We start from the raw sequence: 56933 nt of genomic DNA on the forward strand, positions 1-56933 counted from the left end.
CCCGACCCCGGGCCTCGAGCGGACGACCTCGCTCGCCGCGCTCAAGGCCTTCCCCGCCGCCATCCTCGGCGGCCTCGACTCCACCACGGGCGCCCTCGTCGGCGGCCTCCTCGTCGGCGTCACCGAGTCCCTCGCCACCGGCTACCAGGGCGACCTGGCGTTCCTCGGCCGGGGGATCGGCGACCTGGCCCCGTATCTCGTCATGGTCGCGGTGCTCCTGATCCGCCCGGCCGGACTCTTCGGCACGAAGGAGCCGGCCCGTGTCTGAGATCCTCACCCGGAGCGGCCTGCGGGTCGGCAGTCCTGCGGTGTACGGAGGGGCGGCCGCCTGCCTCGTCCTCCTCGTCCTGCCGTTCTACCTGGACCGGTTCTGGCTCCAGGCCGGCCTGTTCGCGATGGCCGCCGCCCTCGGGGCGATCGGCATCAACCTGCTGACCGGCGCCACCGGACAGCTCTCCATGGGACACGCCTTCTTCCTCGCCGTCGGCGCCTACGGCTACTGCGCCTTCGCCGGGGACGGCGCCGACGGGCTCGCCGGCCTCGGCCTGCCCGGCTGGCTCGCCGCCGTCCTCGCCGTCGCCCTCTCGGGTCTGGCCGGCGGGGTGTTCAGCCCCATCGCGGGACGGCTGAGGGGCGCGTACCTCGGTATCGCCACCCTCGCGCTGATCTTCATCGGCCAGCACGTCCTCTTCAACGCCCATGACCTCACGGGCGGCTTCAACGGCCGTGCGGTCCCGCCGCTCTCCCTCTTCGGGCTCACCTTCGACGACACCGAACTCCTCGTCGCCCAAGTGCCGTTCGGGGCGGTGGAGAAGCTCTGGTACCTCGGTCTGGCCCTGCTCCTCGGCGGGGTGCTCTTCGCCCGCGGCGTCCTCAGGGGCCGCCCCGGACGGGCGATGAACGCCATCCGCGACCACCGGATCGCCGCCGGCGTCATGGGCATCCCGGTCGCCCGCTACCGCGCCGCCGTCTTCGTCCTGTCCTCCATGTACGCGGGCCTCGCCGGTGTCCTGCTCGCCCTGGTGTTCCAGCGCACCGTGCCGGAGTACTTCGGCATGGCGCTCTCCCTCGAATACCTCGCCATGATCGTCATCGGCGGTCTCGGCTCGGTCGCCGGAGCGGTCGCCGGAGGCGTCTTCGTCTCCCTCCTGCCGCAGCTCCTCAACCGCTACAGCGACGCGCTCCCGCTGGTCTCCGCCCCGGGAACGGGCGGCATCGCACCGGGGGAGGCCGCGCGCTATCTGTACGGCGCCGCCGTCGTCGCGGTGGTCCTGTTCCTGCCCGGCGGCCTGGCCCGGCTGGCCGCCCGGAGGCCCGGAAAACCCGGAAGCGGCAAGAGCCCCAAGACCCCCATGCACACCCCGAACACCCCGACCACCACCGAACCCTCAGGGGAGGCACGATGAACCACCGACGACAGGCCGTGCGGGGCCTGGCCGCCGCGCTCGCCGCACTGGTCGCCCTCACCGCCGCCGGATGCAGCTCGAAGGCGAAGACCGGCGACGGCAAGCAGACCGGCGCGGGCGGGGTGAAGACCGGCGAGGGCGTCACCGACAAGACGATCTCGCTCGGCGCGCTCACCGACATGACCGGCGTGTACGCCACCCTCGGCAAGAGCGTCACCCAGGCCCAGCAGCTGTACGTGAAGCAGGTCAACGCCGGCGGGGGGATCTGCGGCCGGCAGCTGGAGCTGACGGTCCGCGACCACGGCTACGACCCGCAGAAGGCGCTGGCCGCCTACACCGAACTGGAGCCGAAGGTCGTCGGCTTCGCCCAGTTCATCGGCTCCCCGTTCGTCGCCGCCGTCAAGCCCCGGGTGGATGTCAAGGACAAGGGCCTCGTCCTCCCGCAGGCCTGGTCGGCCTCGCTGCTCGGCTCCCCGTACATCCGCGTCCTGGGCGCCACGTACGACGTCGAGACCATCAACGCCGTCGACTTCCTGCTCAAGGAGAAGGGCCTGAAGTCGGGCGACAAGCTCGGCCACGTCTACTTCGAGGGCGACTACGGCGAGAACGCCCTCAAGGGCTCGAAGTACGCGGCGGAGAAGGCGGGCCTGACCGTCGTCGAGCAGAAGATCAAGCCCACCGACAACGACATGTCGGCGCAGGTCGCGGCGCTCAAGCAGGCCGGGGTCAAGGCCATCGTCATCAGCGCGGGCCCCCGCCAGGCCGCCTCCCTCGTCGGAGTCGCCGCCGCCACCGGGCTGAAGGTCCCCGTCGTCGGCAACAACTCGGCCTTCGCGCCGCAGCTGCTCGGCACCCAGGCCGGCCCCGCCCTGGAGAAGATGTACTGGTTCGCCTCCCCGAGCCTCCCCATCGGCGCGGACACCCCGACCGCGAAGAAGCTCGTCGCGGACTACAAGGCCGCCTACCCGAGCGACTCCCTCGACAACGGCATCGTCGCCGGCTGGACCGCGGCGAGCGTCTTCGGCGAGGCCCTGAAGAAGGCCTGCGAGAGCAAGGACCTCACGCGCGACGGTGTCGACAAGGCGCTCCTGACGCTGACCTCCTACGACGCCGGCTTCGGGATGAGCCACAACCTCGGCGACCCCAAGGCTCCGTCGTCCCGGGAGTCCGTCATCATCCAGCCGGACAAGAAGGTCCCCGGAGGCATGCGCACCGTCCGGCAGCCCTTCGTCGCGGACGCCGCGAAGTCCTACACCCCGTAACGCGTCAGCCCGGGTCCCGGTCCGCGAAGCCCGTCCGCCAGGACGGGTGGGCCGGGGCCCAGCCCTGGGCACGGGCCCGGTCGTTCACCGCACCCCGGGCCCAGGGCGCCCCGCCCTCGCTCCGCGCCGGGGCAGGGACCCCCAGGGCCTCCGCGAGGACCGGCAGCCAGGTGTGGCCGGGCGCGGGCTCGTCGTCCACCACGTTGTACGCGCCCGGGGGCCACGCGAGAGCACGTACGGCCGCGTCGGCCGCGTCGGCCACGTGCACGAAGGAGCTCACCGCCTCGTCGGCCGCCGTGCTCCCGAGGAAGCGGGCCGCCGGGTCTCCGGCGAGCGCGGCGGCCACGGCGCCGCCCGGGGCGTACCAGGTGCCGGGTCCGTACAGGATCCCGTACCGCAGCACGACCGCCTCGGGGAGCTCGGCCACCGTCTCCTCCAGGGCCCGCACCCCGGCGACGATCCGTGACCGGGGCGCCTCGTCCGTCGGGTCGAGCGGTACGGACTCGTCGGCGGGTCCGTCGCCGGGGGCGTACGCCCAGCTGATCGACTGCGCGACGATCCGGCCGACGCCCGCCCGTCGTGCCGCGTCCACCAGGTTCCGGGTGCCCTCGATCCGTACGCGGTTGTTCGCGGCCCCGTCCGCCCCGCCCAGGTCCGTGAGCTGATGGACCACGGCGTCCGGCGCCGCCTCGGCCACCGCACGGCGCACCGCCCCGGCGTCCAGGACGTCCACGGGGTTCGGCCCGCGCCGGGACAGACCCACGACCTCGTGGCCGGCCGCCTCCAGGCGCGGCACGAGCTGACGGCCGACGGCGCCCGTGGCGCCCGCTACCAGTACACGCATGGGCCCAGCGTAGGAGATCTTCACGTGCCCGAAACATCGCGGTGTGAAGCTCGGGCCCATGACTGCACGCATCGAGGAGAACCGCTCCCACCCCCGCCTCGCTGACCTGCTGGCCGCCTACCACCTGGTCAACCAGGCCGAGAAAGGCACGGCGGTGGAGGCGGTCTCCCAGCTTCCCGCCGTATACCGGGCCGAGGTCGAGGATCCGGCCGCCGTCTTCACCGCCGACACGGTCCTCCTCGCCACGCCGCCCGGCGAGGACCTCCCGGCCGGCTGCGTCGTCCTCAAGGCCCCTTACGGGGGCCGGGCGCCCGAGATCAAGCGGCTCTGGGTAGCGCCGGAAGCACGGCGGAAGGGCCTCGCGCAGGCCCTCATGTCGGAGGCCCTGCGCCGCGCCGCGGCCTCGGGAGCACCCGCCGTACGCCTCACGGTGTGGTCCTGGCGGCAGGAGCCGCTCGCCCTCTACCGGAGCCTCGGCTTCGAGACCGTCGCGTCGTGGGACGAGCGGCCCGACCTCCTGTGCCTGGAGAAGCGGTTCGACGTCATCGAGCGGCTCACCCCCGACCAGGTCCGCGCCCACGCCCCCGCCGGCCTCGCCGCGCTCCTCCTCGACGCCGTGGACTCCGGTGCCTCCGTCGGCTTCCTGGCGCCCCTGGAGGCCCCCGAGGCGGCCGCCTGGTGGGCGCGCGTCGCCGGGGAGGCGGCCGAGGGGGCCCGGGACGTCTGGGCGGCCCACGGCCCCGACGGAAGTCTCACCGGCGTCGTCACCCTCGTCCGCGGGGGCACGGCCAACGGCAGGCACCGGGGCGAGATCGCCCGCCTCCTGGTGCACCGCTCGGCCCGGGGCAGGGGCCTGGGGTACCGGCTGCTGGCAACGGCCGAGGCGCACGCCGCCGCCACCGGCCTCACCCTGCTCGTCCTGGACACCCAGACCGACAGCCCGGCCGAGCGCCTCTACCGCGGCGCGGGCTGGACGGCCGCCGGCACGATCCCGGACTTCGCCGCCGACCCGGCGGGCGTCCTGCGCGCGACCACGCTCTACTACAAGCGCCTCGGCTAGCCCGGGGGAACGGAAAGGGCCCCGGAGGCGAGATCGCCTCCGGGGCCCTTCTTGTCCGTGTGCCGCGTGCGCTACGGCAGCTGCGCCGCCCGCGCCTCCCGGCTCTCACGCCGGTTGCCGCGGAAGGTGTTCACTCGACGGGCCGTCGCGAAGAGGGGGATCACGGCGCCCATCACGACCTGCAGCGCGCACCCGGTCTGAAGCAGGAACTGTCCGCCCGGGGCGTCGAAGGCCCAGGCCGCCAGCATGCCCATCGCACCGACGATCCAGCTGAGCATCGCCACCGCGAGGATGCCCCGCGGCTTGGGGTACTCGACCCGGCTCACCATCAGCCAGGCGACACCGATGATCGCGAGCAGCGTCGGGATGAACGGCAGCTCCAGGAGCACGATCGAGACCACCGTCAGCGCGCCGAAGGGGCTCGGCATGCCCTGGAACATGCCGTCCTTCATGGTCACGCAGGAGAATCTCGCAAGTCGCAGCACCACCGCGAGCAGCACCACGATCGCGGCCACCGCCGAGACCTTCTGCTGCGCGCCCGGCGTGACCATGCCGTACACGAGTACGAAGTAGGCCGGTGCCAGACCGAAGCTGATCAGGTCCGAGAGGTTGTCGAGCTCGGCGCCCATCGGGGAGGAGCGCAGCTTGCGCGCCACGATGCCGTCGAACAGGTCGAAGATCGCCGCGGCCAGCATCAGGATCACGGCGGTGGCGGCGCTGTTGCGCGCCATGCCGGTCTCCGTGCTGCCCGTGAGGTGCGGGATGAGGATGCCCGTGGTGGTGAAGTACACCGCCATGAACCCACACGTGGCGTTACCGAGCGTGAGGGCGTCCGCTATGGACAGCCTCAACGACAGCGGCATCTCCTCGGCCTCTTCGGCCCCTTCCGCATCGGTGCCGGCGACCCAGTCGGCGGCCCGTGTGTCGGGATCAATCACGGTCAATGCGAGTCACCCCCGCTGTGGTGGCCTGGCCGACCTCGACGGCGACCTCGACACCCTCGGGGAGGTAGATGTCGACGCGCGAACCGAAGCGGATCAGACCGATGCGGTCACCCTGCTCGACCTTGGTCCCCTGCGGGATGTACGGCACGATGCGCCGGGCGACGGCGCCCGCGATCTGCACCATCTCGATGTCGCCGAGCTCGGTGTCGAAGTGCCAGACAACGCGCTCGTTGTTCTCGCTCTCCTTGTTGAACGCCGGGACGAACCCGCCGGGAACGTGCTCCACGGACGTCACGGTGCCGGCCAGCGGCGCGCGGTTGACGTGGACGTTCAGCGGGCTCATGAAGATGGCGACCCGGGTGCGTCCGTCCTTCCACGGCATGATGCTCTGCACCACACCGTCGGCGGGGGAGATGACCCGGCCCTGAGCGATCTCGCGCTCGGGGTCGCGGAAGAACCACAGCATGCCGGCCGCGAGCGCGGTGGTCGGCACGGCGATGGCCGCGGCCCGCCTCGACTTGCGCGCGCGCACGAGGCTGAGCGCCGCGGTGGCGACGGTCGGCAGAAGCCACGGCGATGCTCCGCGCGCGAGGCGTACGCCCGTGAGGCTGTCGCGGTGTGCAGAGGTTTGGCTGTGGGGCATGGATGACCTTCGTAGCGGATGATGCCGCACTGGCAACGGGGGACGGCGGCTTTCCCTCGATGCTATCGGTTGCGGGACGCAACTGGGTAAGCCAGGAACCGAGTCGACGGCCGGAAGACGAACACAGGGTGTGATCTTCTTCGCGGCCGAAACGACTCAAAACCGACAATCAACCCTGGAATCGGTACTCCTCGAGCAGCCGACGACCAATGATCATTTTCTGGATCTCGGCGGTACCTTCACCGATGAGCAGCATCGGCGCCTCACGGTAGAGACGCTCGATCTCGTACTCCTTGGAGAACCCGTAGCCGCCGTGAATGCGGAAGGCATCCTCGACGACCTCCTTGCAGTATTCGGAGGCGAGGTACTTCGCCATCCCTGCTTCGAGGTCGTTTCGTTCCCCGGAGTCCTTTTTGCGTGCTGCATTCACCATCATCGCATGAGCGGCCTCGACCTTGGTAGCCATCTCGGCCAGCTTGAACTGAATCGCCTGGTGCTGGGCGATCGCCTTGCCGAAAGTGTGACGCTGCTGGGCATACGAGACACCGAGCTCGAAGGCACGCTGAGCGACACCGCAGCCACGGGCCGCCACGTTCACGCGGCCGACCTCGACGCCGTCCATCATTTGGTAAAACCCTCGGCCGGTGACCCCGCCGAGGACCCGATTGGCCGGAATGCGCAGTCCGTCCATGATGAGTTCGGTGGTGTCGACGCCCTTGTAACCCATCTTGTCGATCTTCCCGGGGATGGTGAGGCCGGGGCGGACCTCTCCGAAGCCGGGCTCCTTCTCGACGAGGAAGGTCGTCATCGACTTGTGGGGGGCGGTGCCCTCCGGGTGTCCTTCGTCACTTCGGACGAGAACGGCGACCAGCGTTGACGTTCCGCCATTGGTCAGCCACATCTTCTGGCCGTTCAGGACGTACTCGTCGCCGTCCTTGACCGCCTTCGACGTGATCGCCGACACGTCCGAGCCGAGGCCCGGCTCCGACATCGAGAACGCGCCACGCGTCTCGCCGGCCGCCATCCGCGGAAGGAAGTAGTCCTTCTGCTCCTGGGTGCCGTGCTGCTTCAGCATGTACGCCACGATGAAGTGCGTGTTGATGATGCCGGAGACCGACATCCAGCCACGCGCGATCTCCTCCACGCACAGCGCGTAGGTGAGGAGCGACTCACCCAGACCCCCGTACTCCTCGGGGATCATCAGACCGAAGAGGCCGAGCTCCTTGAGCCCGTCGACGATCTGCTGGGGGTACTCGTCGCGGTGCTCCAGCTCGGTGGCGACCGGGATGATCTCCTTGTCGACGAACTCCCGGACGGTCTTGAGGATCTCCTGCTGGACGTCCGTGAGCCCGGCGGTCTGGGCGAGTCGGGCCATGGCTACTTCTCCGTCTTCTTGGCGGGCTCGATCAGCTCGGGGCGGCCGGGCTGCTCGCCGCCGCGCTCCTTGATGTACGTCTCGGTGGGGACCATCACCTTGCGGCGGAAGACACACACGAGGGTGCCGTCCTGCTTGTAGCCCTTGGTCTCGACGTAGACGATGCCGCGGTCGTTCTTCGACTTCGACGGGGTCTTGTCCAGGACCGTGGTCTCGCCGTAGATCGTGTCGCCGTGGAAGGTCGGCGCCACGTGCCGCAGCGACTCGATCTCCAGGTTGGCGATGGCCTTGCCGGAGACGTCCGGCACGGACATGCCGAGCAGCAGCGAGTAGATGTAGTTGCCGACGACGACGTTCTTGCCGAAATCCGTCGTGTTCTCGGCGTAGTTCACATCCATGTGCAGCGGATGGTGGTTCATCGTCAGCAGACAGAAGAGGTGGTCGTCGTACTCGGTGACCGTCTTTCCGGGCCAGTGCTTGTAGACGGCGCCGACTTCGAACTCTTCGTAGGTGCGGCCGAACTGCATCGGGATCAGGCCTCCGGGATCTCGAACTTGCCGGTGCGCTGCATACCGGCGGCACGGCCCTTGCCGGAGATGACCAGGGCCATCTTGCGGGAGGCCTCGTCGATCATCTCGTCGCCGAGCATCGCGGAGCCCTTCTTCCCGCCGGCCTCGGACGTGTAGTAGTCGTACGCGTCGAGGATGAGCTCGGCGTGGTCGTAGTCCTCCTGCGAGGGCGAGAAGATCTCGTTGGCGGCGGCGACCTGGTCCGGGTGCAGCACCCACTTGCCGTCGAAACCGAGGGCGGCGGCGCGCTGCGCGACGGCCTTGTAGCCCTCCTGGTTGCGGATCTGGAGGTACGGGCCGTCGATCGCCTGCAGGTTGTTGGCGCGGGCCGCCATCAGGATGCTCATCAGGATGTGGTGGTACGCGTCCGCCGGGTAGCCGGGCGGCTGCTCGCCCACGACGAGGGACTTCATGTTGATGGAGGCCATGAAGTCGGCCGGGCCGAAGATGATCGTCTCGACGCGCTGGGAGGCCTGCGCGATCGCGTTGACGTTGTTCAGGCCCTGGGCGTTCTCGATCTGCGCCTCGATGCCGATCTTGCCGACCTCGAAGCCCATCGTCTTCTCGATCTGGGTCAGCAGGAGGTCGAGCGCCACGATCTGCTGGGCGTCCTGGACCTTCGGCAGCATGATGCAGTCGAGGTTCTGGCCGGCGCCCTCGACGACGGTGACGACGTCACGGTACGTCCAGTGGGTCGTCCAGTCGTTGACGCGGACGACACGGGTCTTGCCGGTCCAGTCGCCCTCGTTCAGGAACTTCACGATGGTGTGCCGGGCCTCGGGCTTGGCCAGCGGGGCGCACGCGTCCTCCAGGTCGAGGAAGACCTGGTCGGCGGCGAGGCCCTGGGCCTTCTCCAGGAAGCGCGGGTTGGAACCGGGGACCGCCAGGCAGGAGCGGCGCGGACGCAGGCGGTTCACGGGGCTGGTCATGCGGGGACCTCCGTACTTTCAAGGGGGTGGAGCTTGTTCGCTGTCCGGATCTCGTCGACGATACGTCCGATGATCTCCGTGATACCGAAGTCCTTCGGTGTGAAGACGGCGGCCACACCCGCACGCTTCAGTTCTGCGGCGTCGGCGTTCGGGATGATCCCGCCGACGATGACCGGCACGTCGGCCGCGCCCGCCTCGCGGAGGCGGTCGAGGACGTCCGGCACCAGCTCGGCGTGCGAGCCGGAGAGGATCGACAGACCCACGCAGTGCACGTCCTCCGCGAGGGCCGCGTTCACGATCTGCTCGGGCGTCAGCCGGATGCCCTGGTAGACCACCTCGAAACCGGCGTCCCGCGCGCGTACGGCGATCTGCTCGGCCCCGTTGGAGTGACCGTCCAGGCCCGGCTTGCCGACGAGCAGCCGCAGCCGCCCGACGCCCATCTCCTCGGCGGTCCGCGCCACCTTGTCCCGTACGAGGGCCAGCGGCGTGCCGGCCTCGGCCGTCACCGCGACCGGGGCCGAGGACACGCCCGTCGGGGCGCGGAACTCGCCGAAGACGTCCCGCAGCGCCCAGGACCACTCCCCGGTCGTGACGCCCGCACGCGCGCACTCCAGGGTGGCGGCGAAGAGGTTGCCGTCACCGGCAGCCGTCGCCTTCAGCGTCGCCAGGGATTCCTGGGCGCGGGTCTCGTCGCGGTTGTCGCGCCACTCGTGGAGGGCCGCGACCACCCGCGCCTCGTTCGCCGGGTCCACCGTCATGATCGCGGTGTCCAGGTCGGCGGTGAGGGGGTTCTCCTCGGTCGCCTGGAAGATGTTGACGCCGATGATCTTCTCGTCGCCGGCCTCGATCCGGGCGCGCCGCTCGGCGTGCGAGGAGACGAGCTGCGACTTGAGGTAGCCGGACTCGACGGCGGCCATCGCGCCGCCCATCTCCTGGATCCGCTCGATCTCGGCCAGGCACTCCTCGACGAGCGAGTCGACCTTGGCCTCGATGACGTGCGAGCCGGCGAAGATGTCCTCGTACTCCAGGAGGTCGGACTCGTGGGCGAGGACCTGCTGGATGCGGAGCGACCACTGCTGGTCCCACGGCCGGGGCAGGCCGAGCGCCTCGTTCCAGGCGGGCAGCTGCACGGCACGTGCGCGGGCGTCCTTGGAGAGGGTGACGGCCAGCATCTCCAGGACGATCCGCTGGACGTTGTTCTCGGGCTGGGCCTCGGTCAGACCGAGCGAGTTGACCTGCACGCCGTAGCGGAACCGGCGCTGCTTCTCGTTCTCGATGCCGTACCGCTCGCGGGTGACCTTGTCCCAGATGCGGCCGAAGGCGCGCATCTTGCACATCTCCTCGATGAAGCGGACGCCCGCGTTCACGAAGAAGGAGATACGGGCCACGACCTCGCCCTTGCGGTCCTCCGGGACCTGGCCCGAGGCGAACACCGCGTCGAGCACGGCGATCGCGGTGGACATCGCGTACGAGATCTCCTGGACCGGAGTGGCCCCGGCCTCCTGCAGGTGGTAGCTGCAGATGTTGATCGGGTTCCACTTCGGGATGTTGTTCACCGTGTAGGTGATCATGTCCGTCGTGAGGCGGAGGGAGGGGCCGGGCGGGAAGACGTGCGTCCCGCGCGACAGGTACTCCTTCACGATGTCGTTCTGGGTGGTGCCCTGGAGCCGGGTGATGTCCGCACCCTGCTCCTCCGCGACCACCTGGTAGAGCGCCAGGAGCCACATCGCCGTGGCGTTGATGGTCATCGAGGTGTTCATCTGGTCCAGGGGGATGTCCTGGAACAGCCGCCGCATGTCACCGAGGTGCGAGACGGGGACGCCGACCCGGCCGACCTCGCCGCGGGCGAGGATGTGGTCGGGGTCGTAGCCCGTCTGCGTCGGCAGGTCGAACGCGACCGAGAGGCCGGTCTGACCCTTGGCGAGGTTGCGCCGGTACAGCTCGTTGGACGCCTCGGCGGTCGAGTGACCGGCGTACGTCCGCATGAGCCACGGCCGGTCCTTCTGGCGCTCAGTCATCTATGGTCCCGGGCTCAGATGTTGCGGAAACGGTTGATGGCGTCGATGTGCTGGGCACGCATCTCCGGGTTGCGGACGCCGAGGCCCTCCCGGGGCGCGAGCGCGAGGACGCCGACCTTGCCCTGGTGCAGGTTGCGGTGGACGTCGTAGGCGGCCTGGCCGGTCTCCTCCAGGGAGTAGACCTTCGACAGGGTGGGGTGGATCTTGCCCTTGGCGATCAGACGGTTGGCCTCCCACGCCTCGCGGTAGTTGGCGAAGTGCGAGCCGATGATCCGCTTGAGCGACATCCACAGGTAGCGGTTGTCGTACTCGTGCATGTAGCCCGAGGTGGAGGCGCAGGTGGTGATGGTGCCGCCCTTGCGGGTGACGTAGACGCTGGCGCCGAAGGTCTCGCGGCCCGGGTGCTCGAAGACGATGTCGATGTCCTCGCCGCCGGTGAGCTCGCGGATGCGCTTGCCGAAGCGCTTCCACTCCTTCGGGTCCTGGGTGTGCTCGTCCTTCCAGAACTTGTAGCCCTCGGCGTTGCGGTCGATGACCGCCTCGGCGCCCATCGACCGGCAGATGTCGGCCTTCTCGGGGGAGGAGACGACACAGATCGGGTTGGCGCCGCCGGCCAGGGCGAACTGCGTGGCGTACGAGCCGAGGCCGCCGCTCGCGCCCCAGATGAGGACGTTGTCGCCCTGCTTCATGCCGGCGCCGTTGCGCGAGACCAGCTGGCGGTACGCGGTGGAGTTGACGAGGCCCGGGGACGCCGCCTCCTCCCAGCTCAGGTGGTCGGGCTTCGGCATCAGCTGGTTCGACTTGACCAGCGCGATCTCCGCCAGGCCGCCGAAGTTGGTCTCGAAGCCCCAGATGCGCTGTTCGGGGTCGAGCATCGTGTCGTTGTGGCCGTCCGAGGACTCCAGCTCGACCGAGAGGCAGTGGGCGACGACCTCGTCGCCGGGCTTCCACGAGTTCACGCCGGGGCCGGTGCGCAGCACGACGCCCGCGAGGTCGGAGCCGATGACGTGGTACGGCAGGTCGTGACGCTTGCTGAGCTCGCTGAGACGGCCGTAGCGCTCCAGGAAGCCGAAGGTCGAGACGGGCTCGAAGATCGAGGTCCAGACCGAGTTGTAGTTCACGGAGCTGGCCATGACGGCGACCAGGGCCTCGCCCGGGCCGAGCTCGGGGAGGGCCACGTCGTCGAGGTGCAGCGACTTGCGCGGGTCCTTGTCACGGCTGGCGAGCCCGGCGAACATCTCCGCCTCGTCCTTGTGGACGGTGATGGCGCGGTACGACTCGGGGAGCGGGATGTTCGCGAAGTCGGCGGACGTGGAGTCCGGGGACTGGATCGCGTCCAGGATGTCCTTCACGGGGTTGCCTCCGGCGGTGCGGCGTCCTGAGGGGAGGACGCGCTGAGGGTTACGTCTGGGGCTGCTGCTGTGGAGGTGTGCCGTCGGTTCGGCGGGGGTGCTGCGGGCTGCGCCTGGTGGGCGCGGTGGGTGCCTGTGACGCAGGCGTCCGGGCGCACAATCACGATCGCTTGTGGGGACAGCCGGCGCACGAGGAGACCTCTGCGCGCCGACCGCCCGGACACCATCAACGTATGGCACGCCGTGTCACGTGACAAGGCACTGCGTGCCAACAATTTCACTCATATGCAATCTGCCGGTCACATGTGAGCGATGATCGATCGAATCGCAGGTCAAAACGGACGAAGGCCGCCCCGGAGAGGGGCGGCCTTCGTCGTGAGCAGTGGAGTGAGGGGCGGGGGCTGATCCCGCAGGGGCGTCGTCAGCTCTTCGTCAGTGCCTGCTGGATCGTGCGCATGACCTCGTCGAGCGGAGCGTCCGTCCGGGCCACGGCGACCACCACGTCACCCGTGGTGGAGGCCCGGACGGCCGGGGCCGGCTCGGTGGTCCCCGGGGAGGACGAGGAGGGGGCCGGCCGGCCCGCGCCTATGCCCGAGCCGAAGGTCTCCCGGACGATCGCGAAGGCGTGGTCCAGCTGGCTCTCCACGTCGCCCTGCCCGCCCGCCCGCAGCCAGCGGCGCAGGACGTGGTTGTGGGCCGTGACGACCGCGGAGGCCGCCACCTCGGCGAGCAGCGGGTCGTCGTTCCCGTCGTGGTGGTCGCGCTCGTCGAAGTGCCCGAGCAGATAGCGGGTGAACAGCCGCTCGTAGCGGGCCACCGAGGCGATCTCCCGCTCCCGCAGGGTCGGCACCTCGCGCGTGAGCCGGTAACGCTCCACGGAGACCGCGGGGGAGCCCGCGTACATCTTCATGACTTCCTTGATGCCCCGGCACACCGTGTCGAGGGGGTGCTCGTGCGGCGGGGCCGCGTTCAGCACCGCCTCCGCCCGCACCAGGGTGTCGTCGTGATCCGGGAAGATCGCCTCTTCCTTGGAGCGGAAGTGCCGGAAGAACGTCCGTCGCGCGACCCCGGCCCGGGCGGCGATCTCGTCGACCGTCGTGGCCTCGTACCCCTTGCTCGCGAAGAGCTCCATCGCGGCCGTGGCGAGCTCCCGGCGCATCTTGAGCCGCTGCGCGGCGGCACGAGTGCCCGCCGCGCTCTCCGGAGCGTCGGACGGGGACGTGGCACGGGGTGTCTTCGCGGCCTTGGGCATGGTCCGAACGTACTGCATCGGAGGGGGAGTGTGCCCAGGTGGGGGCGGGGAGCCCCCCGGGGCACCGACGGTGCCCGGAGGGCTCAGCAGACCACCCCAGCCGGCCGCTCCCGGCTCAGCGTCGGGCATATTCGCGGAAGCCGCGCCCCGTCTTGCGACCCAGGCAGCCCGCCGCCACGAGGTGCTCCAGGAGCGGGGCCGGGGCCAGGCCCGGGTCCCGGAACTCACGGTGCAGCACCTGCTCGATCGCGAGCGACACATCCAGACCGACCACGTCGAGCAGCTCGAACGGGCCCATCGGGTAGCCGCCGCCCAGCTTCATCGCGGCGTCGATGTCGTCCAGGGTCGCGTAGTGCTCCTCGACCATCTTGATCGCGTTGTTCAGGTACGGGAAGAGCAGCGCGTTCACGATGAAGCCGGCCCGGTCGCCGCAGTCCACCGGGTGCTTGCGGATCTTCGTCGTGACCTCGCGGACGGTCGCGTGGACGTCGTCGCCGGTCAGCACCGTGCGGACGATCTCGACCAGCTTCATGGCCGGCGCCGGGTTGAAGAAGTGCATCCCGATGACGTCCTGCGGGCGCGAGGTGGCGCGGGCGCAGGCCACGACCGGCAGCGAGGAGGTCGTGGTGGCGAGCACCGCGCCCGGCTTGCAGATCTTGTCCAGCCGCGCGAACAGCTCCTGCTTGATCTCCAGGTCCTCGGCGACCGCCTCCAGGGCCAGGTCGACGTCGGCGAAGGCGTCCAGCGTGCCGGCCGGGGTGATCAGGGCCAGCGTCGCGTCGCGCGCCTCGCCCGTCATCCGGCCCTTGTCGACCGAGCGGGCCAGCGACTTGGCGATCCGGGCCTTCGCCGTGTCCGCCTTCTCCTGGGAGCGGGCGGCGAGGACGACCTGGTACCCGGCCTTCGCGAAGACCTCGGCGATGCCGGAGGCCATGGTGCCCGAGCCGGCGACGCCGACCGAGCGGACCTCACGGCCACCGGCCGCGTCCGCGGAGCCCAGCGGGGTCAGCGCGTCCCGCACGACCTCGCCGGAGCCCGGCGCCTCGTACGTGTAGAAGCCGCGGCCCGACTTGCGGCCGGTCAGTCCCGCCTCGCTCAGCTGCTTGAGGATCGGGGCGGGGGCGTGCAGCCGGTCGTGGGAGTCGGCGTACATGGCCTCGAGGACCGTACGGGCGGTGTCGACGCCGATCAGGTCGAGCAGCGCCAGCGGGCCCATCGGCAGACCACAGCCCAGCTTCATCGCCGCGTCGATGTCCTCGCGGGAGGCGTACTTGGCCTCGTACATGGCGGCGGCCTGGTTCAGGTAGCCGAAGAGCAGCCCGTCCGCGATGAAACCGGCCCGGTCGCCGACCGCCACCGGCTCCTTGCCCAGGTCGAGGGCGAGCTGCGTGACGGCATCGACGGCCCGCGGGTCGGTCAGCACGGAGGAGACCACCTCGACCAGCTTCATGGCCTGGACCGGGGTGAAGAAGTGCAGGCCGAGGACCCGCTCGGGGTGCGCCGAGTCGGCGGCGAGCCGGGTGACGGACAGCGCGTTCGTGCCGGTGGCGACGATCGTGCCGGGCCGGACGATGCCGTCGAGGGCGCGGAACACCTCCTGCTTCGCCTCGTACGACTCGGGCACGACCTCGATGACGAGGTCCGCCTCGGCGGCCGCCTGGAGGTCGGAGAAGGTACGGAAGCGGGCCAGGACGTCCTGCCGCTCCTCCTCGGTGATCCGCTCGCGGGCCACCGCACGGGCGGTGGAGGCCTCCAGGGCGGCGACGGCCTGGGCGGCGGCGGTGTCGCTGATGTCGATGCCGATGACCTCGCGGCCGGCGCGGACGAGGACATCGGCGATACCGGTGCCCATGGTGCCGAGACCGACGACGGCGATGGTGGAGAGAGGGGTGTCCATCAGGGGACTCCTGAGAGGAAGAGTGACGACTGAGGGCAGTGCGCGCACGAAAGGGCGCGGGAAAGAGCGAGGGCTCTGCCCGGAGAAAGGGCGATGCCCTGGAGGAATAGGGGCGACGGACTCTGTCCCGGAGTCACGTCGAAACTGCCGAACCGACGAACACCCACAACGGCTGCGTCACCAGGCCGTTGTGAGAAGCGCGGGGGGTGGCCCGCTCACCTGAGACTAACCGGCGGGTAACGAGCGCGCCAGTCCCGGGAAGTTGAGGAAAATGTGATCTGGATCGCGGATAGGCTCGGATTCATGGAATACGCCGAGGATCCGGAATTCTGCTCGATGATCGATCGATTGCGGGACGAGATCGAGAATGCCTCCGGAACCGTCCCGGACGCATTCGAACAGCTCGCGGAAACCACCGATCCCGAGGGACTGCACCACGTCCTCACCGCCCCGGGGCAGCCCCTGTGGGCGCGGGAGATCGCCGCCTACGCCCTCGGCGTCACGGGCGACCCACGCGCCTTCGAGGCCCTGGTGCTCCTCCTCAACCACCGCGACCCGGAGCGCTGCGTCACCGCCGCCCACGCCCTGACCCGGCTCGGCGACCCCCGTACCGCCCGCGCGGCCGCAGCCCTCGCCACCAACGAACTCCGCGTCGCCTACGCCCTGCTGCCGATCCGGCTGCTCGCCACCCTCCGCGCCCCCGAGTCCGTACCGGCCCTGATCACCGTCCTGGAACGGCGCCTGCCCGCCGACGACCCCCACTGGCGGGTCGGCCTCGCCTGTGTCGAGGGCCTGGGAGCCCTCGGCGACACCCGGGCCCGCCCCACTCTGGAGGCCGCGCTCCCGCACCCCCGGTTCGGCGCCGCGGCGGAAGCGTCACTGGGCCGGCTCGGCACCCTCCACTGACTCGGCGCCGCCCACCGAGCGGAGGAGCGGGCGGCCCGCGCCGGCCACCTCGGAGTCCGGCCTCCGCTCCGGCACCAGCGCGAACGCCTCGATCTCCACGAGCAGTTCCGGGCGGACGAGCGCCGACACCTGGACCGCCGAGCTCGCCGGCAGCGGCGCCCCCGCGAAATGGGCGTCCCTGGCCTCCCGAACAGCCGGGAGGTGGGCGACGTCCGTGACGAAGTACGTCAGCTTCACCACGTCCTGGAACCCGGCGCCCGCCGCCGCGAGGCAGCGGTCCAGGTTCGCGAAGACCTGACGGGCCTGCGCCACCGCGTCGCCCTCGCCCACCACCGCGCCCGAGGCGTCGAACGCGCACTGGCCGGATATCGCGACGAAGCGGCCCGTCCCCCAGACGACATGGCTGTACTGCGGGCTGGCGGCGATCCCGTCGGGAGCGGGTACGTGGGTCAGGTGGCTCGTCATGCCCCACATCCTCGCCCACGGCACTGACAATGCCCGCGCCCCACGGGGGGCGCGGGCATTGTCAGCGGGTCTTGCCCGTGGACGCGACCGGCGTCAGCGCACGTGGCCGAGGAACCCGTGCAGCGTGATGCCCGCGGATTCGGCCGGGGCCGGGACGGACCGGGTCGCCGGCTCGGGCTTCGGCTCCGGCAGCGCCGCGCAGGCCGCGTCCACCTCGGCCTCGCCCTCGGCGCGCGGGACCTTGCCCGTGGCGAGGTAGGTGGACAGGTGTCCGTCCATGCAGTCGTTCCCGCCGAGGGTCACGCCGTGGTTCCCGCCGCCCTCCTCCACGACCAGGCTGGAGCCGTGCATCAGCCGGTGCAGGGCGACCCCGCCCTCGTACGGTGTCGCGGCGTCGTCCGTGGCCTGGAGGATGAGGACCGGCGGCACCTGGTCGTTGCTGACGTCCGGCGGGGTCAGCGAGTCCACCGGCCAGAACGCGCACGGCGCGTTGTACCAGGCGTTGTTCCAGGTGGAGAAGGGCGCCTTGGCGTGCACGTCCCAGTTGTCCTTGCGCCAGACACTCCAGTCGCGGGGCCAGGCCGCGTCCCGGCACTGCACGCTCGTGTAGACCGAGTAGCCGTTGTCGGCGGCCGCGTCGGCCTCGCCGTACCGCTCGTACGCCTCCGTGAGCGGCACCGCGTTCGCGTCGTTGACGTATGCGGCGAACGCCTTCGCGAGACGGGGCCAGTAGCCGTTGTAGTAGCCGCCGGGCAGATAGGTGTCCTCCAGTTCGCCCGGTCCGACCTTCCCGCCTGCCGGCTTCGCGCGCAGCGCGTCGCGCATCCGGTACCAGGCCGCCTCGACCGCCGCCGGGTCCGTGCCCAGCTTGTACACGGAGTCCTGCTCGGCCACCCAGGCCATGAAGTCCTTGTGCCGGGTGTCGAAGGCGTAGTCCTGCGCGATGTTGTCCTCGTACCAGACGCCGTGCGGGTTCACGACGGAGTCCAGCGCCATCCGCCGCACCCGGTCCGGGTGGAGCCGCGCGTACACGGCCCCCAGATAGGTGCCGTACGAGTAGCCGAGGTAGTTGATCTTCTGGGCGCCGAGCGCGCGCCGGATGACGTCCATGTCCCGGGCGGTGCTCACGGTGTCGATGTACGGCAGCACGTCCGCGTACTTCTTGCCGCATGCCGCGGCGAAGGCCTGCGCCCGCTCGATCGCGAGCCGCTCGCCCGCGGCGTCGCCCGGCACCGAGTCCGGGCGGACCGGCGCGAAGTGGCCGGGCCTGCAGTCGAGCGCGGGCTCGCTCTTGCCGACCCCGCGCGGGTCGAAGCCGATCACGTCGTACTCGGCGGCCACCTTCGGGGGCAGCGAGGACGCCACGTACCCGGCCATGCCGCGGCCGCTGCCGCCGGGTCCGCCCGGGTTCACGAGCAGCGGCCCCTGGAAGGTCTTCGCGGTGTGCGGGATCCGGGTGAGGGCGAGCGTGACGGTCCGGCCGGCCGGGTCGTCGTGGTTGAGCGGCACCCTGAGGGTGGCGCACTGGAGCTTCGGGTACGCCTCGGTGGCACAGGCGGTCCAGGCGAGCGTGGGGAAGGGGCGGGGGGCCGGTTCACCGGCGCCCGCGGGGGCGGCGGGCAGGACGGTGACCGTCCCGGCGACCAGCGCTCCTGCGGCGATCAGCATTCCTGCGCGTGGGGTCATAGGGCGTCCGTGCCCCGAACGGGGCGTGACAGGACCTGTTCCGGCCAGAGTTGACCCGAACGGACGGGCATCCGACGGCGTGTCAGGTATTCCGGTCCGATGATCGGAGGAGCGAAGGCCGGGGGAGCGGTGATCGCTCAGAGGAGCGTCAGCTGTTCCGGCGCCGCCGCCGTCTCCGGGTCCTCCGGTAGGGGTGTCCGGCGCGTCGCGCCCCGGTGGGCGGGTCCGATGCCGAACTCTGCGGCCAGTTCGTGCACCTGACGGGTGATCCGGCGCTGGTACCACGTGGGCGCGTACGCCCCGTCCGCGTACATCCGCTCGTACCGCCGCACCAGTCCGGGGTGGTGGCGCCGCAGCCACTGCATGAACCACTCGCGGGCGCCCGGCCGCAGATGCAGCACGAGTGGGGTGACCGAACTCGCCCCGGCCTCGGCGATCGCGCGGACCGTGTCGCGGAGCTGCTCGGGCCGGTCGCCGAGGAAGGGCACCACGGGGGCCATCAGGACCCCGCAGTCGATGCCGTGCGCGCCGAGCGTCCGGACCACGTCGAGCCGGCGCTGCGGGGAGGGGGTGCCGGGCTCGATCGTGCGCCACAGCTCCTGGTCGGTGAAGCCGACGGAGACGGAGATGCCGACCTCGGTGACCCGGGCGGCCTGGGTGAGCAGCTCCAGGTCGCGCAGGATCAGCGTGCCCTTGGTGAGGATCGAGAAGGGGTTGGCGCGGTCGCGCAGGGCGGTGAGGATGCCCGGCATCAGGCCGTACCGGCCCTCGGCGCGCTGGTAGCAGTCGACGTTGGTGCCCATCGCGATGTGCGCGCCCTGCCAGCGGGGGGAGGAGAGCTGGCGGGCCAGGAGCTCCGGGGCGTTGATCTTGACGACGATCTGGGAGTCGAAGCCGAGCCCGGTGTCGAGGTCGAGATAGCTGTGGGTCTTGCGGGCGAAGCAGTACACACACGCGTGCGTGCACCCCCGGTACGGGTTGACCGTCCATTCGAACGGCATCCGGGAGGCGCCGGGCACCCGGTTGAGGATCGAGCGGGCCCGTACCTCGTGGAAGGTGATGCCCCGGAACTCGGGGGTGTCGAAGGTCCGGGTGGTCACCGCGTCCGTACCGAACAGGGCGATGTCGGCGGGAGCGGCGGGGGTGTCGCCCAGATTGTCCCAGCGCACGGGCGCCTCCTCGATGGCTCTGCGTCGACCGTTCGCTCAGAATAGAACACCTGTTCCCTTGATCGTTGCAACCCGGATTTCGCACCCCGGAGCCCACGTGGTTCTCTAGGCCCACACCCCTGAGGAACCACGAGCTGGAGGAAGTCAATGGCGCAGGTCGAGGCCACCACGGAACGGATCATCGCCGCCGACGCGGAGACGGTGTTCGACGCGCTGGCCGACTACAGCGGCACGCGCGCGAAGCTGCTCCCCGAGCACTTCAGCGAGTACGAGGTGCGCGAGGGCGGCGACGGCGAGGGCACCCTCGTCCACTGGAAGCTGCAGGCCACCAGCAAGCGCGTCCGCGACTGCCTCCTGGAGGTCACCGAGCCCACCGACGGACAGCTCGTCGAGAAGGACCGCAACTCCTCCATGGTCACCACCTGGATCGTGACCCCGGCCGGCGAGGGCAAGTCCAAGGCCGTCGTCACCACCGTCTGGGACGGCGCCGGCGGCGTCGGCGGCTTCTTCGAGCGGACCTTCGCGCCCAAGGGCCTCGGCCGGATCTACGACGCCGTTCTCGCCAAGCTGGCGGACGAGGTCGAGAAGTAACGCCCGGAGCGTTCACCGATTCGAGTGGATCGCCCGCACCCCCGTAACGGCGCCCCCTGCGCGCCGGGGGCGCGGGCCCCCTTGTAAACGCGCTGATGAGCGACCCAAGTGCGCCGTACCGCAGGGTCGTTCGGGCCTCCGGACGCCACTGACCTCCCATACCGCCCGACTTGCTCCCCCTTCGTGCCCAATGCGAAGAATGGCGCGGCGCAGACGCCGTGACGAGGGGAGCAGGTACGTGGGTGCGATCACGATCGTGAAATCCGCCGAGGACGGAGAGGTTCCGGCGGGCGCGGGACCGCTCCCCGCGGGCGGCCCGCCCACCGAGCCCACCTCACCGCCCCACCCCGCCCGGGCCGACCACCTCGACCCCCGCCGCGTCCGGCTCGTCTTCTGCGGCCTGATGCTCGCGCTGCTCCTCGCCGCGCTCGAGCAGATGATCGTCGCCACCGCCCTGCCGAAGATCGTCGGCGAACTCCAGGGCCTCGACCGGATGTCCTGGGCGATCACCGCCTATCTGCTGACCGCCACCATCGGCCTGCCGATCTACGGAAAGCTCGGCGACCTCCTCGGCCGCAAGGGCGTCTTCCTCTTCGCCATCGTCGTCTTCGTCATCGGCTCGGGACTCGCCGGCTGGTCCCGCAGCATGGACGAACTCATCGCCTTCCGCGCGATCCAGGGCATCGGTGCGGGCGGCCTGATGATCGGCGTCCAGGCGATCATCGCCGACATCGTCCCCGCCCGGGAACGCGGCCGGTACATGGGCCTGATCGGCGCCGCCTTCGGCCTCGCCTCCGTCGCGGGACCCCTGCTCGGCGGCTTCTTCACCGACCACGTCTCCTGGCGCTGGTGCTTCTACTTCAACGTGCCCTTCGGGCTCGTCACCCTCGCCGTCGTCGCCGTCGTCCTCAAACTCCCCAAGCCCGCGGCCCGTGCCCGCTTCGACGTCCTCGGCGCACTCCTCCTCGCCGCGGCCTCCACCTGCCTGGTCCTGCTCACCAGTTGGGGCGGCACCGAGTACGCCTGGGACTCCCGCGTCGTCATCGCCCTCGCCTGCGGCGCCGCCGGCAGCACCCTGCTCTTCCTGGTCGTCGAGCACTTCGCGCCCGAACCCCTCATCCCGCTGCGGCTGTTCAGCGACTCCGTCTTCACCGTGACCGCCCTCGTCGGCGCCGTCGTCGGCATCGCGCTCTTCGGAGCCGCCAGCTACCTCCCCAGCTTCCTGCAGATGGTCGAGGGCGCCACCGCCACCGAGTCCGGTCTCCTGATGCTGCCCCTCATGGGCGGCATCGTCATCGCCTCCGTCGTCTCCGGCCAGCTCATCAGCCGCACCGGCCACTACAAGATCTACCCGCTGCTCGGCGGCGCCCTCTCCGTCCTCGGCATGTGGCTGCTCTCCCGCATGGACGTCGACACCCCGCGCCTCCAGCACAGCCTCTGGCAGGCCGTCCTCGGCACCGGCATCGGCCTCGTCATGCCGGTGCTCGTCCTCGCCGTACAGAACTCCGTACGCCCGGGCGACCTCGGCACCGCCACCAGCGCCCACAACTACTTCCGCCAGATCGGCGGCAGCATCGGCGCCGCCGTCTTCGGCACCCTCTTCGCCTCCCGGCTCGACGAAGCCCTCGGCGACCGGCTCACCGGTGTCCTCGCCGGCGGCGCGACCTCCCTGCCGCCCGCCGAGTCCATCACCCCGCAGACGGTGCACGCCCTGCCGCCCGCCGTACGCGACGCCTACATCCAGGCGTACGCGGACGCGATGCCGCGCATCTTCCTCTACCTCGTGCCGGTCCTCGTGCTCGGCCTCGTCCTCGCCTTCTTCCTCAAGGAGAAACCGCTGGTGACCCATCACAGCCCCACCACCGAGGCCACCGGAGCCGACGAGTTCGGCAGCGTCCAGGCCGTCCCGCACGCCCGGCACGCCGCCCCCGCGCCCGCCTCCTTCGCCGCCCCGCACTCCGGGCTCCCCGTCTGCGGCACCGTCCAGCACCACGACGGCAGCCGCGTCCCCCGGGCCGCCCTCACCCTCATCGACGTCCAGGGCCGGCAGGTCGGCCGGGGTGCCAGTGGCGAGGACGGGCGGTACGCGCTGAGCGTCCCCGGCAACGGCGCGTACGTCCTCATCGCCGCGGCCGGCGGGCACCAGCCCCAGGCGGTCTCCGTCACGGTCGGCGACCGGCCCGTCGAGCTCGACGTCGTCCTCGGCGGCGCAGGCCGGCTCGCGGGCAGCGTCGTCACCGCCGACGGGACACCCGTACGGGACGCGGCCGTCACCCTCACCGACGTGCGCGGCGAGGTCGTCGCCTCGACCCGCAGCGGACGCGAGGGCGGGTACGTCATCTCCGAACTGGTCGCCGGCGAGTACACGCTCGCCGCCAGCGCCCCGGCCTTCCGCCCCGCGGCGCTCCCCGTCAGCGTCCAGGCCTCCCGCGAGACCCGCCAGGACATCGAACTCGCCGGCGGGGCGGTGCTGCGCGGCACCGTACGGGCAGGGGGCGGCCGCCCCGTCGAGGACGCCCGGGTCACCCTGCTCGACGCCGCAGGCAACGTCGTCGACACCCTCACCACCGGCGCCGACGGCACCTTCCGCTTCGTGGACCTTTCCTCCGGCGAGTACACCGTCATCGCCGCCGGATACCCGCCCGTCGCGACCGTCCTCCAGATGGCCGGCGGCGGCCGCACCGAGCGCGACCTCCAGCTCGGCCACCAGGACTGACCGAGCCCTCAGGAGGTGGTCGTCGCCTTGCGCAGCGCGCTGATGCAGGTGCCGATCGCCTCCTGGAGGGCTTCGAGACGCTGGAGCATGTCCGCCTCGTAGATGTCCTCCTCCATCACCTCGTCCAGCGTCAGCTCCTCGAAGACCTTCGTCGCCTTCTGCAGGCTGCTGTAGAACTTCGTCCGCCGCTCCTGGACGCGGAGCGCCGGGTCCTCCTCGACCGCCTTGGCGACCAGACCCTTCACCGTGTCGTACGCCTCACCCGCCCACTCGCCCGCCTCCTCCGAGTCGTCGAGCTCGTCGAGGAGCGACAGATGCCGCTCGGCCTCGGCCCGCAGCTCGGCCGGCGCCTCCACGGTCTGCCCGGCGGGGGTCTTGATCTGGCCGTTCTCGACGATCTGGCGCACATAGCCGATGCGGTCGGCCGCCTTCGCCTCGTTCGCCACGGCCTTCTTCAGATCGTCGGTCCGCGCGAAGGCACGGGCCATCTCGGTCTGAAGGGCGGGGTCCTCCTTCATCCGGTCGAGCAGCGCGCCGCGCGCCGCCTCCGCCGTCCCCGGGTCGGCGAGGATCGCGGCCCGCAGGGCCGTCGGGTTCTCCGCGACCTCCAGGGCCTTCGTCGGCCGGATGCCCTCCGCCTCGGCCGCCGCGCTGATCGCCTGTCCGCGCACGGACGAGGCACTGTTGCGGGAGGTGTAGTACGACAGCCAGACGTCGGCGTCGGGCAGCTCGATGTCCTCGCCGGGAACGAGCACCTCGAACTGTGGGACGAGCCCGTCGTCGGCCGCCATGTCCCAGGCCTTGTAATAGCGCATGACCCGCTCGGGCGAGCACCCCGCGAGCTCCGCGAAGGCCTTCGCCGAGACCTTCGTCGCGGCCGTCCCCTCGGCGGCCTGCCCGCCGGGACGGACGCTGCGCGCCACCTTGAGCGCGAAGGCCCAGCCGCCGGTGCGCGCGTAGACCCCGAAGTCCAGGGCGTCACGGACCACGACGGGGTCGAGGTCGGCGGGGGCGGGCACGGGCTCGTCGTCGGGCGCCGCCCCGTCGGTCGCGGGCCCCTCCGCGACGGGCTCGCCCGAGGAAGCCTCCGCGGCCTCGGGTCCCGCCTGCTGGACCCAGAACTCCTCCGACGAGTCGGCGGGCGCGGGAACGACGGGGGAGGTGTCGGACGGGTCGAGGGCGATGGTCACCGAGAGCACTCCGGGAGGTCGGGTACGGGAACTGCGGCCGACATCCTATACGCACCCCTTGGCGATGTTTCGTCCGATTCCATGTATCGGGCACCGAGAGAACCGCCGGCGCTCGCCCACCGCGTGACCCGGCCGACGGCCGCACCGCCCGAGCACCAGGCCGCGGCCGCCCCGCGGCGCCTTGCGGAGGGGGACCCCAGGGGGGTATCCGGACGGGGCGGGGTGATCCGTACGGCCAGTCCCGGTGAGTGCCACTGGTCCACTCCACCGACGGTTTTCCACAGGGGTGGTACGCCCGCCGGGCTGCGCGTACGGTGCCAGTCATGAAGATCCTCATCAGCGCCGACATGGAGGGCGCGACCGGTGTGACCTGGCCCGGCGACGTGCTGCCCGGCACGCCCCAGTGGGAGCGGTGCCGCGCGATGTTCACCTCCGACGTGAACGCCGCGGTCCTCGGCTTCTTCGACGGCGGCGCCGACGAGGTCCTCATCAACGAAGCGCACTGGTCCATGCGGAACCTGCTCCTGGAGCAGCTCGACGAGCGGGCCGAGATGCTCACCGGCAGGCACAAGTCCCTCTCCATGGTCGAGGGCGTCCAGCACGGGGACGTCGACGGCATCGCCTTCGTCGGCTACCACACCGGCGCGGGCGCCGAGGGCGTCCTCGCCCACACCTACCTCGCCAACTCGATCACCGGCGTCTGGCTCAACGGCGAGCGGGCCAGCGAGGGCCTGCTCAACGCCCATGTGGTCGCGGAGTACGGCGTGCCCGTCGTCCTCGTCACCGGCGACGACCTGACCTGCGAGGACGCCCTCGGTTACGCGCCGGAGGCACCCAAGGTCGCCGTCAAGGACTACGTCTCGCGGTACGCGGCGGTGTGCCGGACCCCCGCCAGAACCGCCGCCGACATCCGGGCGGCGGCGAAGACCGGCGCCGCGCTCGCCGTCCGCCACGAGCCGGTCCACGCCGGCCCCTTCACCGTGGAGCTGGAGTTCGACGCCGAGCACCTGGGCGCGGCCGCCACGGTGGTTCCCGGCGTGGCGCGCGGAGCGGAGCGGCGCGTCGCGTACACGAGCGAGACGATGTACGAGGCAATCCGCACATTCAAAGCGGTCACGACGATCGTCTCGGCCGCGGTGGAGGAGCAGTATGGCTGAGGAGGTCCGGGGCCCGGACACGACGGCGCTCGACGAGGTGGTCACCTTCACCTCCGAGCTCATCCGCATCGACACCACCAACCGGGGCGGCGGCGACTGCCGTGAACGGCCCGCCGCCGAGTACGTCGCCGAGCGCCTCGCCGCCGCCGGCATCGAGCCCACCCTCCTGGAGCGGACCCCCGGCCGCACCAACGTGGTGGCCCGCATCCCCGGCACCGACCCCACGGCGGAGGCCCTCCTCGTGCACGGACATCTGGACGTCGTGCCCGCCGACCCCGCCGAGTGGACCACCCACCCCTTCTCCGGCGAGATCCGCGACGGGGTCGTCTGGGGCCGTGGCGCCGTCGACATGAAGAACATGGACGCGATGGTCCTGGCCGTCGTCCGCTCCTGGGCCCGGCAGGGCATCCGGCCGCGCCGTGACATCGTCCTCGCCTACACGGCCGACGAGGAGGCGAGCGCCGAGGACGGCTCCGGCTTCCTCGCCGACCGCCACGCCGCGCTCTTCGAGGGCTGTACGGAGGGCATCAGCGAGTCCGGGGCCTTCAGCTTCCACCCGCAGCCCGGCACCACCCTCTACCCGATCGCGGCGGGTGAGCGGGGCACCGCCTGGCTCAAGCTCACCGCCCACGGCCGCGCCGGGCACGGCTCCAAGGTCAACACGGCCAATGCCGTCACCCGCCTCGCCGACGCCGTCGCCCGGATCGGCTCGCACACCTGGCCCGTCCGGCTCACCGCCACCGTCCGCGCCGCCCTCGCCGAACTCGCCGCGCTGTACGCCATCGACATCGACACCCGCGCGCCCCACCTCGACGTGGACCTCCTCCTCGACAAGCTCGGGCCCGCCGCCGCCCTCGTCGCGCCGACGGTCCGGAACAGCAGCAACCCGACGATGCTCGACGCCGGCTACAAGGTCAACGTCATCCCGGGCCAGGCCGTCGCCTACATCGACGGGCGGACGCTGCCGGGCACCGAGGAGGAGTTCGCGGCGACCATGGACGAGCTGACCGGCCCGCACGTGGAGTGGGAGTTCCACCACCGCGAGGTCGCCCTCGAAGCGCCCGTCGACTCGCCGACCTTCGCGAAACTGCGGGCCGCCGTCGAGCGCTTCGACCCGGAAGGGCACGTCGTGCCCTTCACCATGTCCGGCGGGACCGACGCCAAGCAGTTCTCCCGGCTCGGCATCACGGGCTACGGCTTCTCGCCGCTCCGGCTGCCCCCGGACCTGGACTACGGGGCCCTCTTCCACGGCGTCGACGAACGCGTCCCCGTGGACGCCCTGCACTTCGGCGTCCGGGTGCTCGACCACTACCTGAAGTCGGCGTAGGGCCGTCATCGTTCGCGTATGCCCGTGACAGGGGGAGCTGGGATGAAAACGATCGCCGCCCACGGCAGCTGGCCGTCACCCGTCGACGCGGCGCTCGCCGCCGCCCACGACGGACGGCCCGAGTACCCCGGCGTCGTCGGCGACGAGCTGTGGTGGACCGCGCCACGGCCCGCCGAGGGAGGCAGGCGCGCCCTCGTGCGACGGCGCGCCGACGGCACCGAGGAAAGCCTGCTGCCTGCCCCGTGGAACGTCCGCAGCCGGGTGATCGAGTACGGAGGCCTGCCCTGGGCGGCGGTCCCGCGCCCGACCGGCGGACCCCTCGTCGTCTTCTGCCACTTCCCGGACCAGCGGCTCTACGCCCACGAGCCCGACGCCGCTCCCGGCGCCGAGCCCCGGCCCCTCACCCCCGTCTCCGCGACCGGCGGCGGACTGCGCTGGGTGGACCCCGTCATCCATCCCGACCGGGGCGAGGTGTGGTGCGTCCTGGAGGAGTTCACCGGCCCCGCCCCGACCGACGTACGCCGGGTGGTCGTCGCCGTACCCCTCGACGGCTCCGCCGCCGACGACCGTGCGGCCGTACGCGAGCTCTCCGACGGGCGCCACCGGTTCGTGACCGGCGCCCGGCTCTCCCCGGACGGCCGCCGGGCGGCCTGGATCGGCTGGGACCACCCCCGGATGCCCTGGGACGGCACCGAGGTCCAGCTCGCCGAGGTCACCCCCGACGGCACCTTCCAGCGGGTCGGGACCGTCGCGGGCGGGCCCGCCGAGTCGATCCCGCAGGTCGACTGGGACGCGGCCGGACGGCTGCTCCTCGTCAGCGACCGCACCGGCTGGTGGAACCTCTACCGGGCGGAGATCGACGCCGACGGCGGCCTCGTCGAACCGGCCCCGCTCTGCCCCCGCGCCGAGGAGTTCGGCGGACCGCTCTGGAAGATCGGGCTGAACTGGTTCACCCCCCTGGAGAACGGTCTGGTCGCCGTCGTCCACGGCAAGGGCACCACCACCCTCGGCATCCTCGACCCCGACCGCGGCACGCTGGTCGACGCCGTCGGCCCCTGGACCGCATGGGCCCCGACCCTCGCCGCCCACGGCAGCCGCGTGGTCGGCATCGCCGCCTCGCCGCACAGCTCCTACGAGCTCGTCGAACTCGACACCCGCACCGGCCGCACCCGGGTCGTCGGCGCCGCCCACTCCGACGCCGTCGACCCCGCCCACTACCCCCAACCCCGCGTCCGTACCTTCACCGGCCCCGGCGGACGCGAGATCCACGCGCAGATCCACCCACCCCACCATCCCGGCTTCACCGGCCCCGAGGGCGAACTCCCGCCCTATGTGATCTGGGCCCACGGCGGCCCCACCGGACACGCGCCGCTCGTCCTCGACCTGGAGATCACCTACTTCACCTCGCGCGGCATCGGCGTCGCCGAGGTCAACTACGGCGGCTCCACCGGCTACGGCCGGGAGTACCGCGAGCGGCTGCGCGAGCAGTGGGGCGTCGTCGACGTCGAGGACTGCGCGGCCGTCGCCGAGGCGCTCGCCGCCGAGGGCACCGCCGACCCGGCCCGGCTCGCCGTCCGAGGCGGCAGCGCCGGGGGCTGGACGACCGCCGCATCCCTCGTCTCCACCGACGTGTACGCCTGCGGCACGATCATCTACCCCATCCTCGACCTGCGGGGCTGGGCCACCGACGAGACCCACGACTTCGAGTCCCAGTACCTCCACGGGCTCATCGGATCCATCGACGACGTGCCCGCCCGGTACAAGGAGCGCTCGCCCATCGAGCACGTCGACCGGGTCACCGCGCCCTTCCTGCTGCTCCAGGGCCTCGACGACGTCATCTGCCCACCTGCGCAGGCCGAGCGCTTCCTCACCCGCACCGCCGGCCGGGGCGTCCCGCACGCCTACCTCGCCTTCGCGGGGGAGGGCCACGGCTTCCGCAGGGCCGACACGATGGTCCGCGCCCTGGAGGCAGAACTCTCCCTGTACGCCCGGACCTTCGGCATCACCCGGACGGACGTGCCCGACCTGGAGTACCGCACGTGACGGCGCCCGACTCCGCCCTCCCCGCCCCGGCGGAGGCCCGGCCGCACGTCCCCTCGCTCACCCGGCCCGAACGGCTGCGGCCCGGCGCCCGGGTCGCCGTCGTCGCCCCCGCAGGACCCGTCCCCGAGGAGCGGCTGCGGGCGGGGCTCGACATCCTGCGCGGCTGGGACCTCGACCCCGTCGTCGCCCCGCACGTCCTGGACACCCACCCCACCCTCGACCATCTCGCGGGCGCCGACCGGGACAGGGCCCGGGACCTCACCGAGGCCTGGTGCGACCCCACGGTCTCCGCCGTCCTCTGCGCGCGCGGCGGATTCGGGGCGCAGCGCATGGTCGACCTCGTCGACTGGCGCGCGATCAGGGAGGCGGGGCCCAAGGCGTTCGTCGGGTACAGCGACATCACCGGCCTGCACGAGGCCTTCGCCGTCCGGGCCGGCTGCGCCACCCTGCACGGCCCGATGGTCGCCGCGGGCACCTTCCTCTCGGACCCGCGCACCCAGGAATCCCTCCGGGCCACGCTGTTCGAGCCCGAGTCGGTACGCACGCTCGGCCTGGCCGGCGCACGGACCCTGGCACCGGGCCGCGCCCGTGGCGTGACCCTCGGCGGCTGTGTCAGCCTCCTCGCCGCCGATCTCGCCACCCCGCACGCCCGCCCCTCGGCCCGCGGCGGTCTGCTGCTCCTGGAGGACGTGGGGGAGGAGCCGTACCGACTGGACCGCATCCTCACCCAGCTTGTCCGCTCCGGCTGGCTCGACGGCGTCGCGGGCATCGCCCTCGGCTCCTGGGCGGAATGCGGCCCGTACGAGGAGATCCGAGCGGTCCTCATGGACCGCCTCGGCGACCTCGGCGTCCCGGTCGTGGAGGAGCTGGGCTTCGGCCACAGCGAAACGGCCCTGACCATGCCGCTCGGCGTGTCAGCCGTCCTGGACACGGAGGAGAACACCCTCACCCTGGACGTCCCGGCCCTGCGCTGAGGGGGCGGACCTAGGTGAAGGTGGACTCGCCGGCCGCCGAGCGCGTCCAGGGATCAGGCGACGCCGCCGACAAGTTCGTGCTCTTCGCCGAGCTCCACGACATCGCCCCCGACGGCACCAAGGCCCTGGTCAACCGCCTCGTCGCCCCGGTGCGGTGCCGGACGTCACCCGCACCTTCACGGTCGGGCTGCCCGCCGTCGTCCACCGCTACGAGACCGGCCACCGACTGGAGCCGGTGATCGCGGGGAGCGACACGGCGTACTCCGGCAACCGCGGCATCAAACCGGTGACCGTCTTCGGCGCCCCCGGCGGCCCGGGGACGCGCGAACTGCCCCTGGTTCAGGGACGGGTGGGTCAGACCGACACGGCCCGGAGCGTCGCGTACCCGGGGCGGACGACCTCGTCGATCAGCCGCTGCCGCTCCGGCAGCGGCAGGAAGGCGGCCTCCAGAGCGGCGACCGTGAACTCCTCGAAGACCTCGGGGCCGTAACCGAAGGCGTCCACCATGTGCTGGAACTCCTCGCTCATGGTGGTGCCGGAGACCAGCCGGTTGTCCGTGTTGAGCGTGATCCGGAAGCCCAGGCGGCGCAGCTCGTCGATCGGGTGCGAGGCGTAGTCCTTCGCGGCGCCCGTCTGGAGGTTGGACGTCGGGCAGACCTCCAGGGCGATCCGGTTGTCACGGACGTACGAGGCGAGCCGGCCCAGCGTGCCGTCCTCGCCGATGTCGTCCGTGATCCGCACGCCGTGGCCGATCCGCTCCGTGCCGCAGACCTGCACGGCCTCGTGGATCGACTCCGCGCCGACGGCCTCGCCCGCGTGGATCGTGAAGTGGCAGTTCTCCCGCTTCAGGTGCTGGAAGGCGGGGAGGTGGCGGGCCGGCGGGTTGCCGATCTCGCCGCCGGCGATGTCGAAGCCGGCCACGCCCTTGTCCCGGTGCGCGACCGTGAGCTGCGCGATCTCCAGGGACCGGTCCGTGTGGCGCATGCCCGTGAGGAGGGTGCGGACGGTGATACGGCCGCCGGAGCGGCGCTCGCCCTCACGGAAACCGGCGTTGACGGCCTCGACGACCTCGTCGAGGGTCAGGCCCCCCTCCAGGTGCTGCTCGGGGGCGTAGCGGATCTCGGCGTAGACGACACCGTCCGCCGCGAGGTCCTCGGCGCACTCGGCCGCGATGCGCGTGAGCGCCTCGCGGGTCTGCATCACCGCACAGGTGTGGGCGAAGGTCTCCAGGTACCGCTCCAGCGAACCCGAGTCGGCCGCGTCCCGGAACCAGACCGCGAGCGCGGCGGGGTCCTCGGTCGGCAGCGCGGTGTAGCCGCACTCCCGTGCCAGCTCGACTATGGTCGCGGCGCGCAGCCCACCGTCGAGGTGGTCGTGGAGGACGGCCTTGGGGGCCCGGCGGATCCACTCGGAGACGGTGGCGGCGGCAGGCGTGGCGGGGTTGTCAGACAAGTGCATGGCGGGGAAGTGTACGCCACGAGGGAGGGGTCCGCTGTGACGGGCCCGACAGGGGGTCGGACGGGGGTGCCGCGAGGTGCGGGTCCCGGGTCCCGGGCGGGTGGGCGGGAGCCCGGGCCGCCCTTCCGGGAGACCGTGCGCGGGCGGCGCCCGATCGGCAGGCCGGGGTCGGGCCGGGGCCAGGGGGTGTCGTGCCGATCAGGCCGGGCTCGCGGCGTGAGCGGCACGACCTGGTGCGACTCTGCCGGGACGGGCTGCGACGGGGCGGGTGCGATTGCCGGGACGGACTGCGACGGGGCTAGTGCGACTGCAGGACGGGCAGTGCCGGGGCGCCCGTCGGGAGCATGTGCTTGGCGGCCAGGACCGGGGTCTCGCCGACCCGTACGACCTGGGTGACCAGCACGGCCGGGGTGTCCGCGGGCCGCCCCAGCTGGTCCCCGCGCCGGCGCCCGAGCAGCGTCGCGGTGATGCCGCTGTGCGCGGTCAGCGCGGTCTCCCGCGAGGCCCCGAGCAGGACCGAGAGCATGGAGACCGCGGCCCCGCGCGCGGTGCGCTCCTCGGTCGCCCGCAGGGCCCGGGCGAACTCCGGGTGCACCCGGTCGAGCAGCTCGTCGGCCGCCGCCCACTCGTGGCTCAGCGCCGCCGCCGTACCCTCCCCGGTCAGCACGGACTCCCAGAACCGCAGCTCCGCGCGGGCCGGGGCGAGCAGGTGCTGGGTGGTGAAGTCGGTCGGTTCCTCGACCGTCCGAAGCAGCGCCCGCACCCGCAGCGGTGTGCCCGCGCCGATCAGCTCCTCCAGCGGCTGGACGTGCTCGAACCCGCGTCGCGGCGGCCGGTCGTTGACCGTCCGGCCCACCCCCCGGCGTACGGTCAGCAGACCGTCCTCCTGGAGCAGCAGCAGCGCCTCGCGCAGGGCGGGCCGGCTCACGCCCAGTTCGGCGGCGAGCTTCGGCTCGGAGGGGAGCGTCGAGCCCGGCGGGTAGGTGCCGTCGTGGACGGCGTCCGCGATCCGCTCGTAGAGCGCCACGACCGGTCGCCGCCGCTGTCCGCTGACCGCCACGGCCGCTCCTCGTCTCGATACCGGTCGTTTCCGGTGGATCTGTGGGTTCCGGCGGGTTCCCGGTGGTCCCGGGCGGTCCCGTGCTCCCGGTTCCGACGGTGTCCGGGACCACGGTAGTCGGCCCGCGTTGTCTGACAAGTCACCCGTACGGCTCTCCTCGCCGTCACGGTGAGGCTCCGCTCGCCTCATTCTGGTCCCACGGCTGCGGCCGGGTACGACCGACGGCACGACGGAGGAGAGGGCCGGGCATGAGTCCGCAGGAGACGTCACGGACATCGGGCGGGGGCGTGTCCCGGTTCACCGAAGCCCTCACCCCGGGCCGGATCGGGATGGCCGCGCTCGCCATGGTCACCCTGGTCTTCCCCTTCCGGAACACCGGGGAGGCCGGCATCCGGCTCCTCGTCCCCGAGGTGTCCATGCCGCTCTGGCCGGCCCTGCTCGCGACCGCGCTCATCGGCGGCGCCCGCGGGTACGGCGCCGCGGCCCGGAGGCAGAAGTGAAGCGGCGGGCCGTCGTGGGGGCGGGCGCCGTCCTCGCGCTCGCGGCCGTCGCCGTCACCTCGACGGAGGAGGCCGCCGAGGCCGACGACGGCACCGGGACCCGCCCGGTGCCCGACTTCCTCGGCCGTGGCCTGTGGCGGGTCTTCACCCGGCTGGACCGCCGCACCCGGCTCGACGTCCACGACGTGAGCGGGCGGGACCGGCGGGTGATCTGGCCGCCGCGATGGCGGGTCGTCACGCAGTACCCGGCGGCGGGCACGGGCCTCGACCGTCGCACCACCGTCATGATCGGAGTCGTACGGAAGGGGGAGAGCTGCCCGCCCCGGGTGCGCATGGCGCGACGCTGAGGGCGCGACACCGCCGAGGTTGTTCTCGGCCGACGGCCCGGCCCGTAGCCCACGACCGACGGGCCGGCCCGTAGCCCACGACCGACGGGCCCGGAGCCCACTGCCGACGGCCCGGCCCGGCCCGGCGCCCGCAACCGAGACCCGGCCGGCCCCCAGGGCCGACGGCCTGGCCCCGAGCCCGCCGACGGTCCGGCCCCGAGCCCGCCGACGACCCGCGCGCCGCCCCGTCCGGCGCGGCTCAGCGCTTGTAGTTGATCTTCATCGTGTCGAGGTCGGTCACCGTCGACCGCAGCCCCTTGTAGCCGTGGCCGAGCTCCCCCAGCGCGGTCTCCACGCGCTCCTCCGCGAGCGCGCCCGCCATCTCGTCGCCGTCCTCCGCGTCGGAGACGACGACCAGGCGGTACGAGAAGTGCTTCAGCGTCCGGTCGTAGGCCAGCGAGCCCTCCTCGGTGAACTGCATCGCGGTCAGCCCGTGCGCGTCCACCTCGGCGAGCAGCCGGGCCCGGCTCTCCTCCGACAGACCGTCGAACGTGCCGCGCACGATGACCCGGTAGGTGTGCTGCGTGCCCATTCCCCGTACTCCCTGTGCCCTGGTTCCCCGGCCGCCCGACGGCGTGCCGACCTGCCACACTACGGCGGCGGCCGTCCGATCCGCCGGGAATTTCCGGCGGCCCCCGCACCTCGGCACCGGCCGAAGCCCGACGGCGAGAACCCCTGGTCAGGAAGGCCTCCGGGCGTGTTCCATGGGGCGATGACGACCGTACGACGTGCCGTACTGACGCTGCCCGCCGCCCCGTTGGGCCCGGACAACCCTCTTCCCGCACTGCGGGCCCCCGTCGGCGCCGGGGCCCACGCGGTCGACCCGCGGACCCTCGCGGAACTCCCGCGCGCCATGGCCAGGGGCATCGGCCGGGACCCGCTGCGCAGTCTGCTCCCCGCTCCCGTGCGCGACGGCTACGGCCGCGAGCGCACGCCCGCGGACCTCGACACGATCGTGATCGAGAACGACCGGCTCCGGGTGACCGTGCTGCCAGGTCTCGGCGGTCGCGTCCACTCCCTCCACCACAAGCCCACCGGACGCGAACTCCTCTATCGCAACCCGGTGTTCCAGCCGGCCGCGTTCGCCCTCAACGGCGCCTGGTTCTCCGGCGGCGTCGAATGGAACATCGGGGCCACCGGCCACACCACCCTCTCCTGCGCGCCCCTCCACGCGGCGGTCGTCCGCGCGCCCGACGGCGGGCCGATGCTCCGGCTCTGGGAGTGGGAGCGACTGCGCGACCTGCCCTTCCAGGTCGACCTCTGGCTCCCGGAGGGCTCCGACTTCCTGTACGTCGGGGTCCGGATACGCAACCCCCACGAGCGCACCGCCCCCGTCTACTGGTGGTCCAACATCGCCGTCCCCGAGGACCGCCGCGTTCTCGCGCCCGCCGACGCCGCCTGGCGCCACGGTGACGAACGCGGCCTGAGCCGGGTCCCCGTACCGGTCACCGACGATGGCACCGACCGCACGTACCCGCTGAACAGCACGCACGCCGCCGACTGGTTCTACGACCTGCCCGACGGGCAGCGCCGCTGGATCGCCGCCCTCGACACGGACGGCACCGGACTCGTCCAGACCTCCACCGACCCGCTGCGCGGCCGCAAGCTCTTCGTGTGGGGCACCGGGCGCGGCGGCCGGCGCTGGCAGGAATGGCTGACGGAACCCGGCACCCCCGGCTACGCCGAGATCCAGGCCGGGCTCGCCCGCACCCAGCTGGAACACCTGGAGCTCGCGGGCGGCGCGGAGTTCAGCTGGATGGAGGCGTACGGACCGCTCGCCGCCGACCCCGCGACGGCGCTCGGCGACGACTGGACCGCCGCACGCGCCGACGTCGAGCGCACCCTGTCCGGGGCACTGCCCCGCGCCGCCGTCGACGCCGCGTACACGGCCTGGCGGGAGGGGGCGGCCGACCTCGCTCCGGAGGAGGTCCTCGCGGCCGGATCCGGCTGGGGTGCACTCGAAGTCCTGCGTGGGGGATACGAGTTGCCCGGCACGCCGTTTCCGGAGTCGACGCTCGGACCCGAGCAGGAGCCCTGGCGGGAACTGCTCCGCACCGGCGTCCTGCCATCTGCGGCGCGGAGCGCGGCGCCCCTGATCGCGCCGCTGGTCGCGTCCCCCTGGCGGGACATGCTGGAGACCGCCCCCGCCGACCCCGCCACCGAGTACCAGCTCGGCATCGCCCAGTGGCACGCCGGTGACCGGGCCCAGGCCGTACGGAGCTGGGAGCGGGGACTCAAGGAGGCGGCCACGCGCTGGCCCCTGCTGTACTGCCTGGCCGTCGCCGACCGGGAGGGCGGGCACCCGGAACGGGCCGCCGAGCACTTCACGGAGGCCTTCACCGACCACGAGGCGGCGGAACGCGGCGCGGCGTCGGCCACCGGCCGCGAGGCGACGGAGACCTCCACCGGCCCCGAGGCGGCGGAGCCCGGCGCCGATAGCGACGGGGCGCGGGCCCTGGTCGCCGCCGCCCTCGGCCGCGAGACGCTCGACGCGCTCCTCGCCGTCGACCGGCCCGACCGGGCCCGATCCCTCTGGCACCGGCTGCCGGATTCCGTCCGGCGGCGCGGGGCCTTCCGGCTGCTCGAAGTCCGGCTGCTGCTCGCCGAGGGTCGACCGGACGAGGCCCGGGCCGTCTTCGACGCCGGCTTCGAGGTCGCCGACCTGAGCGAGGGCGCCGAGACCCTGGGCGAGCTCTGGGAGCGGTTCACCGATGAACTCCTCCCGGATGCCTACGAGTTCAGGATGCGCCCGAGCTGAAGTCCACGGGCGGTCCGGGGGTGCGGTCGCTACCCTGGAGAGGGCGGAGACCAAGGGGGACCGGAGGTCCGGGGATGGCGGCGTGGGCGACACAGGAATGCCGGTGCGGCCATCCGCGCTTCCGGCACGGGGAACCCCGGTTCTCGGGAACCTGTGGCGCCTGCCTCTGCGGGTCCTTCGAGCTGCCCCCGGCTCCCGCACTCGCGGACGAGCCCGCCCCGCCCCCGCTGCCGGACCGCACGCCGCACCCCGACTGCCCCCTCCAGGACCCGGACTGCCTCGGGTTTCACGACATCTACTGAGAGGCCGCGCGGAGGAAGCGGGCACCCCACTCCCGGAGGTGTGCGGCGAACTCCGGCGGCCCCAGCACCTCGAACTCGGCTCCCACGTTGCCCAGCGCCTGCGTCGGCCAGTCGAGGGACGTCGAGGTCATGGTGAGCCGGCAGCCGTCCCGGCCGGCCGGCTCGACCGTGCCCCACCGGCCGACCGCCTGCCGCACCCGCGCGGCGGGCGCGTGGACGAGGACCTCGACCGTCCAGGGCGCCGGGGCCCCGCTCGCCTCCCGTACGAAGGCCGCGGCGTCCTCGGCCGGGAGCGGGCGCGGCCGGAAGCGGGCTCCGGTCGCGGCCGGCCCGGTCAGCCGGTCGAGGCGGAAGCTGCGCCAGTCGTGCCGGTCCAGGTCGTAGGCGACCAGGTACCAGCGCCCGCCGAGGGCGACGACGCGGTGCGGCTCGACCTCGCGTTCGGTGGCCGCCGAGCCCCGGGCTCTGTAGCCGAACCGCAGCCGCTCCTCGTCCCGGCAGGCCTGTGCGACCGTCGTGAGCACCTCCGCCGCGACGGCCGGCCCGGACGCGGCGGCGGAGACGGTCACAGCCCGCAGGGCGTCCACCCGGGCCCGCAGCCGGGGCGGCAGGACCCGCACCACCTTGGTGAGCGCCCGCAGCGACGCGTCCTCCATCCCCGAGATCCCGCTCTGCGCCGCGTCGCCGATGCCGACGGCGAGGGCCACCGCCTCCTCGTCGTCGAGCAGGAGCGGCGGCAGGACGGCGCCGGGCGCGAGCTGGTAGCCGCCGTCCGTGCCACGGGCCGCGCCGACCGGATAGCCGAGCTCGCGCAGCCGGTCGATGTCGCGGCGCAGGGTCCGCTCGGACACCCCGAGCCGTTCGCACAGGTCGGGGCCGGGCCAGTGACGGTGGGACTGCAGCAGGGAGAGCAGCCGGAGGGTCCGTGAGCTGGTGTTCGCCATGCCGGAATACTGCCCGGAGTTCCGGCCGGAAAGTGGCCGGAAGGGTCCTTAGAGTCGCATTCGGAAACCGCGACCCGATGTGAGGACCAAGAATGATCACTCGTGAGATCCGGCTGGCCGCACAGATCACCGGCGTCCCGACGCCCGGCCACTTCACCGTCGCCGAGACGGAGGTGGACGGCGAGGTCCTGGTGCGCACCGAGCAGGTGGGGCTCGCGGCGACGTACCTGGAGCTGATGCGGGCCGACTGCACCCTCCCGGTGCCGGCCTGGCAGCCGGGCCGGCGGGTGGGCGTGGCCACCGTCGGCACGGTCGTCCGGTCCGCGAGCCCCGAGCTCGCGGCCGGCGACCTGGTCCGGTCGATGACGGGCTGGACCGAGTACTCGGCGGGTCCGGCCGCCGCGTACGAGAGGCTCGACCCGGGACTCTTCCCCGACCTCGGCCATCACCTCGGCCAGGGGCCGACCGCCTACTACGGGATGGCCGACGTCGCGGCCGTCGGCGAGGGCGACGTGGTCTTCGTCTCCGGCGCGGCGGGCGGGGTCGGTTCGCTGGCCGGTCAGATCGCCCGGTGCCTCGGCGCGGCACGGGTGATCGGCAGTGCCGGAAGCCCGGCGAAGGCCGCGTACCTGGTGGACGAGCTCGGCTTCGACGCCTCGTTCGACTACCACGACGGCTCCCCGGCCGACCGGCTCCGGGAGCTGGCGCCCGAGGGCGTCTCGGTGTTCTTCGACGTGGTCGGCGGCGAGCAGTACGACGCCGCGCTGCGCGCCGCCCGTCCCGGGGCGCGCTTCGCCCTGTGCGGCGCGCTGTCGAGCCAGCTCGGCGACGCGGCGGACCGCTTCCCGGAGCCCGACCGCGCGGCGGCCGAGGCCAGAGGCGTCGAACTGCTGCCGTTCTCCTGCCACCACACACCCGAGCAGATCGAGGCCTGGCAGCGGCACTTCCGTACCTGGCTGGGCGAGGGCCGCCTCATCCACCCGCAGACGGTCGTCGAGGGCGGCATCGAGGACGTGCCGGGCGTGTTCCTCTCGCTGCTCCAGGGCGCCTACCAGGGCAACGTCTCGGTGCGTCTGTCGTGACCGCCCTCTCCCTCCGGTCCCTGAACCGGGCTTTCCTCGACCGGCAGTTCCTGCTCGCACGCACCGGCCGGCCGCCGCTCGACGTGATCGGACGTCTGGTCGCCCTCCAGGCACAGGAGCCCAACTGGCCCTACGTCGGCCTGTGGAGCAGGATCCAGGGCTTCACCCAGACGGATCTCACCACGCTCGTCGAGGACCGGAAGGTCGTCCGGTCGGCCCTGCTCCGCAGTACCCAGCACCTCACCACGGCCGACGACTTCCGCCGCCTGCGGCCGCTGGTACAGCCCGTGCTCGACCGCACCGCCGGCTCGTCGTACTTCACCCGGAACCGCGTCACCGGGCACGGCGCGGGCCCGGACGCGGCGTCCCTCGTCACCGAAGGCCTCGCCCTGCTCGGGGGCCGGACGCTGTCCCGCAGGGAACTGGCCCGGCGACTCGCCGAACGCCACCCCGGTTGCGACGGACGGATCCTGGCCGGGGAGGTCGAGCTGCGGACCCCGCTCGTCCACGATCCCGCCACGGGCTCCTGGGGCTCCTGGGGCAACCGGTCGGCGATCTCCGTCACGCCCGCCGGAGCGTGGCTGGGACGACCGGTCGAGGCCACCGGCGGCGGCGACGCGGCGAAGGAACTGATCCGCCGCTACCTCGCCGCCTTCGGCCCGGCAGGCGTGAAGGACGTCCAGGCCTGGTGCGGGCTGACCCGCCTGGGCGAGGTCGTCGCGGAGATGGACGCCGAGCTGCGCCGCTACTCCGGCCCCGGAGGCGGGGAACTGTTCGACCTGGCCGACGCGGAGCTGCCCGACCCCGAGACCCCCGCCCCGGTGCGACTGCTGCCCGCCTTCGACAACGTCCTGCTCGGCCACGCCGACCGGACCCGGATCATCGGCGACGAGGACCGAGGCCGCGTGATGCCCGGCTCGGCGCAGGTCCGGCCCACCTTCCTGGTGGACGGCCGGGTGCACGGAACGTGGTCCTTCGGCGCCGGGACGCTGCGACTCGCGCCGTTCGGGCCGCTCCGCGCCACCGACAGGGCGGCCCTGGAGGAGGAGGCGCACCGGCTGCTGCCGTTCGTGGGCGGCACGACGGTGGCCGAGGACCGGCCGGCCACCACCTGACCGCCTCGCCCCTCACCCCGGCGACCCCGGGGGAAGGGGCGCCGGAGGCGCATTGCGCCGATCATGGGAAGGGGCACCCTTCGCACCGACGGGCGTCCCGTCCGCCCGGGAGGCAGGAGGTACGGGAATGGCGCGCACGCGCGAGGTCTACTTCTACGACTACGCGGCCGACTTCGGGCTCAGCGGACTCGCCGGCACCCTGTGCGCCCGGTCGACGCTCCGCCTCGACGAACCGGTGGTGCTCGACGTCGCCGAGTCCGAGGCGGAGGACGACGACCACCGGCTCGGCGCGGACGCACGGCTCCTCCTGGAGTCCCCGCTGCCGGACGACGTGCTCCACACCGTGTGGCTGGCGGCCGTACGCCGGTGCTTCGACCCGGCCGAGGAGGGCACGGACACCCGGACCTGGCTGGAGCGTGTCGCGGACCTGTGCCCGCCGCGGGCTCCGGAACGCGATCCGTACGAGGCGACGTCCCTGGACGAGGCGCGGCCCGTGGTTCCGGAGGAGGAGCTGCGGACGGCGGTGGCGGCGGAGATCGAGTCGGCCGCGGCGGGCCTCGGGCTCCGCGTCGCCGTACCGGGGGTCGTTCCCGCCCTCCTCCGGGTCGTGCGCGAGGCGGACGCCGACCTCGGGTTCCGGTTGTTCCTGAGGGCGCTCAAGGCGTACTCGGTGCCGGTCGGGGCGGACACGTACGAGCGGCTGCTCGCCCTCGGGGACGGCCTGGCCTACCCGCGGGTCGTGGTCCACGACGAGCTGGCCGTGCGCTGGCGCCCCCTCGACCCGGGCCGTCGCGACTTCGCACGCGGGCGGTTCGGGCTGCCGATCCTCGCGGCCGCACTCCGCGGGACCGAATGGACCTACGGGGGCACCCCGCGCGAACACATCCAGCGGGTCGCCGACGACGGCCCGGGACACGCCCCGGGGGCGTACGCCGCGGTGCTCCTCGACGACGCCTGGCGGCTCCTCGACTCGGCCGTCCCGTCTCGGGCGGTCGGTCTGCTCTGGCGGACCGCGACGGGGCGCCTGAACGTCCTGGACGAGGACGAGTTCGACGCCGACGGGCGGGTCTGGCTGGAGCAGGTCTCCCAGGTGTGCCACGCCCACCTCGCGGAGGTCGACCCCGCCTACGCGCCCTTCCTCTCGCCCGCCAGGACCGATCTGACGGAGGCGGTGCTGAGGGAGGTCCGCGAGGCGGTCCACGCCGACGCGGAGCCGGTACGAGGGGTGGCGCGGGTCCTGGAGGACGTGGTCACGGCCGTGGACCCGGACCTCGGCTTCCGCCTCCTGCTCCACATACTCACCACGTACGGGGTCCCCGTCGGCGAGGCCCGCCGCGGCCGATACCGGGCCCTCGCCGCGCAACTCGGGTTCAGCGAGGACCACCTGGACGACCGGCTGCCCGAGGACCGCCGCGGAGTCTCGTAGCCCCTCCGCCGGAACACCTGCCGGGGGCCATCGCCCGTCGTCGGCCGGTCAGGACACCCGGCAGAGGATCTCGCCGTGCGGGACCATGAACCAGGCGTCCTCCCGCGTCCCCCACTCCCGCCAGGCCTCCGCGATCTCCGTCAGTTCGTCCTTCGTCGCGTGGCCGCCGGACACGGCCAGGTCGGCGTAGCCGGAGCCGGTCGTGCGGTCCGCCCACAGGCCGCTCCACCAGGCCCGCTCCTCCGGCGTCGCGAAGCACCAGGTGGCGGCAGTCGTCGTGATGTCGGTGAAGCCGGCCTGCCGCGCCCAGGAGAACAGCCGCCGTCCCGCGTCCGGTTCACCGCCGTTGGCCCGGGCGACCCGGTGGTACAGATCCAGCCAGCCGTCCAGGACGGGCCGTTCGGGATACCACGCGAAGGCCCCGTAGTCGCTGTCGCGGGCGGCGACGAGACCGCCGGGGCGACAGACCCGCCGCATCTCGCGCAGCGCCTGCACCGGGTCGCCGACGTGCTGGAGCACCTGGTGGGCGTGGACCACGTCGAAGGAGTCGTCGGGGAAGTCCAGGGCGTGCACGTCGGCGACGGCGAACTCGACGTTCCCCAGGCCGCGTTCGGCCGCCACGGTACGGGCCTTCGCCAGGACCTCCTCGGCCGCGTCGACCGCGGTGACCCGGCCCGGGGCGACCAGGGACGCCAGGTCCGCGGTGATGGTGCCGGGTCCGCAGCCCACGTCCAGGACGTCCAGACCGGCGGAGAGCGCGGGCAGCAGATAGGCCGCGGAGTTGGCGGCCGTCCGCCAGTTGTGCGAGCGCAGGACCGACTCGTGGTGGCCGTGGGTGTAGACGGCCGTCTCACGGGCCGTCCCGGAGCCCGCGGGGTGCGCGGCAGGGGTGGAGGCATGCGTCATCGGAGCGACTCCCTCGGTGTGGGTGCGTGCTCACCACCGTACGCGCGGGTGTCGCATGATGAGATGTGCGTCTTGGGATGTGGACATGTCCTGGGTGGCGCGTCAGGTGAACAGGTCGCCCCGGTAACGGAGTTCCTCGAGCACCCGGCCTCCCGTCTCCTCCCGCACGGCCTCGCCGTCCGGGCGCCAGCCCGCCGCTTCGTAGAAGCGGCGACCCCGCGCGTTCCCCGCGAACACCCACAGCGCCGCCGTGCGGAACCCGCTCGCCACCAGGGCTTCCGTGGAGGCCGCGAGGAGGGCCCGCCCGACTCCCGTGCCCCACACCTCCGGCAGGGCGTAGAGGGCGGACAGTTCGGCCGTGGTCCGCCGGTCGAGATCCTCGTCCGGCCAGGCGCGGAAGCAGGAGAACGCCCGCACCCGCCCGTCGGGGCCCGTCTCCACCAGGACCGTGGGCCGTTCCGGGGCGGTGAGGCGGGCCCGCCAGATCGCGGTGCGCTCCTCGACGTCCAGGGCGTCCAGATAGGGGCCGGGCAGCAGGTCGCGGTAGGCGGCCCGCCAGGACAGCACGTGCACGGCGGCGACGCCCGCCGCGTCCCCGGGAAGGGCTTCTCGAATCGGCATGGCCCATTGTCGGCCGAGCGGCGCCTCGGCCGCCTCGCAATTACGGGCCGCCTCCCGTATCCGCCTTCGCAGTTCCGGCCCCCCGTCGGTATCCGGCTCCGCACGTGCGAGAACGCCGGATCGGTCGCCGTCCGCGCCGACCTGACGAACCCCTGTGACAGCACGATGAACGGACCGTCCCGACCGCCCTTCCGCCCCTAGGATCGGCCGCGCCGCCGCCCGGTGGCGCGCCTTTCCCACGTGCCGAGGAGCCCCGTGCCGAACTCGCCCGCGCCCGCCCGCCGTTCCGTGCTGAAGGTTCTCGCGGCGGTCCCGGCGGTCTCCGCCCTCGGCGGACTCGCCACCGCCACCACGGCCACCGCCGCATCGGCACACGCCCCCGCGAGCGCACCCGGCCACGCGCCCGCGCGCACCACGGCCGGATCCGCCGCCCCCCTCGCCGCGCCCGGGATCGTCAAGGCCCTTCCCGCCCCGTACTTCACCGTCCGGGGCACCAACGCCGAAGCGCGTTTCGACAGCTTCGGGGACACCGGCCACCTCACCCCCGTCGACCGCTTCTTCGTCCGCAACCACACCACCACCCCCGTCCTCGACGCCGCCGACTGGCGCCTCACCCTGTGGGGCGACGGCCTGCACGGCCGCAGCCCGGTCCACTTCACCTACGGCCAGCTCCGCGACCTGCCCTCCGTCACCCGAACGGCCCTGATCGAGTGCGCCGGAAACGGCCGCAGCCTCTACACGAGCCAGCAGGGCGAGCCGGTCACCGGCACCTCCTGGACCCTCGGCGCCGTCGGAGCCGCCCGCTGGCGCGGGGTGCGCCTCTCCGACGTGCTCCGACGGGCCGGGATCGCCCGCGACGCCGTCGACCTCCAGCCGCGCGGCCTCGACGACCCGTACGTGTCCGGCGGGATCGACTACGGCCGGGTCCGCCGCCCCCTGCCGGTCGCCAAGGCCTTCGACGACGTGATCCTCGCGTACGAGATGAACGGCGAGCCCCTCCCGTACGACCACGGGTACCCGGTCCGGCTCGTCGTGCCCTCCTGGGTCGGCATCGCCTCCGTCAAATGGCTCGGCGACATCGAGGTCTCCACCCGCCCGCTCACCTCGCCCTGGTCCACCGACTGGTACCGCCTCTTCGGCGACGCCCACCCGGCCGGCGGCAGCGCCCCGATCAGCCGCCAGACGCTGAAGTCCGCCTACCAGCTGCCCTTCGGCGCCACCCTGGAGGCCGGCCGGGTCCACCGGCTGACCGGCAGGGCCTGGTCCGCGCACGCGCCCGTACGGACCGTCGAGGTCTCCACCGACGGCGGCGCGCACTGGCGGCGGGCCCACCTCCACGACACCCCGCGGCGGGACGGCTGGGTCCGCTGGAGCGCGCCGTGGATCCCGCGCGCCACCGGACCGGTCACCCTGCTCTCGCGGACCACCGACGCCGCCGGCAACACCCAGCCCGATCGGGCCGTCCACAACACCCAGGGCTACCTCTTCAACGCGATCGTGCGGCACCCGGTGACGGTCGCCTGAAGCGACCCCTGGAGCGGCGGAAACGGTCGAACCTTCGTATAAAGGGCACGGGGGTGCCGTGCCGGCGCCCCCCCTGCGCGCTCAGGAGGTACGGGACATGCGGCAGACGGCTCCGGACGGCCGCGGCCCGGTGCGCTACGGCCCTCCCGCCCCCGACACCGGCCTGCCCGTCCTTCCGGGACTCGCCGGGCTGCTCTCCGCCGCCGCCGGACGGACCACCCCCGAGCCGCCCGGCGGCGGCCCCGTCCTGCGCGAGGCCGCCTCCGGCTACTGGTGGCGCCGCGGACTGCGCACCCACCCCGAGGACGTCGTGGCCGGCCCCGGCGCCCCCGCACTGCTGCTCGCCCTGATCGCCGCCCACGGCGGCGACCTGCTGCTGCCCCGGCCCTGCCCCGCCTGGTGGACCCCGCAGGCCCGCCTCCTCGGCCGACCGGCCTACCACGTGCCGACCCCCGCCGAGGCCGGCGGCGTCCCCGACCCGTACGCCCTCCTGGAGACCGTCCGGCGGATCCGCGCCGAGGGCGGCAGCCCGCGCGTCCTCCTGCTCTCCGTCGCCGACGACCCCACCGCCACCGTCGCCCCGCCCGAACTCGTCCGCGAGGCGTGCGAGGCCGCCGTCGCCGAGGGGCTGCACGTCATCAGCGACGAGACCTGGCGCGACACCCGCCACCACCCCGAGGACACCGTGCTCCTCAGCCCCGCCGAGATGTGCCCCGACGACGTGACCGTCCTCTCCGACCTCGGCGGCGCCCTCACCCCGGCCGCCTGGCCCTGCGCCGTCGCCCGCTTCCCGCCCACCGACCCGTCCCGCGCCGACCGCTGGACCGACCGCCGGGCCCGCGTCCTCGACGTCCTCACCGCCCTCGGGGCCGTCGTCCCCGGGCCCGTCGCCCCCGCCGCCGCGCACGCCCTGGACGAACCCGAGGACGTCACCGTGCGGGCCCGCCGCGCCGCCGCGGTCCACGGTCGCCTGGCGGCGGCGGCGCACCGCGCGGTCCTCGCCGCCGGGGCCCTCGCCCGGCCGCCGCAGGCGGGCCGCCACCTCTACGCCGACCTCGGGCCGCTACGGGCCGGTCTCGCCGCCAGAGGTGTCACCGACTCCCTGGAGCTGGAGAGCCACCTCGGCGCGCGCCTCGGTGCCCCCGCGACCGGCGGCCACCGCTTCGGCGACGAACTCGGCGCCCTGCGCGTCAGGTTCGGCACCGGCATGTTCCTGGGCGACACGGAGGAGGAGCGGGCGGAGACGCTCACGGCGCGTGACCCGGAGACACTTCCCCATGTGGCGGCGAAGCTGGCGGAGTTCGGAGGAATCCTGGAGGAACTCCGGTGACGGCGCCCCCGGCCGCCCGGCCGCCGAAGCAACCCGCGCGAGCCGCGGCTGGGGCCGTACGAGCCGCAGCCGTACGAGCCGACCGCCCCCGGCCCTCCGGACCAGCCCGACCCTCCGCACGAGCCGAACCATCCGCGCAGAACGGAGCACGCAGATGACGGAACGGACGGCACACCCCACGCGGGCCGCCCAGGCCGCCCCGCACCAGCCCGATCCCGCCACAGCTCCTTCCCCCGCGCCGGCACCCGCCCCCGTCCTCCATCCCGTCGGACGGCTCCGCCTCGACTGGCCCCGCAGCTTCGCCGACCGGCTCACCGCCCCGCTCCCCGGCGTGCGCGCCCTGGCCCGCCTCGCGCGCGAGGGAGCCGTACGCCCCCGCCCCGAAGGCCTCCGCGACATCCCCCTGCTGCCCTTCGAGCCGGGCCCGCTGCCGCCCTCCGGACCCGACACCCTCGCCATCACCTGGGCCGGGCACGCCAGTTGGGTACTGCGGATGGGCGGCCTCACCGTCCTCACCGACCCGGTCTGGTCCCGCCGCATCTTCGGCACCCCCGCCCGGCTCACCCCCGTCGGCGTCCGCTGGGAGGACCTGCCGCGGATCGACGCCGTCGTCATCAGCCACAACCACTTCGACCACCTCGACGCCCCGACCCTGAAACGGCTTCCCCGGCACACCCCGGTCTTCGTGCCGGCCGGCCTCGGCCGCTGGTTCGCCCGCCGCCGGTTCAGCCGGGTCACCGAGCTCGACTGGTGGGAGGCGGCCGAACTCGACGGCGTGCGCTTCGACTTCGTCCCCGCCCACCACTGGTCCAAGCGCACCCTCCTGGACACCTGCCGCTCCCTGTGGGGCGGTTGGGTGCTCACCGACGGGTCCGGGCGGCGCGTCCACTTCGCCGGCGACACCGGGTACGGCCACTGGTTCGCCGAGATCGGCCGCCGGTACCCCGGCATCGACCTGGCCCTGCTCCCGATCGGCGCCTACGACCCCCGCTGGTGGCTCAGCGACGTCCACACCGATCCTGAGGAGGCGGTCCGCGCCCACCAGGACCTGGGGGCGCGGCGGATGGCCCCCATGCACTGGGCGACCTTCGTGCTGTCCTCTGAGCCCGTCCTCGAACCCCTCACCCGGGTCAGGACCGCCTGGGAGCAGGCCGGGCTGCGTCGCGAGGACCTGTGGGACCTGCCGGTCGGCGGCTCACGGGTGCTCGTGCCCTGACGCGGCGTCCTCCGACATCACGAGCGCAGGCACCACGGGCCCCGCCACCACCTGCCCGGCACCCGTGCCCCGAGACCGCCTACTGCTCCGACACCCCGCCCACCTTGGCCCGCGGCCCCCGGAGCCGCCGCCACAGCCCCGGGACCGCGCTGATCAGCACCGTGAGGCCCACCGCGGCGACGACACCCTGCCAGGGCTCCGGGAACAGCGAACCGCCCAGGATCCCGATCAGCTGGTACGTCGCCGCCCACGCCAGACAGGCCGCCAGGTCGCCGCGCACGAACCGCCGCAGCGGCATCTCCGACAGCAGGCACGCCAGCATCACCGGGATCCGCCCGGCCGGCACGAGCCGGGACAGGACGAGCACCGACACCTGGTGCGTGTCGAGCCGCTCCTGCGCGTGCGCGAGCCGGTCCGGTGTCACCCGGCCCCGGAGCGCGGCCAGCCACCGCGAGCCGTTGCGCGAGCGCACCCCGCGCTGACCCAGCCAGTACAGGGCGGTGTCGCCGAGCAGCGCGGCGAACGCCGCCACCAGAAAGACGAAGAGCAGCGCCATCGGCGACGTCTGGTGGAAGGCGACCACCGCCGCCGAGCTGACGATCGCGCCCGTCGGCACGACCGGCACCAGGGCGCCCAGCGCCACGAGGAGGAACAGGGAGGGATAGCCGACGGCCTGCTGCGTCGACTCCGGCGGCAGCTCCCGCACCGCCGTCACGACCCCGGTGAGCCCGTGGATCACCGGGCGCCCCCCGGCCGCGCCGCCCGTCCGGGCCGCGCACCCCGCGTCACCGGGCCACCTCCGGACGTACCCGCTCGCCGTGCGCGAGCAGATGGACCGCCACCTTCGGCGCCAGCCGCGCCGCGTGCCGTACGAACTCGTCGCCCGGCGCGTGGAACTCGTGCGGCCTGATCCCGTCGAGGCCGATCGGCCAGTACGTGCCGTAGTGCACCGGGACCGCCGCCGCGGGCGACAGCGCGGCGAGCGCCTCGGCCGCCCGGCCCGCGTCGAGATGGCCGTGTCCCAGGTAGGGTCCCCAGCCGCCGACCGGCAGCAGCGCCACGTCCACCGGGCCCACCGCCTCCGCCATCCCGTCGAAGAGGCCGGTGTCCCCGGCGAAGTACGTCCGTGCCTCGCCCTCGACGACGTACCCGAGCGCGGGGGCGCGGTGCGGCCCCACCGGCAGCCGCCTGCCGTCGTGGAGCGCCGGCACGGCCCGTACGGTCACGCCCTCGACCGTCACCGTGTCGCCCGGCTCCACCTCGGTGAGCCGCAGCCCGTTCCCGTCGAGCCTGCGCAGCCCCGGTACGGCGGCGGGGGCGCCGCGCGGCACGACGAGCAGGGTCCCGGGCGCGAGCCGGGCCAGCGACGGCAGGTGCAGATGGTCGGAGTGCAGATGCGAGACGAGGACGGCCTCGGCGACCGCGGCCTCGGGCGGCGGCAGGGCGCCGCGCCGCCGCCGCAGGTGTGCGAGCCGCCGTGCGAACAGCGGATCGGTGAGGAAGCGGACCCCGGAGTCCTCGACCGTGCAGGTCGCGTGACCCCACCAGGTGACCTCCACCGGCATGCCGCCTTCCGTCGTCCCGGGTTCCGGCCGTCGTTCACCGCCGTTCACGATGTCCGCGCCCGTACCCTCACTCCGTATCGAGGGTAAATGTCCGGAGCGGGCGCCGGAGTGTGTTCGGCCGTGCCGTCCCGCAGTAGGGTCGGCCCATGGACGACGTTCGGGTGGCGGCGATCGCCAGCCTCACCCCGCTCGAAGAGCTGGACAGCGACCCCTTCCTCGTGGACACGCGCCGCCAGCACGCTCTGTGTGCGCGCTGGGCCGACGACAAGGGGTACGTGGTCGCCCGCCAGCTGCTGTTCTACGGGATCCGGCCCGATCACGAGGCCCTGTGGGCGGACGTGGAGGCGGGCGCGGTCGACCTGTTCGTCGCCGCCAACGAGCGGGTCCTCGCCCGCGCGTTGACCTCCGTGCCCGGGTTCCGCGCGGAGTGCGCGCGGCGCGGGGTGCGGGTGGAGACCGCCTGTTCCGACGAGCCGGCGTGTGAGCCGGAGTACGACGCGGCGGCCAAGGCGGGGGTCCACCGGCGGCTCTCGATGCCGACGGCCGGCTACGACGGCTGCTGACGACGCCTCGTCACGCACAGCGAGCCGACGCAGCGAACCCGACACAGCGACCCGACGCCCGCACGGCCGACGCCCGCCCGCCCGCACGTACGACCCCACGTACGACTTCTCGTACGTCTTCACGCGCGACCGCGCGTACGTCGTCACGCGGGACCTGACGTACGTCGGCACGTACGACCTGACACACCCGGGCCGATCACCCTCACCCGTTCTTCCCGCCGGTCGTGGGCGTTGTGCCACGCTTGAGGCAGGAAACGGGCGAAAGGTGTAGCGGGCGTGGGTGACGGGCGATGGGGTGGCGCCGACCGCTGGCGGTCCGCGGGCAGCGCGCTGGGGCGGGTGACCGTGGTGTGGGCGGTGTCGACGCTCACGATGCTGATCCTCGCCGGGCTGCTCCCCGACTTCGAACTGCAGTCCCCCGGCGGCGACAGCTTCACGAGGACGGCGCTCACCGCCGCCGCGGCGGCCGGCGCGTTCGGTCTGCTCGGCGCGCTCGTGTGGCCGGTGATCGTGCGGGCCCTGCTCCTCGTCCCCGCGCTCGTGCTCGGTCTGCTCGTGTTCTTCCTCAACGGTTCACTGCTGCTCGTCGCGCTCTGGCTGATCCCCGACGGACGCGGCGCCGCCAACCCCGAGACCGCCGTCGTGGTCGCCGCCGTCATGTCCGCCGTCGCCTCCGCCACCTCCACCGCGCTCGCCGTCCGCGACGACGACGCCTACCGGCGCCGGCTGTACCGGCTCACCGGCCGCACCCGGCCCCGCGCGTCGGACGATGCGCCCGAGCAGGTCCCCGGGACGGTCTTCCTCCAGCTCGACGGCGTCGGCCACCACGTCCTGCGCGGGGCCGTCGCCGACGGGCTCATGCCGACCGTGGCGTCCTGGATCGACGCGGGCCACCGGCTCACCCCGTGGCGCACCGACTGGTCCAGCCAGACCGGCGCGAGCCAGCTCGGCATCCTGCACGGCTCCAACGAGGACGTGCCCGCCTTCCGCTGGTACGAGAAGGACACCGGCCGGCTCATGGTGTCGAACCGCCCGGCCAGTGCGGTGGAGCTCCAGCGCCGGGCCGTGCGCCGCACCGGGGACGGCGGTCTGCTCACCGTCGACGGCGCCTCGCGCGGCAACCTGTTCAGCGGCGGCGCCGACCAGCTCGCGCTCGTCCTGTCGATGGCCGCCCGGCGCGGCCCGCGCAACCGCTCGCGCGCCGGCTACTTCGCGTACTTCTCCGACCCGGCCAACGCCGTCCGTACCGCCGGATCGCTGGTCGCCGAATGCGGCCGTGAGGTGTTTCAGTCGACCCGGGCGCTGCTGCGCCGCGAGAGCCCGCGGGTCTCGCGCGGCGGCACGTACCCCTTCGTGCGCGCCTTCGCGACGGTCGTGGAGCGGGACGTCGTCGTCTCGGCGGTGATGGGGGACATGCTCGGCGGGCGGACCGCCGTCTACGCGGACCTCGTGGCCTACGACGAGGTGGCCCACCACTCGGGCCCGCACGGCCGGGACACCGACCAGGTCCTGCGCCGTCTCGACCGCTCGATCGCGCTGATCGCCACCGTCGCCGAGCACGCCCCGCGCCCCTACCGGATCGTGCTGCTCTCGGACCACGGACAGAGTCCCGGCGAGACCTTCGAGGGCGCGTACGGGCTGACGCTCAAGGACCTGGTCAGGGCCGGGTGCGGGCTTCCGGTGCCGCGCCGGGTGCGCAGGGCCCGGAGGGGGTACCCGCGGACGGAGTCCGGGGGAGGTTCGGAGGCGCGGGACGCGGCCAGGGACGCGCTGCGCCTCGCGCTGCACCGGCCGGTGGACGAGAGCGGCGAGACCGCGAGGGAGCTGCCCTCCCGGCCCTCCGAGCCGCTCGTCCTCGCCTCCGGGAACCTCGGCCTCATCTCGTTCCCCGACGTGCCGCACCGGATGACCCGGGAGGAGATCGACCGGCGCCACCCGGCCCTGCTCCGTACCCTCGCCCACCATCCGGGTGTCGGCTTCGTCCTGGTGGCGAGTGCCGAGCACGGCTCGGTGGTGCTCGCCCGCGACGGGGTGGAGGTGCCGGTCGCCGACCTCGACGACGGGGGGCCGCTCGCCGTCTTCGGCCGGGGCGCGGCGCGGGCGGTTCGGCGCACGGACGGCTTCCCGCACGTCGCGGACATCATGGTCAACTCGATGTACGACCCGGCGACGGGCACCGTGCACGCCTTCGAGGAGCAGATCGGCTCGCACGGCGGCCTCGGCGGCGAGCAGTCGTACCCGTTCCTCCTCTCGCCGCCGGAGCTGTCGCCGCCGGTCGGTGCGGGGGAGGAGCTGGTCGGTGCGGAGCAGGTGCACCGGGTGCTGCGGCGCTGGCTGCGGGAGTGCTCGGGTCCGCAGGTCCCGCTGGAGATTTCGCCGTCCACGGACGGATCGGAATCACTTCTTCCGGTTGACTGGCCGGTCACGCAGGACAAAAAACGCTGATTTGGACGCCTGTTCGCCGTTACCGGACGATGACCCGGAATGTACGACGGAAGGCGCACCACCGCATGAGCACGGCCACCACAACTCCACAGAGCGACACCGAAGACCCAGGGACCACCGACGCCTCCGGAACCCCCGGAGCCACCGAGAGCGAGGGCAAGCACTCCCGCCGCTTCGGGCTCCCCATCGCGACCGCCCTGGTCATGGGCAACATCATCGGCGGCGGAATCTTCCTGCTGCCTGCCTCCGTCGCCCCCTACGGCACCATCAGCCTCGTCGCCTTCGGCGTCCTCACCCTCGGCGCGATCGCCCTCGCCCTCGTCTTCGGCCGCCTCGCCCACCGCCACCCCACGACCGGCGGACCGTACGTCTACGTCCGCGCGGCCTTCGGGGACTTCGCCGGATTCCTGACGGCCTGGTCGTACTGGATCACCGCCTGGGTCTCCAACGCCGCCCTGGCCGTCGCCGCCGTCGGCTACCTCGACGTGCTGATCCCGCTCCACGGGTCGAAGCCCGCCACCATCGCCGCCGCGCTCCTCGTCCAGTGGCTCCCGGCCCTCGCGAACCTCGCCGGCACCCGCTACGTCGGCGCCGTGCAGATCGTCGCGACCGTGCTCAAGTTCGTCCCGCTGCTGCTCGTCGCCGTCGGCGGACTCCTCTTCTTCGACAGCGCCGACCTCGGGCCCTTCCGGGCCGGTGACGAGAGCGCGCTCGGAGCCGTCTCCGCCTCCGCCGCGATCCTGCTCTTCAGCTACCTCGGCGTCGAGTCGGCCGCCGTCAGCGCCGGTGAGGTCCGCGACCCGCGCCGCAACGTCGGCCGCGCCACCGTCCTCGGCACCCTGGCCGCCGCCTTCCTCTACCTGCTCACCACCCTGTCCGTCTTCGGTACCGTCCCGCACGAGCGGCTCGTCGCCTCCAACGCCCCGTTCACGGACGCCGTCAACCTCATGTTCGGCGGCTCCTGGGGCGGCACGGCCGTCGCCTGCATGGCCCTCGTCTCCATGCTCGGCGCCCTCAACGGCTGGACCCTGCTGAGCGCCCAGACGCCCTACGCGGCGGCCCGCGACGGACTCTTCCCGAAGGTCTTCGCCAGGAAGCGGCGCGGGGTCCCCACCGCCGGTGTCCTCGTGACCGTCGTCCTCGCCTCGCTCCTCACCGTCTACAACTACACGGCGGGCACCGCGGGCGTCTTCGAGACCCTCGTCCTCGTCACGACCTTCACCGCCACCGTGCCCTATCTGCTCTCCTCCGCCGCGCAGTTCTTCTTCCTCCTCTCCGGACACTCCGACCGCGTCCACCGCCCCCGGCTGATCCGCGACACCGTCCTCACCCTCGTCGCCTTCGGCTTCTCCCTCTGGCTGGTCGCGGGCTCCGGCCACGCGGCCGTCTACCAGGGCGTGCTGTTCCTCTTCGTGGGCGTGCTCGTGTACGCGGGGATGTCGGCCCGAGGCCGCCGCGCGGCCATGGGGGAGGGGGCGCCCCGGTCGTGACCGGCGTGATCGCCGCCCGTGCGGTGAACCGGTGAATCACGGTCCCCACCCGTAGGCCGCTCGGGCGGATCTCGGGCCGGACACGCGTGTCGGGACCCCGGCGGGGCAGTACGGATCTCCGTGAGCCCCGCGCCCGAGCCGACCACCGCGCCGCCCGCCATCCCGGCGGGCAGCCCGGCGCGCGCGAGGCCCGGGTGCGGAGGCCGTTGCCCGGCCCCCGGCCGGCGCCTCTGGGTCGTGCTGCTCCTCGTCCTTGCCGCGCTGTTCACCACCGGGGCGGGCACGCTCACCGGCGGGGCCGAACTCCGGCCCGCCGCCTCCCCGGCGTCCGACCCGAGCGGCGAGACCCACGACCCGGCCGGCACCGAGGCAGGACTCCCCGGCCGCTCCCGCCGGCAGCGGACGGGTATCCGCCCGTTCCGGCGCCCGCGCCGCCTCCCGTACGGCGCCCGATACCGGCGCCGCAACCCGGCCGACGCCCCCCTTCCCGCCCCGCGCAGCGATGCGCTCCGGTGCGTGGTGATGCGCTGCTGAGAGGCCCACGCCTCTCCGCCGTCCCGCCCGACATCACCCCCGCACCACGAGGAGCTTCGCCATGCCCGTCGACCCGTTCGCCGTTCTCCAGGCCCTGCTGCGCGCCGAGGCCTCCCGGGCCCAGCGCTCCGACCGCCGGGCGCCCGAGCCCGGCGCCCCGGCGGCCGAGACCGCCCCGGACCCGGCACCCGAGCCGCCCGCGTACCGGGACGAACCCCTCCGCTGACCCCCCGTCACGCCCCGACGCGGGCCACGGCGAAATCCGATTGCGGACCGGCGTCCGGGCGTACGAGGGTGTTCCGATGACCTCGACCGACCGGAACACCGGCACCGATCGGTCCGCCGGACCCGCGTCCGGCGAAGGAGCGACGCCCGGCACCGAGGCCACCGCCGGCGCCCCTCCTCGTCCGCCCCTCCCGCGCCGCGCCGCCGACCGGCTCCTCGCCTTCGCACGGCGCCCGTACTGGGACCGCCCGGACCCCTCGTACCGCATCCGCCGCTGGCCCGACCTCACCGCCCTCTGCTTCGCCACGGTCTTCTTCTGGTCGAGCCTGACCCCGTCCCTGGTGCCCCGCCCCTGGTACCTCCAGGGCCTCGTCGGCGGGATCACCGCCGCCATCGGATACGCCCTCGGCTCCGGGCTCGCCTGGCTCTCCCGGGCGCTCGGGGGTGTCCTGTCGAGCAGGCCGGGCCCGCGACTCCCGGCGTCACCCCTCGCCGCGTGGCGGCCGCCCGCCCGGTTCCGTACCCGCTGCTGGCAGGCGTACTGGCTGCTCAGCCCGGTCCTCGCCGTCTGGTTCATCTCCGAGAGCGCCCGGATGCAGCGTCAGCTCCGGGTCCTCCAGGGGCTCCCGCCCGCCCTCACCTGGCACACGCCGATGATCGCCCTCATCGCCCTCGGTCTGCTGCTCGCCGCTCTTCTCCTCGCCCGCGCCGTCCGCCTCGGCTCGGTCACGCTGATACGACAGCTCGGCCGGCTCCTGCCCCGGCCCGTCGCCTTCGCCGTCGGCGCGGTCGTCTCCGCCCTCCTCGTCCTCGTCGGCGTCCGCGACATCGTCTTCGACCGAGGAGTCGTCGACATCGCCGACCGCATCGCCGAAGCCACCAACGGCGGGACCAAGGACGGCATCCGGCGCCCCGCCTCCCGGCTCGTCTCCGGCGGACCCGGTTCCCTCATCCCCTGGGAGAACCTCGGTTACCAGGGCCGCAACTTCGCCGGCTCCACCCCCACCCGCGGAACCCTCACCGCCTGGACCGGCCGGCCCGCCCGCGACCCCGTCCGTGTCTACATACCGTCCGCGCTGCCCGCCGCCTTCCAGGACGACAGCCCCTTCGCCGCCCAGGCCAGGCTCGCCGTCCGTGAACTCGAACGCACCGGCGCCTTCGAACGCGCCGTGCTCGCCGTCGCCGGCACCACCGGCACCGGCTGGGTCGACCCGAACGTCGCCGAGGCCCTGGAGTACATGTACGAGGGGGACACCGCGATCGTCGCCGTCCAGTACTCGTACCTCCCCAGCTGGGTCTCCTTCCTCGTCGACAAGGAGAAGGCGGGCCAGGCCACCCGGGCCCTCCTCGACGCCGTCCGCGCCCGGCTCGACAGCCTTCCCGCCGGCCACCGGCCCCAGCTCGTCGTCACCGGCGAGAGCCTCGGCGCCTACGCCGTCGAGGCCTCCTTCGACAGCGCCGACGAGCTCCTCGCCTCCACCGACGGAGCCCTCCTGCTGGGCGCCCCGAACTTCTCCCCGATCTCCCGCGAGATCCGTCGCGACCGCGACCCGGGCAGCCCCGTCTGGCGCCCCCAGTACCGGGGCGGCGCCCACATCCGCTTCGCCCAGTTCCCCGAGACCGACCTCGCCCGCCCGGCCGCCGCATGGGAATCCCCGCGCGTGGTCTACCTGCAGAACGCCTCCGACCCCGTCGTCTGGTGGTCGCCCGACCTGCTCCTCGACAAACCCGCCTGGCTGGACGAACCCCTCGGTCCCGACATCACCCCCGAGATCACCTGGTTCCCCTTCGTCGCCTTCTGGCAGACCTCGGTCGACATGGCCGTCTCGTACGGGGTCGACGCTCCGCACGGCCACCGCTACGGCGCCGGAGCCGTCGACGGCTGGGCGGCCGTCCTCCCACCGCCCGGCTGGACGACCGCCGACACCACCAGGCTGCGCGCCTTCATCGGCCACCGGGCGGCGGCGTACTGAGACGGAGAAGGAGGCGGGGTCGGGGTCGCCCTCCGCTCCCTCACGCCGCCTCCACGGCCTCGAACGGCCGCGCCGCCCGGCGCCGCCCGTGCAGCCACACCAGGGCCGCGGCGACCGTGGCGAGGGACACGAGCGCCACCAGGGCCGGGACGAGACCGACGAGCGGGCCCGCCGCCAGGCAGCACACCCCGCCCAGGGCGAGGGCGGTCGGCCGCCGGCCCGTGGTGCGCAGCACGATCGCGGCGGCGCCCAGCAGATACACACCGACGCCCCCGGTCAACGACCAGGCGACAACCCCGTGGAGGGGCTCGGCGAGGCCGTAGTGCCCGGTGTCGGCGACCTGTTGGAGGACCTTCTTCATGCCGAGCGCGCAGAGCACGACGCCCGCGACCAGCGGCAGGTGCAGGAAGGTGTACACGTCCCGCGCGAACCGGGTGCGGTCGTCGCCGTCCAGACCGGCGAGCCGATGCTCGGCCGCCTCCCCGAGCTGCCGGAAGTACAGCCGCCACAACCCGGCCGAGAGCAGGAGCCCGGCCGCCGAGGCGCCGAGCACGGCGAAGGTGAGCGGAAGGCCGGAGACGCCGACGCCCATCGCGACGATGGACTCGCCGAGCGCGATGATCACGATCAGGCCGTGCCGCTCGGAGAAGTGCCCGGGGGAGTTGACCCGCCAGCCGGTGGCGCCGGTGACGAAGATGCCGAGATAGTCGACGGCCACCGCCCCCAGCCACAAAAGGAGTTGGACCCGGCCGCTGTAGGAGCTGCCGATCAGGAGCAGCACCAGCGGCGGGACCACGGACGTCAGAGCCGTACGGCGCAGGGTGGCGCGCAGCACGGGATCACCGGGACTGGAGATCCAGTACGAGACCAGGTGCAGGACGCGCACCGCGCCGTAGCAGAGCACGAACACCAGCGGCACCGGCAGCCCGCCCGGCGGGTCCGTGAACACGTCCGGGACGGCGAGCGACACGATCAGGACGACGGCCATGACCGTGACGAGGACCCCGAACAGGGCGCCGGAGTCGGCCCGTACGACATTCCCCAGCCAGGCGAAGCAGCACCAGCACCACCACAACAGCGCGAGCACGACCATCGCGCCGACCACCCGCACCGGCGAGGGCGCGGTCGCCATCAGGGCGGTGACCTGCGTGATCGCGTACACGAACACCAGGTCGAAGAAGAGCTCCGCGGGCGTCACCGCGTGATCGTCCCCGGTGGCCACCATGCGGGCCCGTTCCCTGTTCCACGCCATGTGTCTCTCCCCCTCCGGGGGAGACCGCTCCCGGCCACCCCGGCGCGAACAATACTCACGCCCGGCGCCCGGCGACACGCGGTTCCCCGACCGGCCGAACGACCCCCGCGCACCGCCCCGCCGGCGCCCGCCGGCGACCGGGGCGGGCCCGCATGACCTCCCAGGTAATCGACCCCCGCCGATCCGCCCGGCATGCTCGTGGACACCGGAACCCGGGCGGCGCACTCCGCTCGGGCTCCGGACCCACCACCAGCACGAACGTCCCCCATGGAGGGTGATCCGCCATGTCCCATGCCCTGCTCGCCGGTCTCGCCCGCACCACCCGTCCGCAGTCCGCGGTGCGCCGCTTCCTCGCCCTCGACGCCGTCGTCACCGGGGCGAACGGGATCGCCTACGCCGTCGCCTCCGGGCCGCTCGGGGAGTTCCTCGGCGTCGACGCGGGCCTCCTGCTCGAACTGGGCGTCCTGCTCGCCGTGTACGCCG

General features: G+C 73.1%; 49 protein-coding genes and 2 pseudogenes (2 of these 51 only partly in view). 28 read left to right on the top strand and 23 right to left on the bottom strand.

The window, feature by feature from the left end; translation table 11 throughout:
- The 3 genes in view from IF00_RS0120670 to IF00_RS0120680 are tightly spaced (each overlapping or abutting the next) and all read left to right on the top strand, a layout consistent with a single transcriptional unit that may run on beyond the window.
- Positions 1 to 268 carry the 3' portion of a branched-chain amino acid ABC transporter permease gene (locus tag IF00_RS0120670; RefSeq protein ID WP_030320123.1) on the top strand. The gene continues 623 nt to the left of window position 1, outside the view, so the window shows 268 of its 891 coding nt (coding positions 624-891); its start codon lies beyond the left edge, outside the window; its stop codon occupies positions 266 to 268.
- Positions 261 to 1406 (top strand): branched-chain amino acid ABC transporter permease, encoded by a 1146-nt coding sequence (locus tag IF00_RS0120675; RefSeq protein ID WP_051820527.1) that lies wholly within the window; start codon positions 261 to 263, stop codon positions 1404 to 1406. The genes IF00_RS0120670 and IF00_RS0120675 overlap by 8 nt, the downstream gene beginning before the upstream one ends.
- Entirely contained in the window at positions 1403 to 2668 is a 1266-nt protein-coding gene (locus tag IF00_RS0120680) for an ABC transporter substrate-binding protein (protein WP_030320130.1), read from the top strand. The genes IF00_RS0120675 and IF00_RS0120680 overlap by 4 nt, the downstream gene beginning before the upstream one ends.
- 4 nt (positions 2669 to 2672) lie before the next feature.
- Here the strand turns inward: IF00_RS0120680 and IF00_RS0120685 are convergent, their stop codons facing one another.
- Positions 2673 to 3512, bottom strand: a complete 840-nt coding sequence (locus IF00_RS0120685; protein WP_030320132.1) for an NAD-dependent epimerase/dehydratase family protein — start codon at positions 3510 to 3512, stop codon at positions 2673 to 2675.
- A gap of 58 nt (positions 3513 to 3570) precedes the next feature.
- Here IF00_RS0120685 and IF00_RS47840 point away from each other — a divergent pair, with 58 nt between their 5' ends.
- Positions 3571 to 4572 (top strand): GNAT family N-acetyltransferase, encoded by a 1002-nt coding sequence (locus tag IF00_RS47840; protein WP_078944792.1) that lies wholly within the window; start codon positions 3571 to 3573, stop codon positions 4570 to 4572.
- Between the two features lie 71 nt (positions 4573 to 4643).
- On the opposite strand, the gene pssA is transcribed toward IF00_RS47840, so the two are convergent.
- From pssA to IF00_RS0120735, 9 genes are all read right to left on the bottom strand, one after another.
- A complete protein-coding gene (pssA, locus tag IF00_RS0120695; protein WP_030320135.1) occupies positions 4644 to 5510 on the bottom strand; it encodes a CDP-diacylglycerol--serine O-phosphatidyltransferase in 867 nt (288 codons plus the stop codon).
- Positions 5503 to 6159 (bottom strand): phosphatidylserine decarboxylase, encoded by a 657-nt coding sequence (locus IF00_RS0120700; protein ID WP_030320136.1) that lies wholly within the window; start codon positions 6157 to 6159, stop codon positions 5503 to 5505. The genes pssA and IF00_RS0120700 overlap by 8 nt, the downstream gene beginning before the upstream one ends.
- Before the next feature lie 169 nt (positions 6160 to 6328).
- Complete coding sequence (locus IF00_RS0120705) at positions 6329 to 7534, bottom strand: acyl-CoA dehydrogenase family protein (protein ID WP_015037484.1); 1206 nt, start codon at positions 7532 to 7534, stop codon at positions 6329 to 6331.
- Between the two features lie 2 nt (positions 7535 to 7536).
- Positions 7537 to 8061: a MaoC family dehydratase gene (locus IF00_RS0120710; protein WP_030320137.1), complete on the bottom strand. Its 525-nt coding sequence runs from the start codon at positions 8059 to 8061 to the stop codon at positions 7537 to 7539.
- 5 nt (positions 8062 to 8066) lie between these two features.
- Positions 8067 to 9032, bottom strand: a complete 966-nt coding sequence (locus IF00_RS0120715; RefSeq protein WP_030320138.1) for an HpcH/HpaI aldolase/citrate lyase family protein — start codon at positions 9030 to 9032, stop codon at positions 8067 to 8069.
- Positions 9029 to 11050, bottom strand: coding sequence for a protein meaA (locus tag IF00_RS0120720; RefSeq protein ID WP_030320140.1), 2022 nt, complete (start codon positions 11048 to 11050; stop codon positions 9029 to 9031). Before IF00_RS0120720 ends, IF00_RS0120715 begins: the two co-directional genes overlap by 4 nt.
- 14 nt (positions 11051 to 11064) lie before the next feature.
- Positions 11065 to 12402, bottom strand: a complete 1338-nt coding sequence (gene ccrA, locus IF00_RS0120725; protein ID WP_030320145.1) for a crotonyl-CoA carboxylase/reductase — start codon at positions 12400 to 12402, stop codon at positions 11065 to 11067.
- Positions 12403 to 12823: 421 nt separating this feature from the next.
- On the bottom strand, positions 12824 to 13654 hold the full coding sequence (locus IF00_RS0120730) for a TetR family transcriptional regulator (protein WP_030320147.1): 831 nt from the start codon (positions 13652 to 13654) through the stop codon (positions 12824 to 12826).
- Positions 13655 to 13769: 115 nt separating this feature from the next.
- Positions 13770 to 15551 (bottom strand): 3-hydroxyacyl-CoA dehydrogenase family protein, encoded by a 1782-nt coding sequence (locus IF00_RS0120735; protein WP_030320149.1) that lies wholly within the window; start codon positions 15549 to 15551, stop codon positions 13770 to 13772.
- A gap of 303 nt (positions 15552 to 15854) precedes the next feature.
- On the opposite strand from IF00_RS0120735, the gene IF00_RS0120740 reads away from it, so the two are divergent.
- Positions 15855 to 16457 carry a HEAT repeat domain-containing protein gene (locus IF00_RS0120740; protein WP_030320150.1) on the top strand — a complete coding sequence of 201 codons (603 nt, stop codon included), beginning with the start codon at positions 15855 to 15857 and terminating at the stop codon, positions 16455 to 16457.
- 63 nt (positions 16458 to 16520) lie between these two features.
- On the opposite strand, the pseudogene IF00_RS0120745 reads toward IF00_RS0120740, so the two are convergent.
- The 3 genes and pseudogenes from IF00_RS0120745 to IF00_RS0120755 form a co-directional block, all read right to left on the bottom strand.
- A pseudogene (locus IF00_RS0120745) lies at positions 16521 to 16922 on the bottom strand (RidA family protein); the annotation flags it as partial.
- Between the two features lie 93 nt (positions 16923 to 17015).
- A complete protein-coding gene (locus tag IF00_RS0120750) occupies positions 17016 to 18608 on the bottom strand; it encodes an alpha/beta hydrolase (RefSeq protein ID WP_030320154.1) in 1593 nt (530 codons plus the stop codon).
- 137 nt (positions 18609 to 18745) lie between these two features.
- Positions 18746 to 19777 (bottom strand): Rv2578c family radical SAM protein, encoded by a 1032-nt coding sequence (locus tag IF00_RS0120755; RefSeq protein WP_030320156.1) that lies wholly within the window; start codon positions 19775 to 19777, stop codon positions 18746 to 18748.
- Between the two features lie 147 nt (positions 19778 to 19924).
- Here IF00_RS0120755 and IF00_RS0120760 point away from each other — a divergent pair, with 147 nt between their 5' ends.
- Together IF00_RS0120760 and IF00_RS0120765 are read left to right on the top strand one after the other, a co-directional pair.
- Positions 19925 to 20368 (top strand): SRPBCC family protein, encoded by a 444-nt coding sequence (locus tag IF00_RS0120760; RefSeq protein ID WP_030320157.1) that lies wholly within the window; start codon positions 19925 to 19927, stop codon positions 20366 to 20368.
- A 238-nt stretch (positions 20369 to 20606) separates the two neighbouring features.
- A complete protein-coding gene (locus tag IF00_RS0120765) occupies positions 20607 to 23084 on the top strand; it encodes an MFS transporter (RefSeq protein ID WP_030320158.1) in 2478 nt (825 codons plus the stop codon).
- A gap of 8 nt (positions 23085 to 23092) precedes the next feature.
- On the opposite strand, the gene IF00_RS0120770 is transcribed toward IF00_RS0120765, so the two are convergent.
- Positions 23093 to 24274, bottom strand: a complete 1182-nt coding sequence (locus tag IF00_RS0120770; protein WP_030320160.1) for a hypothetical protein — start codon at positions 24272 to 24274, stop codon at positions 23093 to 23095.
- Positions 24275 to 24597: 323 nt separating this feature from the next.
- Between IF00_RS0120770 and IF00_RS0120775 the strand changes: the two genes are divergently transcribed.
- From IF00_RS0120775 to IF00_RS0120795, 5 genes and pseudogenes are all read left to right on the top strand, one after another.
- Positions 24598 to 25431 (top strand): M55 family metallopeptidase, encoded by an 834-nt coding sequence (locus tag IF00_RS0120775; RefSeq protein WP_030320161.1) that lies wholly within the window; start codon positions 24598 to 24600, stop codon positions 25429 to 25431.
- Positions 25424 to 26758 (top strand): M20/M25/M40 family metallo-hydrolase, encoded by a 1335-nt coding sequence (locus IF00_RS0120780; protein WP_030320166.1) that lies wholly within the window; start codon positions 25424 to 25426, stop codon positions 26756 to 26758. Before IF00_RS0120775 ends, IF00_RS0120780 begins: the two co-directional genes overlap by 8 nt.
- A gap of 42 nt (positions 26759 to 26800) precedes the next feature.
- Complete coding sequence (locus IF00_RS0120785; RefSeq protein ID WP_030320167.1) at positions 26801 to 28801, top strand: S9 family peptidase; 2001 nt, start codon at positions 26801 to 26803, stop codon at positions 28799 to 28801.
- Positions 28798 to 29775 carry a S66 peptidase family protein gene (locus tag IF00_RS0120790; RefSeq protein ID WP_051820528.1) on the top strand — a complete coding sequence of 326 codons (978 nt, stop codon included), beginning with the start codon at positions 28798 to 28800 and terminating at the stop codon, positions 29773 to 29775. The genes IF00_RS0120785 and IF00_RS0120790 overlap by 4 nt, the downstream gene beginning before the upstream one ends.
- A 14-nt stretch (positions 29776 to 29789) precedes the next feature.
- Positions 29790 to 30115 (top strand): annotated as a pseudogene (locus tag IF00_RS0120795) (CocE/NonD family hydrolase C-terminal non-catalytic domain-containing protein); the annotation flags it as partial.
- 14 nt (positions 30116 to 30129) lie between these two features.
- On the opposite strand, the gene IF00_RS0120800 reads toward IF00_RS0120795, so the two are convergent.
- Together IF00_RS0120800 and IF00_RS0120805 are read right to left on the bottom strand one after the other, a co-directional pair.
- Positions 30130 to 31233: an adenosine deaminase gene (locus IF00_RS0120800; RefSeq protein ID WP_030320170.1), complete on the bottom strand. Its 1104-nt coding sequence runs from the start codon at positions 31231 to 31233 to the stop codon at positions 30130 to 30132.
- A gap of 298 nt (positions 31234 to 31531) precedes the next feature.
- Entirely contained in the window at positions 31532 to 32293 is a 762-nt protein-coding gene (locus tag IF00_RS0120805; RefSeq protein ID WP_030320171.1) for a GntR family transcriptional regulator, read from the bottom strand.
- A gap of 248 nt (positions 32294 to 32541) precedes the next feature.
- On the opposite strand from IF00_RS0120805, the gene IF00_RS0120810 reads away from it, so the two are divergent.
- Both IF00_RS0120810 and IF00_RS0120815 read left to right on the top strand, forming a co-directional pair.
- Positions 32542 to 32793, top strand: coding sequence for a hypothetical protein (locus IF00_RS0120810; RefSeq protein ID WP_030320172.1), 252 nt, complete (start codon positions 32542 to 32544; stop codon positions 32791 to 32793).
- Positions 32790 to 33140, top strand: a complete 351-nt coding sequence (locus IF00_RS0120815; protein WP_030320173.1) for a hypothetical protein — start codon at positions 32790 to 32792, stop codon at positions 33138 to 33140. Before IF00_RS0120810 ends, IF00_RS0120815 begins: the two co-directional genes overlap by 4 nt.
- A 238-nt stretch (positions 33141 to 33378) precedes the next feature.
- On the opposite strand, the gene IF00_RS0120820 is transcribed toward IF00_RS0120815, so the two are convergent.
- Positions 33379 to 33711 carry a DUF6204 family protein gene (locus IF00_RS0120820; RefSeq protein WP_030320174.1) on the bottom strand — a complete coding sequence of 111 codons (333 nt, stop codon included), beginning with the start codon at positions 33709 to 33711 and terminating at the stop codon, positions 33379 to 33381.
- 180 nt (positions 33712 to 33891) lie between these two features.
- Between IF00_RS0120820 and IF00_RS0120825 the strand changes: the two genes are divergently transcribed.
- On the top strand, positions 33892 to 35937 hold the full coding sequence (locus IF00_RS0120825) for a DUF5107 domain-containing protein (protein ID WP_030320175.1): 2046 nt from the start codon (positions 33892 to 33894) through the stop codon (positions 35935 to 35937).
- Between the two features lie 295 nt (positions 35938 to 36232).
- Here the strand turns inward: IF00_RS0120825 and IF00_RS0120830 are convergent, their stop codons facing one another.
- On the bottom strand, positions 36233 to 37183 hold the full coding sequence (locus tag IF00_RS0120830) for a helix-turn-helix transcriptional regulator (protein ID WP_030320176.1): 951 nt from the start codon (positions 37181 to 37183) through the stop codon (positions 36233 to 36235).
- Between the two features lie 92 nt (positions 37184 to 37275).
- Between IF00_RS0120830 and IF00_RS0120835 the strand changes: the two genes are divergently transcribed.
- The 3 genes from IF00_RS0120835 (at position 37276) to IF00_RS0120845 (ending at position 40806) form a co-directional block, all read left to right on the top strand.
- Positions 37276 to 38265, top strand: a complete 990-nt coding sequence (locus IF00_RS0120835; protein WP_030320177.1) for an MDR family NADP-dependent oxidoreductase — start codon at positions 37276 to 37278, stop codon at positions 38263 to 38265.
- Entirely contained in the window at positions 38262 to 39380 is a 1119-nt protein-coding gene (locus tag IF00_RS0120840) for a winged helix DNA-binding domain-containing protein (RefSeq protein ID WP_037638726.1), read from the top strand. The genes IF00_RS0120835 and IF00_RS0120840 overlap by 4 nt, the downstream gene beginning before the upstream one ends.
- A 127-nt stretch (positions 39381 to 39507) precedes the next feature.
- On the top strand, positions 39508 to 40806 hold the full coding sequence (locus IF00_RS0120845) for a hypothetical protein (protein ID WP_030320180.1): 1299 nt from the start codon (positions 39508 to 39510) through the stop codon (positions 40804 to 40806).
- A 48-nt stretch (positions 40807 to 40854) separates the two neighbouring features.
- Here the strand turns inward: IF00_RS0120845 and IF00_RS0120850 are convergent, their stop codons facing one another.
- Positions 40855 to 41712 (bottom strand): methyltransferase domain-containing protein, encoded by an 858-nt coding sequence (locus tag IF00_RS0120850; RefSeq protein WP_030320182.1) that lies wholly within the window; start codon positions 41710 to 41712, stop codon positions 40855 to 40857.
- A gap of 102 nt (positions 41713 to 41814) precedes the next feature.
- Positions 41815 to 42333 carry a GNAT family N-acetyltransferase gene (locus tag IF00_RS0120855; protein WP_030320184.1) on the bottom strand — a complete coding sequence of 173 codons (519 nt, stop codon included), beginning with the start codon at positions 42331 to 42333 and terminating at the stop codon, positions 41815 to 41817.
- Positions 42334 to 42588: 255 nt separating this feature from the next.
- Here IF00_RS0120855 and IF00_RS0120860 point away from each other — a divergent pair, with 255 nt between their 5' ends.
- From IF00_RS0120860 to IF00_RS0120870, 3 genes are all read left to right on the top strand, one after another.
- Positions 42589 to 43857 carry a sulfite oxidase gene (locus IF00_RS0120860; RefSeq protein ID WP_030320185.1) on the top strand — a complete coding sequence of 423 codons (1269 nt, stop codon included), beginning with the start codon at positions 42589 to 42591 and terminating at the stop codon, positions 43855 to 43857.
- Between the two features lie 97 nt (positions 43858 to 43954).
- Positions 43955 to 45187 carry an aminotransferase class I/II-fold pyridoxal phosphate-dependent enzyme gene (locus tag IF00_RS0120865; RefSeq protein WP_030320187.1) on the top strand — a complete coding sequence of 411 codons (1233 nt, stop codon included), beginning with the start codon at positions 43955 to 43957 and terminating at the stop codon, positions 45185 to 45187.
- Positions 45188 to 45341: 154 nt separating this feature from the next.
- Entirely contained in the window at positions 45342 to 46403 is a 1062-nt protein-coding gene (locus tag IF00_RS0120870) for an MBL fold metallo-hydrolase (protein WP_030320188.1), read from the top strand.
- A gap of 79 nt (positions 46404 to 46482) precedes the next feature.
- Here IF00_RS0120870 and IF00_RS0120875 read toward each other — a convergent pair whose 3' ends face one another.
- Positions 46483 to 47142, bottom strand: coding sequence for a DedA family protein (locus IF00_RS0120875; protein ID WP_051820529.1), 660 nt, complete (start codon positions 47140 to 47142; stop codon positions 46483 to 46485).
- 46 nt (positions 47143 to 47188) lie between these two features.
- On the bottom strand, positions 47189 to 47968 hold the full coding sequence (locus IF00_RS0120880) for an MBL fold metallo-hydrolase (RefSeq protein ID WP_030320192.1): 780 nt from the start codon (positions 47966 to 47968) through the stop codon (positions 47189 to 47191).
- A gap of 146 nt (positions 47969 to 48114) precedes the next feature.
- Here IF00_RS0120880 and IF00_RS0120885 point away from each other — a divergent pair, with 146 nt between their 5' ends.
- The 6 genes from IF00_RS0120885 to IF00_RS0120905 all read left to right on the top strand — a co-directional run bounded on the left by IF00_RS0120885 (position 48115) and on the right by IF00_RS0120905 (position 55198).
- Complete coding sequence (locus tag IF00_RS0120885; RefSeq protein WP_030320193.1) at positions 48115 to 48531, top strand: recombinase family protein; 417 nt, start codon at positions 48115 to 48117, stop codon at positions 48529 to 48531.
- Between the two features lie 276 nt (positions 48532 to 48807).
- Complete coding sequence (locus tag IF00_RS0120890) at positions 48808 to 50976, top strand: phage holin family protein (RefSeq protein ID WP_030320195.1); 2169 nt, start codon at positions 48808 to 48810, stop codon at positions 50974 to 50976.
- Positions 50977 to 51041: 65 nt separating this feature from the next.
- A complete protein-coding gene (locus IF00_RS0120895) occupies positions 51042 to 52466 on the top strand; it encodes an amino acid permease (RefSeq protein WP_030320197.1) in 1425 nt (474 codons plus the stop codon).
- 120 nt (positions 52467 to 52586) lie between these two features.
- The gene (locus tag IF00_RS0120900; RefSeq protein ID WP_030320253.1) at positions 52587 to 53000 is read left to right on the top strand and encodes a hypothetical protein; all 414 of its coding nucleotides are present in this window, start codon (positions 52587 to 52589) and stop codon (positions 52998 to 53000) included.
- 61 nt (positions 53001 to 53061) lie between these two features.
- Entirely contained in the window at positions 53062 to 53226 is a 165-nt protein-coding gene (locus IF00_RS46180; RefSeq protein WP_167346872.1) for a hypothetical protein, read from the top strand.
- A 76-nt stretch (positions 53227 to 53302) separates the two neighbouring features.
- Positions 53303 to 55198, top strand: coding sequence for an alpha/beta hydrolase (locus IF00_RS0120905; RefSeq protein ID WP_078944793.1), 1896 nt, complete (start codon positions 53303 to 53305; stop codon positions 55196 to 55198).
- A 40-nt stretch (positions 55199 to 55238) separates the two neighbouring features.
- Here IF00_RS0120905 and IF00_RS0120910 read toward each other — a convergent pair whose 3' ends face one another.
- A complete protein-coding gene (locus IF00_RS0120910) occupies positions 55239 to 56450 on the bottom strand; it encodes a low temperature requirement protein A (RefSeq protein WP_030320200.1) in 1212 nt (403 codons plus the stop codon).
- Between the two features lie 284 nt (positions 56451 to 56734).
- Here IF00_RS0120910 and IF00_RS0120920 point away from each other — a divergent pair, with 284 nt between their 5' ends.
- Positions 56735 to 56933, top strand: the beginning of a protein-coding gene (locus IF00_RS0120920) for a hypothetical protein (RefSeq protein ID WP_030320202.1). The gene runs 224 nt beyond the window's last position; only the first 199 of its 423 coding nucleotides appear in the window; it begins with the start codon at positions 56735 to 56737; the stop codon falls past the right edge of the window.

The organism is Streptomyces flavochromogenes, from assembly GCF_000717595.1.
In the GTDB taxonomy this organism is placed as follows: domain Bacteria; phylum Actinomycetota; class Actinomycetes; order Streptomycetales; family Streptomycetaceae; genus Streptomyces; species Streptomyces flavochromogenes.

Bases quoted from the DNA above. Each gene is read 5' to 3' on its own strand.
- IF00_RS0120730 (WP_030320147.1), bottom strand. From the start codon at position 13,654: ATGCCCAAGGCCGCGAAGACACCCCGTGCCACGTCCCCGTCCGACGCT.
- IF00_RS0120850 (WP_030320182.1), bottom strand. From the start codon at position 41,712: ATGACGCATGCCTCCACCCCTGCCGCGCACCCCGCGGGCTCCGGGACG.
- IF00_RS0120830 (WP_030320176.1), bottom strand. From the start codon at position 37,183: ATGGCGAACACCAGCTCACGGACCCTCCGGCTGCTCTCCCTGCTGCAG.
- IF00_RS0120680 (WP_030320130.1), top strand. From the start codon at position 1,403: ATGAACCACCGACGACAGGCCGTGCGGGGCCTGGCCGCCGCGCTCGCC.
- IF00_RS0120880 (WP_030320192.1), bottom strand. From the start codon at position 47,968: ATGCCGGTGGAGGTCACCTGGTGGGGTCACGCGACCTGCACGGTCGAG.
- IF00_RS0120845 (WP_030320180.1), top strand. From the start codon at position 39,508: ATGGCGCGCACGCGCGAGGTCTACTTCTACGACTACGCGGCCGACTTC.
- IF00_RS0120865 (WP_030320187.1), top strand. From the start codon at position 43,955: ATGCGGCAGACGGCTCCGGACGGCCGCGGCCCGGTGCGCTACGGCCCT.
- IF00_RS0120740 (WP_030320150.1), top strand. From the start codon at position 15,855: ATGGAATACGCCGAGGATCCGGAATTCTGCTCGATGATCGATCGATTG.
- IF00_RS0120750 (WP_030320154.1), bottom strand. From the start codon at position 18,608: ATGACCCCACGCGCAGGAATGCTGATCGCCGCAGGAGCGCTGGTCGCC.
- IF00_RS0120710 (WP_030320137.1), bottom strand. From the start codon at position 8,061: ATGCAGTTCGGCCGCACCTACGAAGAGTTCGAAGTCGGCGCCGTCTAC.
- IF00_RS47840 (WP_078944792.1), top strand. From the start codon at position 3,571: ATGACTGCACGCATCGAGGAGAACCGCTCCCACCCCCGCCTCGCTGAC.
- IF00_RS0120835 (WP_030320177.1), top strand. From the start codon at position 37,276: ATGATCACTCGTGAGATCCGGCTGGCCGCACAGATCACCGGCGTCCCG.
- IF00_RS0120895 (WP_030320197.1), top strand. From the start codon at position 51,042: ATGAGCACGGCCACCACAACTCCACAGAGCGACACCGAAGACCCAGGG.
- IF00_RS0120855 (WP_030320184.1), bottom strand. From the start codon at position 42,333: ATGCCGATTCGAGAAGCCCTTCCCGGGGACGCGGCGGGCGTCGCCGCC.
- IF00_RS0120885 (WP_030320193.1), top strand. From the start codon at position 48,115: ATGGACGACGTTCGGGTGGCGGCGATCGCCAGCCTCACCCCGCTCGAA.
- IF00_RS0120700 (WP_030320136.1), bottom strand. From the start codon at position 6,159: ATGCCCCACAGCCAAACCTCTGCACACCGCGACAGCCTCACGGGCGTA.
- IF00_RS0120685 (WP_030320132.1), bottom strand. From the start codon at position 3,512: ATGCGTGTACTGGTAGCGGGCGCCACGGGCGCCGTCGGCCGTCAGCTC.
- IF00_RS0120825 (WP_030320175.1), top strand. From the start codon at position 33,892: ATGACGACCGTACGACGTGCCGTACTGACGCTGCCCGCCGCCCCGTTG.
- IF00_RS0120870 (WP_030320188.1), top strand. From the start codon at position 45,342: ATGACGGAACGGACGGCACACCCCACGCGGGCCGCCCAGGCCGCCCCG.
- IF00_RS0120760 (WP_030320157.1), top strand. From the start codon at position 19,925: ATGGCGCAGGTCGAGGCCACCACGGAACGGATCATCGCCGCCGACGCG.
- IF00_RS0120910 (WP_030320200.1), bottom strand. From the start codon at position 56,450: ATGGCGTGGAACAGGGAACGGGCCCGCATGGTGGCCACCGGGGACGAT.
- IF00_RS0120715 (WP_030320138.1), bottom strand. From the start codon at position 9,032: ATGACCAGCCCCGTGAACCGCCTGCGTCCGCGCCGCTCCTGCCTGGCG.
- IF00_RS0120775 (WP_030320161.1), top strand. From the start codon at position 24,598: ATGAAGATCCTCATCAGCGCCGACATGGAGGGCGCGACCGGTGTGACC.
- IF00_RS0120785 (WP_030320167.1), top strand. From the start codon at position 26,801: ATGAAAACGATCGCCGCCCACGGCAGCTGGCCGTCACCCGTCGACGCG.
- IF00_RS46180 (WP_167346872.1), top strand. From the start codon at position 53,062: ATGCCCGTCGACCCGTTCGCCGTTCTCCAGGCCCTGCTGCGCGCCGAG.
- IF00_RS0120820 (WP_030320174.1), bottom strand. From the start codon at position 33,711: ATGGGCACGCAGCACACCTACCGGGTCATCGTGCGCGGCACGTTCGAC.
- IF00_RS0120810 (WP_030320172.1), top strand. From the start codon at position 32,542: ATGAGTCCGCAGGAGACGTCACGGACATCGGGCGGGGGCGTGTCCCGG.
- IF00_RS0120800 (WP_030320170.1), bottom strand. From the start codon at position 31,233: ATGCACTTGTCTGACAACCCCGCCACGCCTGCCGCCGCCACCGTCTCC.
- IF00_RS0120720 (WP_030320140.1), bottom strand. From the start codon at position 11,050: ATGACTGAGCGCCAGAAGGACCGGCCGTGGCTCATGCGGACGTACGCC.
- IF00_RS0120905 (WP_078944793.1), top strand. From the start codon at position 53,303: ATGACCTCGACCGACCGGAACACCGGCACCGATCGGTCCGCCGGACCC.
- IF00_RS0120705 (WP_015037484.1), bottom strand. From the start codon at position 7,534: ATGGCCCGACTCGCCCAGACCGCCGGGCTCACGGACGTCCAGCAGGAG.
- IF00_RS0120780 (WP_030320166.1), top strand. From the start codon at position 25,424: ATGGCTGAGGAGGTCCGGGGCCCGGACACGACGGCGCTCGACGAGGTG.
- IF00_RS0120735 (WP_030320149.1), bottom strand. From the start codon at position 15,551: ATGGACACCCCTCTCTCCACCATCGCCGTCGTCGGTCTCGGCACCATG.